The organism is Streptomyces sp. CBMA291, assembly GCF_014596525.1.
In the GTDB taxonomy this organism is placed as follows: Bacteria; Actinomycetota; Actinomycetes; order Streptomycetales; family Streptomycetaceae; genus Streptomyces.
Window position 1 is genome coordinate 1 of sequence record NZ_MSJP01000101.1, and the last position, 56971, is coordinate 56971.

General features: G+C 72.9%; 50 protein-coding genes, 1 pseudogene and 1 riboswitch (1 of these 52 cut by a window edge). Of the genes and pseudogenes, 35 read left to right on the forward strand and 16 right to left on the reverse strand.

The features are described 5' to 3' along the window. Positions 1-12: 12 nt before the first annotated feature. Positions 13-534: a hypothetical protein gene (locus BU197_RS24275; RefSeq protein ID WP_188270440.1), complete on the reverse strand. Its 522-nt coding sequence runs from the start codon at positions 532-534 to the stop codon at positions 13-15. A gap of 288 nt (positions 535-822) precedes the next feature. Here BU197_RS24275 and fmt point away from each other — a divergent pair, with 288 nt between their 5' ends. From fmt to BU197_RS24310, 7 genes are all read left to right on the forward strand, one after another. Next, a complete protein-coding gene (gene fmt, locus BU197_RS24280) occupies positions 823-1755 on the forward strand; it encodes a methionyl-tRNA formyltransferase (RefSeq protein WP_188270441.1) in 933 nt (310 codons plus the stop codon). A gap of 250 nt (positions 1756-2005) precedes the next feature. Further along, the gene (locus tag BU197_RS24285) at positions 2006-3418 is read left to right on the forward strand and encodes an RsmB/NOP family class I SAM-dependent RNA methyltransferase (protein ID WP_188270442.1); all 1413 of its coding nucleotides are present in this window, start codon (positions 2006-2008) and stop codon (positions 3416-3418) included. 203 nt (positions 3419-3621) lie between these two features. Further along, the gene (rpe, locus tag BU197_RS24290; protein ID WP_188270443.1) at positions 3622-4305 is read left to right on the forward strand and encodes a ribulose-phosphate 3-epimerase; all 684 of its coding nucleotides are present in this window, start codon (positions 3622-3624) and stop codon (positions 4303-4305) included. 171 nt (positions 4306-4476) lie between these two features. After that, a complete protein-coding gene (locus tag BU197_RS24295; protein WP_188270487.1) occupies positions 4477-5493 on the forward strand; it encodes a sugar-binding transcriptional regulator in 1017 nt (338 codons plus the stop codon). Between the two features lie 140 nt (positions 5494-5633). Further along, positions 5634-6125, forward strand: coding sequence for a ribonuclease domain-containing protein (locus BU197_RS24300; RefSeq protein ID WP_188270444.1), 492 nt, complete (start codon positions 5634-5636; stop codon positions 6123-6125). Beyond that, complete coding sequence (locus tag BU197_RS24305) at positions 6115-6435, forward strand: barstar family protein (protein ID WP_188270445.1); 321 nt, start codon at positions 6115-6117, stop codon at positions 6433-6435. The genes BU197_RS24300 and BU197_RS24305 overlap by 11 nt, the downstream gene beginning before the upstream one ends. Before the next feature lie 116 nt (positions 6436-6551). Continuing rightward, complete coding sequence (locus tag BU197_RS24310) at positions 6552-7994, forward strand: GuaB1 family IMP dehydrogenase-related protein (RefSeq protein ID WP_188270446.1); 1443 nt, start codon at positions 6552-6554, stop codon at positions 7992-7994. Positions 7995-8172: 178 nt separating this feature from the next. Here BU197_RS24310 and BU197_RS24315 read toward each other — a convergent pair whose 3' ends face one another. Beyond that, positions 8173-9174: a GDSL-type esterase/lipase family protein gene (locus tag BU197_RS24315; RefSeq protein ID WP_188270447.1), complete on the reverse strand. Its 1002-nt coding sequence runs from the start codon at positions 9172-9174 to the stop codon at positions 8173-8175. Between the two features lie 268 nt (positions 9175-9442). On the opposite strand from BU197_RS24315, the gene BU197_RS24320 reads away from it, so the two are divergent. The 3 genes from BU197_RS24320 to BU197_RS24330 all read left to right on the forward strand — a co-directional run bounded on the left by BU197_RS24320 (position 9443) and on the right by BU197_RS24330 (position 12828). Next, a complete protein-coding gene (locus BU197_RS24320) occupies positions 9443-9898 on the forward strand; it encodes an Lrp/AsnC family transcriptional regulator (protein ID WP_188270448.1) in 456 nt (151 codons plus the stop codon). Positions 9899-10262: 364 nt separating this feature from the next. Then, positions 10263-11069 carry a carbon-nitrogen hydrolase family protein gene (locus BU197_RS24325; RefSeq protein WP_188270449.1) on the forward strand — a complete coding sequence of 269 codons (807 nt, stop codon included), beginning with the start codon at positions 10263-10265 and terminating at the stop codon, positions 11067-11069. A 61-nt stretch (positions 11070-11130) separates the two neighbouring features. Further along, complete coding sequence (locus BU197_RS24330) at positions 11131-12828, forward strand: flavin monoamine oxidase family protein (protein WP_188270450.1); 1698 nt, start codon at positions 11131-11133, stop codon at positions 12826-12828. 46 nt (positions 12829-12874) lie between these two features. Here the strand turns inward: BU197_RS24330 and BU197_RS24335 are convergent, their stop codons facing one another. The 3 genes from BU197_RS24335 to BU197_RS24345 form a co-directional block, all read right to left on the reverse strand. After that, positions 12875-13600, reverse strand: coding sequence for a DUF5995 family protein (locus BU197_RS24335; RefSeq protein WP_223183684.1), 726 nt, complete (start codon positions 13598-13600; stop codon positions 12875-12877). A 71-nt stretch (positions 13601-13671) separates the two neighbouring features. Then, on the reverse strand, positions 13672-15072 hold the full coding sequence (locus BU197_RS24340; RefSeq protein ID WP_188270489.1) for a uracil-xanthine permease family protein: 1401 nt from the start codon (positions 15070-15072) through the stop codon (positions 13672-13674). A gap of 112 nt (positions 15073-15184) precedes the next feature. After that, positions 15185-16399 (reverse strand): MFS transporter, encoded by a 1215-nt coding sequence (locus tag BU197_RS24345; protein ID WP_188270451.1) that lies wholly within the window; start codon positions 16397-16399, stop codon positions 15185-15187. 108 nt (positions 16400-16507) lie between these two features. Between BU197_RS24345 and BU197_RS24350 the strand changes: the two genes are divergently transcribed. Beyond that, positions 16508-17752, forward strand: coding sequence for an ROK family transcriptional regulator (locus BU197_RS24350; RefSeq protein ID WP_188270452.1), 1245 nt, complete (start codon positions 16508-16510; stop codon positions 17750-17752). 385 nt (positions 17753-18137) lie between these two features. On the opposite strand, the gene BU197_RS24355 is transcribed toward BU197_RS24350, so the two are convergent. Then, on the reverse strand, positions 18138-20516 hold the full coding sequence (locus tag BU197_RS24355; protein WP_188270453.1) for a chitinase C-terminal domain-containing protein: 2379 nt from the start codon (positions 20514-20516) through the stop codon (positions 18138-18140). A gap of 272 nt (positions 20517-20788) precedes the next feature. Further along, positions 20789-20919, forward strand: a riboswitch (FMN riboswitch). A 206-nt stretch (positions 20920-21125) separates the two neighbouring features. Here BU197_RS24355 and ribD point away from each other — a divergent pair. The 10 genes from ribD (at position 21126) to BU197_RS24405 (ending at position 29717) form a co-directional block, all read left to right on the forward strand. Then, a complete protein-coding gene (ribD, locus tag BU197_RS24360) occupies positions 21126-22190 on the forward strand; it encodes a bifunctional diaminohydroxyphosphoribosylaminopyrimidine deaminase/5-amino-6-(5-phosphoribosylamino)uracil reductase RibD (protein WP_223183687.1) in 1065 nt (354 codons plus the stop codon). Between the two features lie 2 nt (positions 22191-22192). Then, positions 22193-22801 carry a riboflavin synthase gene (locus BU197_RS24365; RefSeq protein ID WP_188270455.1) on the forward strand — a complete coding sequence of 203 codons (609 nt, stop codon included), beginning with the start codon at positions 22193-22195 and terminating at the stop codon, positions 22799-22801. 56 nt (positions 22802-22857) lie between these two features. After that, positions 22858-23433, forward strand: a complete 576-nt coding sequence (locus BU197_RS24370) for a nicotinamide riboside transporter PnuC (RefSeq protein WP_223183689.1) — start codon at positions 22858-22860, stop codon at positions 23431-23433. Further along, positions 23430-24749, forward strand: a complete 1320-nt coding sequence (locus BU197_RS24375; RefSeq protein WP_188270457.1) for a bifunctional 3,4-dihydroxy-2-butanone-4-phosphate synthase/GTP cyclohydrolase II — start codon at positions 23430-23432, stop codon at positions 24747-24749. The genes BU197_RS24370 and BU197_RS24375 overlap by 4 nt, the downstream gene beginning before the upstream one ends. 30 nt (positions 24750-24779) lie before the next feature. Further along, positions 24780-25265 carry a 6,7-dimethyl-8-ribityllumazine synthase gene (gene ribH / locus BU197_RS24380; protein WP_188270458.1) on the forward strand — a complete coding sequence of 162 codons (486 nt, stop codon included), beginning with the start codon at positions 24780-24782 and terminating at the stop codon, positions 25263-25265. 93 nt (positions 25266-25358) lie between these two features. Then, complete coding sequence (locus BU197_RS24385; protein ID WP_128977406.1) at positions 25359-25631, forward strand: phosphoribosyl-ATP diphosphatase; 273 nt, start codon at positions 25359-25361, stop codon at positions 25629-25631. Positions 25632-25684: 53 nt separating this feature from the next. Beyond that, positions 25685-26533: an ATP phosphoribosyltransferase gene (gene hisG, locus BU197_RS24390; protein ID WP_188270459.1), complete on the forward strand. Its 849-nt coding sequence runs from the start codon at positions 25685-25687 to the stop codon at positions 26531-26533. A 39-nt stretch (positions 26534-26572) separates the two neighbouring features. After that, positions 26573-27025 carry a PH domain-containing protein gene (locus BU197_RS24395; RefSeq protein WP_188270460.1) on the forward strand — a complete coding sequence of 151 codons (453 nt, stop codon included), beginning with the start codon at positions 26573-26575 and terminating at the stop codon, positions 27023-27025. Positions 27026-27300: 275 nt separating this feature from the next. Then, on the forward strand, positions 27301-28671 hold the full coding sequence (locus tag BU197_RS24400; RefSeq protein WP_188270461.1) for a hemolysin family protein: 1371 nt from the start codon (positions 27301-27303) through the stop codon (positions 28669-28671). After that, positions 28668-29717, forward strand: coding sequence for a hemolysin family protein (locus BU197_RS24405; RefSeq protein WP_188270462.1), 1050 nt, complete (start codon positions 28668-28670; stop codon positions 29715-29717). The genes BU197_RS24400 and BU197_RS24405 overlap by 4 nt, the downstream gene beginning before the upstream one ends. 82 nt (positions 29718-29799) lie before the next feature. Here BU197_RS24405 and BU197_RS24410 read toward each other — a convergent pair whose 3' ends face one another. Beyond that, entirely contained in the window at positions 29800-31722 is a 1923-nt protein-coding gene (locus BU197_RS24410; RefSeq protein WP_188270463.1) for an AAA family ATPase, read from the reverse strand. Between the two features lie 308 nt (positions 31723-32030). Beyond that, positions 32031-32660, reverse strand: coding sequence for a uridine kinase (locus BU197_RS24415; protein ID WP_188270464.1), 630 nt, complete (start codon positions 32658-32660; stop codon positions 32031-32033). 506 nt (positions 32661-33166) lie between these two features. On the opposite strand from BU197_RS24415, the gene BU197_RS24420 reads away from it, so the two are divergent. Beyond that, positions 33167-34546 (forward strand): peptidase C39 family protein, encoded by a 1380-nt coding sequence (locus BU197_RS24420; protein ID WP_188270465.1) that lies wholly within the window; start codon positions 33167-33169, stop codon positions 34544-34546. A 93-nt stretch (positions 34547-34639) separates the two neighbouring features. Next, positions 34640-35761, forward strand: a complete 1122-nt coding sequence (locus tag BU197_RS24425) for a TerB family tellurite resistance protein (protein ID WP_188270466.1) — start codon at positions 34640-34642, stop codon at positions 35759-35761. Between the two features lie 733 nt (positions 35762-36494). On the opposite strand, the gene BU197_RS24430 is transcribed toward BU197_RS24425, so the two are convergent. Next, positions 36495-36863, reverse strand: coding sequence for a hypothetical protein (locus BU197_RS24430; protein WP_188270467.1), 369 nt, complete (start codon positions 36861-36863; stop codon positions 36495-36497). A 225-nt stretch (positions 36864-37088) separates the two neighbouring features. Between BU197_RS24430 and BU197_RS24435 the strand changes: the two genes are divergently transcribed. The 4 genes from BU197_RS24435 (at position 37089) to fxsA (ending at position 41219) form a co-directional block, all read left to right on the forward strand. Further along, positions 37089-37529 carry an Lrp/AsnC family transcriptional regulator gene (locus tag BU197_RS24435; protein WP_188270468.1) on the forward strand — a complete coding sequence of 147 codons (441 nt, stop codon included), beginning with the start codon at positions 37089-37091 and terminating at the stop codon, positions 37527-37529. Positions 37530-37687: 158 nt separating this feature from the next. Continuing rightward, positions 37688-39322 (forward strand): amidohydrolase, encoded by a 1635-nt coding sequence (locus tag BU197_RS24440; RefSeq protein ID WP_188270469.1) that lies wholly within the window; start codon positions 37688-37690, stop codon positions 39320-39322. Between the two features lie 479 nt (positions 39323-39801). Further along, positions 39802-40578, forward strand: a complete 777-nt coding sequence (locus tag BU197_RS24445) for a polyprenol monophosphomannose synthase (RefSeq protein ID WP_188270470.1) — start codon at positions 39802-39804, stop codon at positions 40576-40578. A 47-nt stretch (positions 40579-40625) separates the two neighbouring features. Then, positions 40626-41219, forward strand: a complete 594-nt coding sequence (gene fxsA / locus BU197_RS24450) for an FxsA family membrane protein (protein WP_188270471.1) — start codon at positions 40626-40628, stop codon at positions 41217-41219. Positions 41220-41340: 121 nt separating this feature from the next. On the opposite strand, the gene BU197_RS24455 is transcribed toward fxsA, so the two are convergent. The 4 genes from BU197_RS24455 to BU197_RS24470 all read right to left on the reverse strand — a co-directional run bounded on the left by BU197_RS24455 (position 41341) and on the right by BU197_RS24470 (position 44820). Then, on the reverse strand, positions 41341-41715 hold the full coding sequence (locus BU197_RS24455; protein ID WP_015032218.1) for an RNA polymerase-binding protein RbpA: 375 nt from the start codon (positions 41713-41715) through the stop codon (positions 41341-41343). 255 nt (positions 41716-41970) lie between these two features. Continuing rightward, positions 41971-43344, reverse strand: a complete 1374-nt coding sequence (locus tag BU197_RS24460; protein WP_188270472.1) for an MFS transporter — start codon at positions 43342-43344, stop codon at positions 41971-41973. Between the two features lie 43 nt (positions 43345-43387). Then, on the reverse strand, positions 43388-44155 hold the full coding sequence (locus BU197_RS24465; protein ID WP_188270473.1) for a glycerophosphodiester phosphodiesterase: 768 nt from the start codon (positions 44153-44155) through the stop codon (positions 43388-43390). After that, on the reverse strand, positions 44152-44820 hold the full coding sequence (locus tag BU197_RS24470) for a YczE/YyaS/YitT family protein (RefSeq protein WP_188270474.1): 669 nt from the start codon (positions 44818-44820) through the stop codon (positions 44152-44154). The genes BU197_RS24465 and BU197_RS24470 overlap by 4 nt, the downstream gene beginning before the upstream one ends. Positions 44821-44955: 135 nt before the next feature. On the opposite strand from BU197_RS24470, the gene BU197_RS24475 reads away from it, so the two are divergent. Next, on the forward strand, positions 44956-46464 hold the full coding sequence (locus tag BU197_RS24475) for a PLP-dependent aminotransferase family protein (protein ID WP_188270475.1): 1509 nt from the start codon (positions 44956-44958) through the stop codon (positions 46462-46464). A gap of 473 nt (positions 46465-46937) precedes the next feature. Here the strand turns inward: BU197_RS24475 and BU197_RS24480 are convergent, their stop codons facing one another. Both BU197_RS24480 and BU197_RS24485 read right to left on the reverse strand, forming a co-directional pair. Continuing rightward, positions 46938-48521: a hypothetical protein gene (locus BU197_RS24480; protein ID WP_188270476.1), complete on the reverse strand. Its 1584-nt coding sequence runs from the start codon at positions 48519-48521 to the stop codon at positions 46938-46940. A 37-nt stretch (positions 48522-48558) separates the two neighbouring features. Beyond that, on the reverse strand, positions 48559-48753 hold the full coding sequence (locus BU197_RS24485; RefSeq protein ID WP_188270477.1) for a hypothetical protein: 195 nt from the start codon (positions 48751-48753) through the stop codon (positions 48559-48561). A gap of 305 nt (positions 48754-49058) precedes the next feature. Between BU197_RS24485 and BU197_RS24490 the strand changes: the two genes are divergently transcribed. The 4 genes from BU197_RS24490 to BU197_RS24505 all read left to right on the forward strand — a co-directional run bounded on the left by BU197_RS24490 (position 49059) and on the right by BU197_RS24505 (position 53175). Continuing rightward, a complete protein-coding gene (locus tag BU197_RS24490) occupies positions 49059-49451 on the forward strand; it encodes an ankyrin repeat domain-containing protein (RefSeq protein WP_188270478.1) in 393 nt (130 codons plus the stop codon). A 255-nt stretch (positions 49452-49706) separates the two neighbouring features. Beyond that, positions 49707-51122, forward strand: coding sequence for a HEAT repeat domain-containing protein (locus BU197_RS24495; protein ID WP_188270479.1), 1416 nt, complete (start codon positions 49707-49709; stop codon positions 51120-51122). Positions 51123-51448: 326 nt separating this feature from the next. Next, on the forward strand, positions 51449-51754 hold the full coding sequence (locus tag BU197_RS24500) for an ABC transporter ATPase (protein WP_188270480.1): 306 nt from the start codon (positions 51449-51451) through the stop codon (positions 51752-51754). Between the two features lie 302 nt (positions 51755-52056). Continuing rightward, positions 52057-53175: a glycosyltransferase family 4 protein gene (locus BU197_RS24505; RefSeq protein WP_188270481.1), complete on the forward strand. Its 1119-nt coding sequence runs from the start codon at positions 52057-52059 to the stop codon at positions 53173-53175. A gap of 5 nt (positions 53176-53180) precedes the next feature. On the opposite strand, the gene BU197_RS24510 is transcribed toward BU197_RS24505, so the two are convergent. After that, complete coding sequence (locus BU197_RS24510) at positions 53181-53405, reverse strand: hypothetical protein (RefSeq protein ID WP_188270493.1); 225 nt, start codon at positions 53403-53405, stop codon at positions 53181-53183. On the opposite strand from BU197_RS24510, the pseudogene BU197_RS24515 reads away from it, so the two are divergent. The 3 genes and pseudogenes from BU197_RS24515 to BU197_RS24525 all read left to right on the forward strand — a co-directional run. Beyond that, positions 53304-54582 (forward strand): annotated as a pseudogene (locus BU197_RS24515) (glycosyltransferase). The gene BU197_RS24510 and the pseudogene BU197_RS24515 sit on opposite strands and share 102 nt — an antisense overlap. Beyond that, entirely contained in the window at positions 54579-55817 is a 1239-nt protein-coding gene (locus BU197_RS31370; RefSeq protein ID WP_317453408.1) for an SGNH/GDSL hydrolase family protein, read from the forward strand. Before BU197_RS24515 ends, BU197_RS31370 begins: the two are co-directional and overlap by 4 nt. Continuing rightward, on the forward strand, positions 55814-56971 hold the 5' portion of the coding sequence (locus BU197_RS24525; RefSeq protein ID WP_223184122.1) for a hydantoinase B/oxoprolinase family protein. 2592 nt of this gene lie beyond the right edge of the window; 1158 of the gene's 3750 nt are visible here — the first part of the coding sequence; it begins with the start codon at positions 55814-55816; its stop codon lies off the right edge, out of view. Before BU197_RS31370 ends, BU197_RS24525 begins: the two co-directional genes overlap by 4 nt.

Consider the following 56971-nt stretch of genomic DNA (forward strand, 5'->3'; position numbering starts at 1 on the left):
CCGGGCGGCGGGTCAGCCGCCGCGCGGGCCGGGGAAGGCCGTCGGGCGGGGCTCCTCGCGCAGGGCGGAGCTTCCCGAGGTGGGCTGCGGGGGCATCGAACGGGCGGCGGGCACCGACGGCACCGGGCGGGGTGCTCCCGGCTCCACGGCGGGCTGCTCCTGCTCGACGGGCACGCCCGGCTGGGGCGCGCGCCGGGAGCCGTAGCGGCGGTGGACGGCCTGCTTGGTGACGCCGAGCGCGGAGCCCACGGCGTCCCAGGAGAATCCGAGCGAACGGTCGAAGTCGACCGCTGCGGTCACCAGGGTCTCGACACTGTCCCGCAGCTCCTGGGCGAGACGTACGGTCGGGGCGGGCGCGCGCCCGTAGACGACGAAGCCCGTCGAGGGGCCGGAGCGGCGAGGACGGTAGACATTGCCCAGCTGGGCCGTGAGCGTGCGCAGTGCGTCCACCTGTCGCCGGACCCGCTCGATGTCCCGCACCAACAGGTGCAGGCTCGCCCGAGCCTGGGCGTCGTGGGTTGCGTGGTCGGCCATGTGAAAGCCTCTCGAACCGGCGTATGGAATGGGGAAGGGTCGCAGGGGGGTTCGGCGACCCGATTCGGTCAATCTCTCTTGACCAACGCGCCACCGGGAGTTGGGTCACGGTGCGGGGGCGTATCCGCATATGCGCGGGGCGCTCGTCCACCCGTACGCCCCCTCCCTCGGCGCTGTCCGGGCAGAGGCTCCGGGGGCCCCGCTCCCTGGCCGGGCCCGATCGCCGGAACGGATCTAGACTGGTGCGCTTCCCGCACAGCTCTTCGGACAGACAGGCAGTCGCCACCCATGAAGCTCGTCTTCGCAGGCACCCCCGAGGTCGCCGTACCCGCCCTGGACGCCCTGCTCGCCTCCGGCCGGCACGAGGTCGCCGCCGTGGTCACCCGGCCGGACGCCCCCGCGGGGCGCGGCCGGCGGCTCGTCGCCAGTCCGGTGGCGCAGCGGGCGGAGGAGGCGGGGATCGAGATCCTGCGCCCCGCGAAGCCCCGGGACGAGGACTTCCTCGCCCGGCTGCGGGAGATCGCGCCGGACTGCTGCCCGGTCGTCGCCTACGGCGCGCTGCTGCCGAAGGTCGCCCTCGACATCCCGGTCCACGGCTGGGTCAATCTGCACTTCTCGCTGCTGCCCGCCTGGCGCGGGGCCGCGCCGGTGCAGCACTCCCTGATGGCGGGCGACGAGGTGACGGGCGCCTCCACCTTCCTGATCGAGGAGGGCCTCGACTCGGGTCCGGTCTTCGGCGTGGTCACCGAGGACGTCCGGCCGACGGACACCAGCGGCGATCTCCTCACCCGGCTCGCCTTCGCGGGCGCGGGGCTGCTCTCGGCGACCATGGACGGCATCGAGGACGGTTCCCTGAAGGCCGTGCCGCAGCCCGCCGAGGGCATCACCCTCGCCCCGAAGATCCAGGTGGAGGACGCCAGGGTCGACTTCGCCGCCCCCGCCCTCCGGGTGGACCGGGTCGTCCGCGGCTGCACCCCGGCCCCCGGCGCCTGGACGCTCTTCCGCGGCGAGCGCCTGAAGCTGGTCCAGGTCGCCCCGCTGCCCGACCGCACCGACCTGGCCCCGGGCGAGCTGTCGGTGGCCAAGAACAACGTGTACGCGGGCACCGGCTCGTACGCCGTCGAACTCCTCTGGGTCCAGCCCCAGGGCAAGAAGCCGATGAAGGCCGCGGACTGGGCCCGGGGCGTCCGGATCGCGGCGGGGGAGCGGCTGGGGGAGTAGTTCCGTCGGGAGGTGCGGTGAGGTGCGGTGCGGTGTGGTGTGGTGCCGGGGCGGATCGGGAGAGGTGCCGGGGCGGACCGGGAACGGTGACGGGGCGGCCACCCCCAGCCCCTCGGCCCCAGCCGCCGAGGCCCCCGCCCCACTCGCGCCCCGCCCGCCCCCACTCCTCCCCGGCCCCCCACCCCGCCCGCCTCCGCGCGGACGTAGGCTTGGGGCGTTCGGCCTCTTCATTTCTTCACCCGGAGCACCTTTGAGCGAGCAGGCACGTCGCCGTCCCCCCAAGCCCTACCGGCGGCCCAAGAAGGACCCCGTCCGGATGCTCGCCTTCGAGGCGCTGAGGGCGGTGGACGAGCGGGACGCCTACGCGAACCTGGTGCTGCCGCCGCTGCTGCGGAAGGCCCGTGAAGGCGGGGAGTTCGACGGCCGGGACGCGGCCCTCGCGACCGAGCTGGTCTACGGGACGCTGCGCCGCCAGGGCACGTACGACGCGATCATCGCCGCCTGCATCGACCGGCCGCTGCGCGAGGTCGACCCGCCCGTGCTCGACGTGCTCGCGCTCGGCGCGCACCAGCTCCTCGGCACCCGCATCCCCACCCACGCCGCCGTCTCCGCCAGCGTGGAGCTGGCCCGGGTGGTGCTCGGCGACGGGCGGGCCAAGTTCGTGAACGCCGTCCTGCGGAAGATCTCGCAGCAGGACCTCGACGCCTGGGTGGCGCAGGTCGCCCCGCCGTACGACGCGGACCCCGAGGACCACCTGGCCGTCGTCCACTCGCACCCCCGCTGGGTCGTCTCGGCGCTCTGGGACTCCCTCGGCGGTGGCCGCGCGGGCATCGAGGACCTCCTGGAGGCGGACAACGAGCGCCCCGAGGTCACCCTCGTCGCCCGGCCGGGCCGCTCCACCACCGAGGAGCTGGCCGAGGCCACCGAGACCCTGCCGGGCCGCTGGTCGCCGTACGCCGTCCGGATGGCGGAGGGCGGCGAGCCCGGCGCCATCGAGGCGGTCAAGGAAGGCCGCGCGGGCGTCCAGGACGAGGGCAGTCAGCTCGTCGCCCTCGCCCTGGCCAACGCGCCGCTCGACGGCGCCGACGGCCGCTGGCTCGACGGCTGCGCGGGCCCCGGCGGCAAGGCGGCGCTGCTCGCCGCCCTCGCCGCCGAGCGGGGCGCGGCCCTCCTCGCCTCGGAGAAGCAGCCGCACCGGGCCCGTCTGGTGGAGCGCGCGCTGGCCGGGAACCCGGGCCCGTACCAGGTCATCACCGCCGACGGCACCCGTCCGCCGTGGCGCCCCGGCTCCTTCGACCGGGTCCTGATGGACGTGCCGTGCTCCGGGCTCGGCGCCCTGCGCCGCCGTCCCGAGGCCCGCTGGCGCCGCCGCCCCGAGGACCTGGACGGTTTCGCCCCGCTCCAGCGCGCCCTGCTGACGGAGGCGCTGAGCGCGGTGCGGGTCGGCGGTGTCGTCGGATACGCGACCTGCTCGCCGCATCTGGCGGAGACCCGGGTCGTGGTGGACGACGTGCTGAAGAGGACCGGTGGCGCCGAGCTGATCGACGCCCGCCCGCTGCTGCCCGGCGTCCCGGCGCTCGGCGACGGTCCCGACGTCCAGCTCTGGCCGCATCTGCACGGCACGGACGCGATGTATCTGGCGCTGATCCGCCGGACCGCGTGACGAGGGAGTGAGGTGCGGCGGGGCGGTGGATCACGTCTCGCCGCCCCACCGGGGCTCCGAGCCGACCGCCCGTCGCCTCCCGGTCTGTTATCTCCCGGTCTGTGCGGGTCGCGGTCTCGTCGGTTCGTACTGAAATTGGTCTGGACCGGTTTCGAAACCGGTCAGCGGCAAAGAAGTACCCAAGAACGTGGGAGGCTTGGCACATGGCGCAGATCAACCCCAGCATCCTGTCCGCGGACTTCGCTCGGCTCGCCGAAGAGGCGAAGGCCGTCGACGGTGCCGACTGGCTGCACGTCGACGTGATGGACAACCACTTCGTGCCCAATCTGACGCTGGGCGTGCCGATCGTGGAGTCCCTCGCCCGCGCGACCGACACCCCTCTCGACTGCCATCTGATGATCGAGGACCCCGACCGCTGGGCGCCCCGGTACGTCGAGGCGGGCGCCGGTTCGGTGACCTTCCACGTCGAGGCGGCGGCCGCGCCCATCCGGCTGGCCCGGGAGATCAGGGCCAAGGGGGCGAGGGCCTCGATGGCCCTCAAGCCGGCCACGCCCATCGAGCCCTTCGAGGACCTGCTCCCCGAACTCGACATGCTGCTGATCATGACCGTCGAGCCCGGCTTCGGCGGCCAGGCCTTCCTCGACGTCATGCTGCCCAAGATCCGTCGCACCCGTGAGCTGATCTCCAAGCACGGTCTGGAACTCTGGCTCCAGGTCGACGGCGGGGTCTCCGAGTCCACGATCGAGCGATGCGCCGAGGCGGGCGCCGACGTCTTCGTCGCGGGCTCCGCCGTCTACGGCGCGGCCGACCCGGCCGCCGCCGTCGCCTCGCTGCGGGACCGCGCCCGGACCGCGACCGCCTCGGCCGCGTGGGCGTGTGGCCACTGAGCCTCCAGGGGATGAACGCGGTCCGTCGGGCCGCCGACAGGACTGATCAAGGCCCGCCGGATCTGACAGGATGGACGGCGAGTCCAGAGTGTGAATCACATCGGTACGTGAGCATCGCTATGTGAACAGCGGTACGTGAACAGCAGCAGTGAGGAGATCGCGGTGGCGGGTATGTCGGCGGGACGGTCAGCCCTGCGGATGGGCCCCGCGGAGCTGGTGCAGGCGGCGGCCATGGCCCGCCGTTTCTACCTGGAGGGCAAGTCCAAGATCCAGATCGCCGAGGAGTTCGGCGTGAGCCGCTTCAAGGTGGCCCGGGTCCTGGAGACGGCCCTGGAGCGCGATCTCGTACGCATCGAGATCCGGGTGCCGGCCGAGTTGGACGCCGAGCGTTCCGACGCGCTCCGTGCCCGCTACGGGCTCCGGCACGCGGTGGTCGTCGAATCCCCGGCCGAAGGCGAGGACGAGTCGCCCGACCCGGAGAACCTGGGCGAGGTGGCGGCCGACCTGCTCGGCGAGCTGGTCACCGAGGGCGACGTCCTGGGCCTGGCCTGGGGCCGCTCCACCATCCACATGGCGGCGGCCCTCGACCGGCTGCCCCCGTGCACGGTGGTCCAGCTCACCGGGGTGTACGACGCGGGCACCGCCGAGCGCGGCTCGGTCGAGGCGGTGCGCCGCGCCGCCCAGGTCTCCGGCGGCGAGGCCCACCCCATCTACGCGCCCATGCTGCTCCCGGACCCGGCGACGGCGGCGGCGCTGCGCAGCCAGACCGGCATCGCGCGCGCCTTCGACCACTTCGACAAGGTGACCGTCGCCTGCGTCTCCATCGGCTCCTGGGAGCCGGGCATCTCCACCGTCCACGACATGCTCACGGACGAGGAGCGCGCCCACTACGCCTCGCTGGGCGTCGCCGCCGAGATGTCCGCGCACCTCTTCGACTCCGAGGGACGCCGGGTCGGCCGTGACCTGGGCGAGCGCTGCATCACCGTCGAGGCGGAACGGCTGCGCCGCATCCCCGAGGTCGTCGCCATCGCGGGCGGCCAGCGCAAGGCGGCGGCGATCGGGGCGGTCCTGCGCTCCGGGCTCGTCACCAGCCTGGTGACCGACCGCGCCGCTGCGGACTACCTCCTCACCGAGTCGAGGCCGGGGGTCCACCCCGCGCTCGACCGGTCGGACCCGGACTGCGACTGACCCCCCGTCACCGTCCCGCCCCGCGCGAGGCGGTGGCGGCGGAGTGCGGGGACCCCGGCCGGGTCCCGCCCCGCCGAGGTGTGACGGTGACATGACGGCCCCGGAGGGCCGGAGCAGTTCTGTGACGATATGTTCGGAACATGTTGCTCCGGCCCTTCCGCGTGATCCTCGCGCTCGTCCTCTGTGTCTTCCTGGCGGCCTGCTCCGCCGCCACGGGCGGCGCGGACACCCCGTCCCGCACCCCTTCGAAGGCGGCGGCCACCACCGCGCCGCACGGCTCCCCGGCGCCCGCCACCGCCCCCACCCGCACCTCCGCACCCGCCGCGGCGCCCACCGGCACCACCGGTCTCGACGCGGTCCGCCTCGCCGACCTGCCGCCCGAGGCGCGCAAGACCCTCGCCCTCATCGCGACCGACGGGCCCTACCCGTACGCCAAGGACGGCACGGTCTTCTCGAACTTCGAGAAGGTCCTGCCGCGCAAGCCGCGCGGCTATTACCACGAGTACACGGTGAAGACCCCCGGCTCGCGCGACCGGGGCGCACGCCGGATCGTCACCGGGCAGAGCGGCGAGATCTTCTGGACCGACGACCACTACAAGACCTTCCGGGAGGTGGTCGGCAATGGCCGCTGACCGCGACCTCGTCCTCGATCTGACCGGCGTCGCCGACAAGGACGCCTTCATGGACCGCTGCGTCGCGGTCCTCGCCCTGCCCTCCTGGTTCGGGCGCAACTGGGACGCCCTCGCCGAGAGCCTGGGCGATCTGCCGAAGCCGGTCCTGCTGATCGTGACCGGCTGGCACGCGTACGCCAGGAGCCGTCCGGGCGAGTGGGAGACCGCCCAGGAGGTCTTCGCCACGGCGGTCGACGAGAACCCCACCCGTCTCGCCGTCCTCCTCTCCCTGGGGGAGTCTTCGGAGGATCCTCTGAAGCGCCTGTCGTGAGGCTCGGATGATTGCCCCTGGGCTGGTATTCGTACATACGTGGGACAATGAACTACGTGCTTTTTCCCCTGGCTGAAATGCCTAGGGGCCGATCCGAACGACTGGGATGTCAGCACGTGCGTTTCCTGAATGACGTCAAGCCGCCCTACGACCTGACGTACGACGATGTGTTCATGGTGCCGAGCCGCTCGGCCGTCGGTTCCCGCCAGGCGGTGGACCTCTCCTCGCCGGACGGCAGCGGGACCACCATCCCGCTGGTCGTGGCCAACATGACCGCCATCGCCGGCCGCCGGATGGCCGAGACCGTCGCCCGGCGCGGCGGACTGGTCGTCATCCCGCAGGACATTCCGATCGAGGTCGTCACCGACGTCGTCTCCTGGGTCAAGAGCCGCCACCACGTGCTCGACACCCCGATCGTCCTGGAGCCCCACCAGACCGTCGCCGACGCCCTCTCCCTGCTGCCCAAGCGGGCCCACGGAGCCGGGGTCGTCGTCGACGGGGACCGGCGCCCGGTCGGCGTCGTCACCGACGCCGACCTCTCCGGCGTGGACCGCTTCACCCAGCTGTCCGAGGTCATGTCCAAGGACCTGCTGATCCTGGACGCGGACATCGACCCGCGCGAGGCGTTCAACATCCTCGACGCCGCCAACCGCCGCTACGCGCCCGCCGTCGACACCGACGGCGGACTCGTCGGCGTCCTCACCCGCAAGGGCGCCCTGCGCGCGACCCTCTACAGCCCCGCCGTCGACGCGGAGGGCGGGCTGCGGATCGCCGCCGCCGTCGGCATCAACGGCGACGTGGCGGGCAAGGCCAAGCAGCTGCTCGACGCGGGCGTGGACACCCTCGTCATCGACACCGCGCACGGCCACCAGGAGTCGATGATCAGCGCGATACGGACCGTCCGGGGGCTCGACCCCCATGTCCCGATCGTCGCGGGCAACATCGTCGCCGCCGAAGGCGTCAGGGACCTCATCGAGGCGGGCGCCGACATCATCAAGGTCGGCGTGGGCCCCGGCGCCATGTGCACCACCCGGATGATGACCGGCGTCGGCCGCCCGCAGTTCTCGGCCGTCCTGGAGTGCGCCACCGAGGCGCGCAAGTACGGCAAGCACGTCTGGGCCGACGGCGGCGTCCGCCACCCGCGCGACGTGGCCATGGCCCTCGCCGCCGGTGCCTCCAATGTGATGATCGGCTCCTGGTTCGCCGGTACGTACGAGTCCCCGGGCGACCTCCAGCACGACGCCCAGGGCCGTGCCTACAAGGAGTCCTTCGGCATGGCCTCGGCCCGCGCCGTCCGCAACCGCACCTCCGAGGAGTCCTCCTACGACCGCGCCCGCAAGGCGCTGTTCGAGGAGGGTATCTCCACCTCGCGCATGTTCCTCGACCCGGCCCGTCCGGGCGTCGAGGACCTGATCGACTCGATCATCGCGGGCGTCCGCTCCTCCTGCACCTACGCCGGTGCGGGCTCGCTCGCCGAGTTCGAGGAGCGGGCCGTGGTCGGCATCCAGTCCGCCGCCGGATACGCGGAGGGCAAGCCGCTGCACGCCAGCTGGAGCTAGGCCGTCTCTTTCGAGATCTTGCCTGGCCTGCGGCCTGACCGGCACGATCCGAAAGAGACGACCCAGGCCGAGTACGGCGCGGGCCCCCGGGAGCGAATCCCCCGGGGGCCCGCGTCCGTTCCCGGGGAGTGCGTACGGCCCCGGGGCGCAGTGCGTACGGCCCCCGGGGCGCCGTCGGTCAGCGCCCGCCCGGTGACGGCACGTGCGGACGCAGCGCCTCCGTCACCGCCGCCGCGATCCTCGCGTGCCCCCGGTCGTCCGGATGCAGCCCGTCCGCCAGGTGCTCCGGGGCGAGCAGCGGCCCGCCGGGCAGGACCAGGAGGTGCCCGTCCCCCTCGGCGGCCAGGTCCCGGCCCGCCCGCTCCATCGCCCCGCGCAGCTCCGCCAGGGTCGCGCCCAGGGCGTTGCGGCGCCGCTCGGCCGCCGGGCGCAGGACCGGCGAGACGACCAGGAGCGGGGTGTCCGGATGCCCCCGGCGGACCAGACCGACGAAGGCGCGGACGGTGGCGTACAGCCAGTCGGCCGTCGCGGGCACCCGGGACCAGCAGTTGGTGCCGAACGCCAGGGTGATCAGCTCGCCGGGGAGCCGGGCCAGCTGCTCGGCGAGTGCCAGTTCACCCCGCGCCCCGCCCGCGAAGCCGAGGTTGACCGTGTCCAGGCCGAGGTTCCGGCCGACCGTGGCGGGCCAGGAGAGGGCCGGGCGGGTCGACCACCAGCCCTCCGTGATCGAATCGCCGTGGACCAGCCAGCGCGGCCGGTCCGGGGCGGCGGACAGCTCCCCGCCGAGGGCCCGCAGGGCGAGCGGGACGGGCGCCTGCCCCTCCGGAAGGTGCACGGTGAAGACACCGCCGCCCGGCGGCAGCGGCAGCGTGACGGTGCTCTCGGCCACGGGCGCGGCACAGGTCTCGCCGACGAACCGGGTGCCGTGCCAGAGGGCGAAGCAGTGCCGTAGCCCCGCCAGCGGATCGGTCCGCTCGGGGACGGCGGCCCGGTAGCGCAGCTGCACCGCGCGCGTGCCGGGCCCGGCGGCGAACTCGATCCGCACCCCGATGGGCAGGGCGGCCCGCTCGGCGATGTCCCACGGCAGCCGCGCCAGATCCGCGGGGTCGGCCCGCACCGGCCGGTCGCCGTCGAGCCACGCCGTGCCGCGCAGGAAACGCACCGGGTCGAGCCAGTCCACGGGCCCTCCGATCACAGGAGGTCGGGGCCCGAAGCGTCGACCACGGGCCATACGGAGTCCCCACGCGCGCGTGCGCCGGTTCACACCCCGATGAGTCCATGGGGTCGGCGGGGCGCGAAGCATCCCCTTCCCCGGGGCCCGCCACGTCATGCCCGCGCACCGCCGTGGCCACCGTCGGGCTCGTGTTCTACTTCCTGTACGGCATGCGCCGCTCCCCGAACGGCCGCCCCGGCGCCGACAGCACCAGCAGAGATGTGATCCACCCGCAGTGCGACTCAACGACCTCGACGAACGCATCGTCCACGCCCTCGCGGAGGACGCCCGCCGCAGCTACGCCGACATCGGCTCGCTCGTCGGGCTCTCCGCACCCGCCGTGAAACGGCGCGTCGACCGGCTCAGGGCCGAGGGCGCCATCACCGGCTTCACCGTACGGGTGGATCCGGCGGCGCTCGGCTGGGAGACCGAGGGCTTCGTCGAGATCTACTGCCGTCACAACACCTCGCCCGAGGTCATCCGGCGCGGCCTGGAACGCTATCCCGAGGTGGCCGCCGCGTCGACCGTCACCGGGGACGCGGACGCCGTCGTCCAGGTCTTCGCCTCCGACATGCGCCACTTCGAGCGGGTCCTGGAACGGATCGCGGGCGAGCCCTTCGTGGAGCGCACCAAGTCGGTCCTGGTGCTCTCGCCCCTGCTCCGCCGCTTCTCCTCGGGCTCGCCCGCGTAGGACGCGAGGGGGAGTCCGAGGGGAGTCCGAGGGGAGCCGAGGGGAAACGCGCAAGTCCCGGGCCGGGAGCCGAGGGGAAACCCCGTAGGCCCGGAAAGTGCCGATCCGCAGGGGAGACGCACCGGCCCCGGACAGGGCCGCCCCGGAGGGGGGAACCCGCACGCCCCGGACAGTGCCGTACGGCCCCCGAGACGACACCGATCGGCCCCTCCGCGGAGCCGTACGCAACGAATCGCCGCCCTGACCGCCGATCGCGCAACGGTTCGACGGTCGGTCCGCAACGCTGCCGCCTTGTCCCGGCCTCGCCCGGAACCGTAGCGTTTCCGACGTCTCCCCTCCGCCTCCCGAGCCCCGAGGACGCCTCATGTCCGCGTTGCGCACCGCCCTGCTCCAGAGCTCCGGCGAGCCCGGTGACGTGGCCGCCAATCTCAAGCTCCTCGACGAGGCCGCCGCCCGCGCGTCGGCCGCCGGAGCGGACGTCCTGCTCGCCCCCGAACTCTTCCTCACCGGCTACGCCATCGGCGCCGACCTGGCCCGCCTCGCCGAGCCCGCCGACGGCCCCGCCGCCCGCGCCGTCGCCGCCGTCGCCGTCCGCCACGGTCTCGCCGTGGCCTACGGCTACCCGGAGCGGTCCACCGACCACCACGGCGTCCTCCACAACTCCGCGCAGCTCGTCGACGCCGACGGCGAGACGCTCGCCCGCTACCGCAAGACCCATCTCTACGGCGACTTCGAGCACCGGTGGTTCACGCCCGGCGAGGAGAGCGTCGTCCAGACCCGGCTCGGCGGGCTCACCGTCGGTCTGATGATCTGTTACGACGTCGAGTTCCCGGAGAACGTCCGGGCCCACGCCCTGGCCGGGACCGATCTCCTCCTGGTGCCGACCGCGCTCATGCACCCCGCCGAGATCGTCGCCGAGTCCGTCGTCCCCGTCCGCGCCTTCGAGAGCCAGCTCTACATCGCGTACGCCAACAGGACCGGCCCCGAAGGCGACTTCGAGTTCGTCGGCCTCTCCACCCTCGCCGCCCCCGACGGCACCGCCCGCGCCCGCGCCGGACGCGGCGAGGACCTGGTCGTCGGCGACGTCGACGCGGGATTCCTGGCGGCCTCCCGCGCGGCCAATCCCTACCTCGCCGACCGGCGCCCCGGGCTCTACGGCTCCCTGACCTGAGCCCCCCCGCGCCCTCCCCGACACGTTTCCCGTTCTTCTCCGCGCAAGGAGTCCGTACCCCATGACGTCCACGGTGCCCACGACCGCCGTCCCGCACGACGACGGCCAGCCGCCGATCACCATGTTCGGTCCGGACTTCCCGTACGCCTACGACGACTTCCTGGCCCACCCGGCGGGACTCGGCCAGATACCGGCCACCGAGCACGGCACCGAGGTCGCGGTCGTCGGCGGCGGGCTCTCCGGCGTCATCGCCGCCTACGAACTGATGAAGATGGGCCTCAAGCCCGTCGTCTACGAGGCCGACCGCATCGGCGGCCGGCTGCGGACCGTCGGCTTCGAGGGCACCGCCACCGAGGGGCTCACCGCAGAGATGGGCGCGATGCGCTTCCCGCCCTCCTCCACCGCCCTCCAGCACTACATCGACCTGGTCGGGCTGGAGACCACGCCGTTCCCGAACCCGCTCGCCGAGGCGACCCCGTCGACCGTCGTCGACCTCAAGGGCGAGTCCCACTACGCCACCACCGTCGACGACCTGCCGCAGGTCTACCGCGATGTGATGAACGCCTGGAACGCCTGCCTGGAGGAGGGCGCCGACTTCTCCGCCATGAACCGGGCCCTGCGCGAGCGCGACGTCCCGCGCATCCGCGAGATCTGGGCGCGGCTCGTCGAACAGCTCGACAACCAGACCTTCTACGGATTCCTCTGCGCGTCCGAGGCCTTCGCGTCCTTCCGGCACCGCGAGATCTTCGGACAGGTCGGCTTCGGCACCGGCGGCTGGGACACCGACTTCCCCAACTCCATCCTGGAGATCCTCCGCGTCGTCTACACCGAGGCCGACGACCACCACCGGGGCATCGTCGGCGGCTCCCAGCAGCTGCCGCTGCGCCTGTGGGAGCGGGAGCCGGAGAAGCTCGTCCACTGGCCGCGGGGCACCTCGCTCGCCTCCCTCCACGAGGGCGGCCCGAGGCCCGCCGTGACCCGCCTGAACCGCACCGCCGGGAACAGGATCACCGTCACCGACGCCTCCGGCGACATCCGCACCTACCCGGCGGCCGTCTTCACCGCCCAGTCCTGGATGCTGCTCTCCAAGATCGCCTGCGATGACTCGCTCTTCCCGATCGACCACTGGACGGCGATCGAGCGCACCCACTACATGGAGTCCTCGAAGCTCTTCGTCCCCGTCGACCGGCCGTTCTGGCGGGACAAGGACGAGCGCACCGGCCGGGACGTCATGTCGATGACCCTGACCGACCGGATGACCCGGGGCACCTATCTCCTGGACGACGGACCGGACAAGCCGGCCGTGATCTGCCTCTCGTACACCTGGTGCGACGACAGCCTGAAGTGGCTGCCGCTCTCGGCGGGGGAGCGGATGGAGGTCATGCTGAACTCGCTCGGCGAGATCTACCCGGACGTCGACATCCGCAAGCACGTCATCGGCAACCCGGTCACCGTCTCCTGGGAGAACGAGCCCTACTTCATGGGCGCGTTCAAGGCGAACCTGCCGGGGCACTACCGCTACCAGCGCCGCCTGTTCACCCACTTCATGCAGGACCGGCTGCCCGAGGACAAGCGGGGCATCTTCCTCGCGGGCGACGACATCTCCTGGACGGCGGGATGGGCCGAGGGCGCGGTGCAGACGGCGCTCAACGCGGTCTGGGGCGTGATGAGCCACTTCGGCGGCGCCACCGACCCGACCAACCCGGGACCGGGCGACGTCTACGACGAGATCGCCCCGGTCGAACTGCCGGAGGACTGAGCCCGGCCGGCCGGGGGCGGGTCCTCGGAGGGCCCCGGCCCTCGTCTCAGGGCCCGGCGAGCGGCGTGAGCAGCATGCGTCCCACCAGCCCCACCGACCGGTCGAGGCGCTCCGCGAACTCCTCCGCGAGGGCGGGGAGCCCGCGCAGCTGCCACAGCGAGCGGGCCGCGAGCCAGGCGCCGTCCCTGGCCCGGTCCAGGCTCCAGCAGCCCAGCAGATGGGTGAGCGGGTCCGCGATCTCCAGGAGGTCGGGGCCCGGCATCAGCTCCTCCCGGATGCGCTCCTCCAGAAGGACGAGGAGGTCGCCGACGCGGTCGTACTCGTCCTCCAGATCGGCGGGCTCGCACTCCAGGTCGTGACAGGCGCAGACCACCGCGAGGGCCAGATCGTGCCCGATGTGCGCGTTGATCCCGGCCAGGGCGAACTGGAGGGGGCGTACGCCCGGATGGCGCCGGAAATGGAAGAGCGGCCGCCAGCAGGCGGGCGCGGGGCCGCCGAGCGCGACGGCGTCGACCGCCATGAGATAACGCTCGGCGAACCGCACGTCGAGGGTGGCGGCGGCCCGCCGGTCGGCGAAGTCGCCCGACTCGATGGCCCGCCCTATCTCCTCGGTGACGGTCAGATAGACCCGGTTGAAGACGGCGACGCCGTCGGACGGGTGCCAGGCGGAGCGCAACGCCCGCATCCGCTCCACGATCGAGGCGACCGCCGGGACCGGACCGGGCGGCCGCCAGGCTCGTTCCTCGGGTCCGCTCTGCTGGGTCTGGGACATGGGGGCAGGCTCCCAGCAGCCGGGCCGGGAGGGAACTCCCCGGCACCGGCTTACCCAGAACGGGCGAATCCTCAGCCCTTCGCCGGGGTCCCTTCGCCGGAGGAGTCCTCGTAGGAGCTGGTGCCGGAGTCGAGGAGCGGCTCCTGCTGCTTGAGGTGGGCCGGGGCGAAGGCCCGCAGCACGTGGTAGCCGGTGATGACGACGATCGTGCCGAGGGCGATGCCGCCCAGCTCGAAGGTGTCGGTGAAGGTCAGCTTCACTCCGCCGACGCCGATGATGATGCCCGCGGCGGTGGGGACCAGGTTGAGCGGGTTGCGCAGGTCGACCTTGGCGTTGATCCAGATCTGGGCGCCGAGCAGGCCGATCATGCCGTAGAGGATCACGGTGATGCCGCCGAGGACACCGCCCGGGATGGCGGCGACGACCGCGCCGAACTTCGGGCAGAGGCCGAACAGCAGGGCGAAGCCGGCGGCGGCCCAGTAGGCGGCGGTCGAGTAGACGCGGGTGGCCGCCATGACGCCGATGTTCTCGGAGTACGTGGTGTTCGGCGGACCACCCACCGCCGTCGACAGCATCGAGGCGGCGCCGTCGGCGGCGATGGCGGTGCCGAGCTGGTCGTCCAGCGGCTTGCCGGTCATCTCGCCGACCGCCTTGACGTGTCCGGCGTTCTCGGCGATCAGGGCGATGACGACGGGCAGCGCGACCAGGATCGCGGACCACTCGAAGCTCGGCCCGTGGAACGAGGGCAGGCCGATCCAGTCGGCCTGGGAGACCCCGGAGAGGTCGAGCCGCCAGTGGTCGGTGACCTGACCGGAGGGGGAGATCGAGTGGATCTTGCCGAAGACCAGGTCGGAGACCCAGGAGAGGCCATAGCCGAAGATCAGGCCGAGGAAGATCGCGATCCGCGACCAGAAGCCGCGCAGACACACCACGGCGAGACCGGTGAACAGCATCACCAGGATCGCCGTCCACTGGTCCTGCGGCCAGTACGTGGAGGCGGTGACCGGGGCCAGGTTGAAGCCGATCAGCATGACGACGGCGCCGGTCACCACCGGGGGCATCGCCGCGTGGATGATCCGCGCGCCGAACTTGCGGACCGCGAGACCTGCCAGGAACAGCACCGCGCCGACGACGAGGACCGCGCCGGTCACGGTGGCGCTGGTGCCGCCCGAGGCCCGGATCGCGGCGGCGACGCCGACGAAGGAGAGCGAGCAGCCCAGGTAGGACGGGACGGTGCCGCGCGTGGCGAGCAGGAAGATCGCGGTCGCGACACCCGACATCATGATCGCCAGGTTCGGGTCGAGGCCCATGAGGACCGGCGCCACGAACGACGCTCCGAACATGGCCACCACGTGCTGGGCGCCGAGGCCGATCGTCCGGGGCCAGGAGAGCCGCTCGTCCGGGCGGACGACGGCGCCCGGAGCGGGTGTTCGCCCGTCGCCGTGCAGGGTCCAGCGCACGCCGAGGTTCATGAGGTCGCTCCCGTTCTCCGGTTCCGGCGGCCGTGTCATGACCGCAAAAGATCAGCCATATGGTATGCGCCACCGGAGCCTGCGGAAGCGCAGGCGCTCCCCGGAGGGTCCGCTACCCGACCGGACCCGGCTTCCCGTCGGTCCCCGACGCGGGGGAAGCCTTCCTCCGCCCGCCGGGACCGAGTATCCCGGCACCCAGCACAAGTCCCAGCGTAAGCAGGGTGACCAGGCAGAAGGAGAGGACCAGGGAGGTCGCGTCGGCGATCCCGCCGATCGCCGAGGGGGCGATCAGACCCGAGGTGTACGTGATGGTGGCGACACCCGCGATGGCCTGGCTGGGGTTCGGTCCGCTGCGCCCCGCGGCGGCGAAGGCGAGCGGGACGACGACCGCGACCCCGAGCCCGATCAGACCGAATCCGGCCATCGCGACGGCGGTGTGCGGTGCGGTGACGACCAGGATCCCGCCGAAGGTGGCGGCGGCGCCCCCGACCCGTACGGTACGGACCGCGCCGAAGCGGTCCACGACCCGGTCCCCGGCCAGCCGGGCGATGGCCATCGTCAGCGCGAAGGCGGTCGTGGAGGCGGCGGCGAGCCCGGCGGAGCCGCCCAGCTCGTCCCGGAGGTAGACCGCCGACCAGTCCAGGCTGGCGCCCTCCGCGAACACCGCGCAGAAGCCGACGGCGCCGATGACGAGCGCGGACCTCGGCGGCAGCGAGAAGCGCGGCGGCGCCTCCGCCTCCGGGGCGCTGCGCACGTCGAGCACGCCCTGGCAGAAGACCAGACCGAGGGCGGTGAGCGCGAGGGCGACGATCAGATGGTGGATCCGGGCGTCGGCGCCGAGATGGGCGGCGACCGTACCGGCGGCGGAGCCGAGCAGGGCGCCCACGCTCCACATGCCGTGCAGGCTCGACATGATGGACCTGCCGAGCAGGGTCTCGGTCTCCACGCCGAGCGCGTTCATCGACACGTCGGACATGCCCGCGGTGGCGCCGTACACGAAGAGCGCGCCGCACAGCCCCCAGATGTTCGGGGCGAGCGAGGGCAGGGTCAGGGCGAGCGTCCACAGCGCGAGCAGCCCGCGCAGCGCGGTGCGGGCGCCGAAGCGGTGCGAGACGGCCCCGGCGAGCGGCATGGCGACGGAGGCGCCGAGGGCGGGGAAGGCGAGCGCGAGTCCGAGCTGCCCCGCGCCGACCCCCGCGTGCTCCTGGATCCAGGGGATACGGGTGGCGAAGCTGCCGGTGACCGCGCCGTGGACGCAGAAGACGGCGGCGATGGCGAAACGCGCCCGCCGTACGTGATCGGTGCTGGTGACGGTCTGCGCCGCCATGGGCCCTCCTTCGGGTCGAGGTGAGGCGCGTAAACTATCAGGGACCCTGCCTGATAAATAGACGCGGGGTGGAGACCGGTGCCCCGGCACTTCTGAGAGGATCGCCGCATGGCCGCATCCCCGAGCACCGCACGGGCCATCAACGACCGGTTCGCCCTGCGATTGCTCCAGGACGAAGGCCCGTTGACGGCCAGTCAGCTCAAGATCCTCACCGGGCTCTCCCGCCCCACCGTCGCCGATCTCGTCGAACGGCTCCAGTGCTCCGGGCTCGTCCATGTCGTCGGCGAGTCCGGCGCCGAGCGGCGCGGCCCCAACGCCCGGCTGTACGGGCTCGTCGCCGACCGGGCCCATCTCGCGGCCCTCGACGTCCGCACCCGCTCGGTCTCCGTCACCGTCGCCGACCTGCTCGGCACCACCCTCGCCGAGGCGTCCGTCCCCGTCGGCGACGACCACGGCACAGGAGCCGCCGTGGAGAAGGCGGTCGCCCTCCTGGAACGGACCGTCGAGGAGGCGGGCGCCGACCGGCTGCACAGCGTGGCCGTCGGCGCTCCCGGCCTCATCGACCCGGCCACCGGCGAACTCCGCGACTCCTCCGGCCTCCCGGCCTGGCACCGACGGCTCGTACGCGTCCTCCAGGAACGGCTGACGGCCCGGGGGGCGCACGGGAACGGGCACGTGCCGGCTGCCGACGGCCACGGGCGGACCCCGGGGGCCGACGGACAAGGGCGTACGCCGACGGGCGGGCCCGACCGCGATCGCGCGCTGTCCGCCCGGGTCCTCGTCGAGAACGAGACCAACCTCGCGGCCGTCGCCGAGCTGCGCGAGGGCGCGGCGAGGGGCCGGGAGGACTTCGTCCTGCTCTGGCTCGGCCAGGGGGTCGGCGCCGCCGTCGTCCTCGGCGGGCGCCTGCGCCGGGGGGCCTCGGGCGGCGCGGGAGAGATCGGATTCCTGCCGGTGCCCGGCACCTCGGGACTGCCCTCGGCGACCGGCTGCGACGGCGGTTTCCACGAACTGGCCTGCGCGGCGGCGGTCGACACCCTGGCCGTCGCCCACGGCCTCGACCCGGCCGAGGCACTGGCCTCGGGCCACGGACCCTTCCTCGACGCCCTGGCCCACCGCCTGGCGGTCGGCGCGGCGGCGGTGGTCTCCGTCGTCGACCCGGGCTGTCTGGTCCTCGCCGGGGAGACCGGCCACGCGGGCGGCACGGAACTGGCCGCCCGCGTGGAGGCGGAACTCGCCGCCCTCTCGCCCCTCCGCACGGAGGTCCGCCCCACGACCCTGGGCGACGCCGCCGTCCTGCGGGGCGCGGTCCTGAGGGCCAGGGACGCGGCACAGGAGGAGCTGTTCCCGTAGGCGCTCAGCCACCGCACGCACCGGGCCGCGCCCGGGGTGCCGGGGACGATGTCCGGGCGGCGGGCCTTTTGGGACTGGAGGGCCCATCGCGGCGGGAGTGCCTGCCGGTGCGGGAGGGCTTGCCGGTGCGGGAGGGCTTGCCGGTGCGGGAGGGCTTGCTGTGCCGAGAGAGCCTGCCGGGGTGAGAGTGCCTGGCGGGGCGCGTGGGATGGTCACGGCGGCCGGGCCTCGGTGGCGGGCCCGCCAGGTGTCCTCCGGCTTCGCCGCGCCGTGCCGGGGGGGAAACGCCACCGCGCCGCGCCCCGGACAGGGAAGCGCGGCGCGGCAGGGGCCCGGCGACGGCAAGGGCCGTGAGATTCCGCCGCCGGGGGTTCAGCAGGGGGCGTCAGCAGGCGCCGAGGTCCTTCCAGACACCCCAGTCACCGGTCGTGCCCGGCTCCTCGTTCTGGGTCCACCACTGGGCCTTGTACTTGTGGCCCTTGTGGGAGACCTCGGTGCCCGCGTTGTAGACCGTGCCCGCCGTGTACGCCGGGGTCGAGGCGCAGCCCGTGGGCGGCGTCGTCGGCGGCGTGGTCGGGGGAGTGGTCGGCGGGGTCGTGGGCGGAGTGGTCGGGGGAGTGGTCGGCGGGGTCGTCGGCGTCGTGGGGCCGGGCTCCACCACCGTCGTGCCGCGCGCCAGGTCACCGGCGAGGGCGTACGTCGTGCCGTTGATGTTCACCGTCCAGTTGGAGGGGGTGGACACCGGCAGGTAGTAGTTGAACGCCAGGTCGATCGTGGCACCCGGGGCCAGCGACTGCCAGGCCGGGAGCTTCAGGGAGACGCGGTGGAAGTCGCCCTTCAGACCGCCCACGTTGCCGCCCGTGTGGTCGCTGCTGATCACCTTGGTGCCGAAGCCCGACTGGTCGGAGGCGTTGGCCGGAGCCGACGTGCCGTAGTCGAACTGGAACTCGGTGCCGCCGGGGAGCGCGGTCGCCGTGTTGTTGGTGATCTTGATCTTCGGCGTGATCGGGTAGTTCGAGTCGCCCAGCTTGAACTCGGTGAACTGGGTGTCGATCTTCACGGCCTTGGTCGGCAGCGCGGCGTTCGACTTCTTGGCGCCGTACGGGGTGGCCGCCTTGAACTTGTCGTACATCAGCGAGGTGAGCGTGGAGCCCATCTCGTACTGGCCCTTGGCCGCGTTCCAGCCGTAGTCGCCGGCCATCTCCCAGACCATCGTGCCGCCGATGCCCTTGTTGACCACGTAGTCGGCCTTGGCGCCCACCGACTGCTCGTCCTCGGTGGAGAGGAAGACCTTCTTCTGCGCGTTCCACAGCCACGGCGCGACCAGGGTCGAGTCGTACTTGCGGGCGTAGGTGCCGGTCAGGGTGGTGTTGGCCGGGAAGCCGTACTGCGTGACGTAGTCGCCGACGATCCCCTTCTCAAGGTTCTTGGCGTGCCACATCGGGTTGGAGCCGGCGGGCGACTCCTTGCCCGCGGTGTCCTTGTCGTGCCAGAGGTTGTCGATGCCCTCGGCGCCGTCACCGCACTTGGTCAGACCCGCGCCGGCCGGGCAGGTGGCCGCGGTGGCCTTGCCCCAGAGGCCGTCGGTGCCGCCCTGCACGTTCTTGTGACCGCGGGTGTAGTAGGGCAGGCCGATGTTGATGCGGCCGGCCGGCATGGAGCCGCGGAAGTAGTGGTACGCCCAGTCGGTGTTGAGGTACCCGATGTTGCCGTACTGCGCCGAGCCGTAGACGTTGGCGGAGGCCAGCTCGGCGTCCTTGCCGTCGTCGAAGAGCGAGGCGTTGGGGCCGACGTACTCGTTCCAGGCGCCGTGCAGGTCGTAGGACATGATGTTGACGTAGTCCAGGTACTTCTGCACCTGGAACGTCTCCATGCCCCGCAGCAGGTAGCCGGAGGAGGGGGCGGCGACGGTCAGCATGTAGTGCTTGCCGTCGGCGGCGCCCGCCGTGTCCAGCTTCTCGCGCAGCGACTTCATGAGGGCCGCGTAGCCCTGCACGAGACCGGCGCGGCGCGCGTTGGCGAGCTGCCAGTCGAGCGGGTTTCCGGCGTCCTTCATGGTCGTCGGGTACTCGTAGTCGATGTCGACGCCGTTGAACCCGTACTTCCGGATGAAGTCGACGGCCGAGGTGGCGAAGGTGTCGATCCCGGCCTGGTTGACCGAACCGTCGGCCTTGGTGGCCATCGAGTAGAAGCCGCCCGAGTCGACCCGGTCACCGTTGTCCGCGAAGTAGCCGCCGGTCTCGGCCCAGCCGCCGACCGAGATCAGCGTCTTCACGTTGGGGTGCTGCTTCTTGAACTTGTTGAGCAGGTTGAAGTGCCCCTTGTAGGGGAGCGCCGGGTCCATCTCGGCACCCGCCACACCGGGCCAGGTCATCCCGGTGGCGGCGTTGTCCGCGCTGTCGGAGCCGACCGAGAGCTTGTTGTCACCGCCGACGTGGGCGAAGGCGTAGTTGATGTGGGTGATCTTCTCCCACGGGATGTCCTTGGCCAGGTAGGCGGGCTGGCCGTTCTTGCCGGTACGCCAGCCGGTGAAGTAGCCGATGACGCGGCGCTGGTGGTCGGCGCCCATCTTCTCGCGGCCCTCGGTGTCGTAGACCGAGCAGTAAGGGACGTCGACGCCGGGGGTCTTGTAGAGCCCGTCGGGGCGACAGGACTCGTTGTCGGCCGCGTACGAGACGCCGCCGGAGAGGGAGCTGAGCAGCAGGCCGGCGACGGCCGCGCCGGACGCGAGCAGCGAGGCTCTTTTCGCAGTGGGGGACAACACGATCGGGTCCTCCTGGGGTGGGGGTCTCCCCGCCGCCTGCGGGGCATGGGGGGAGTCGGGCAACGAGCAAGGGGGTGTGTCGTGTTGGGTCCGTGGAGTGCGCACGCCGTCGGACCGTTACCTCGGAGGTGACACGGACATTAAGAGGACTAGACCAGTGCGTCAATAGGTCTGGACCAAAGAAGAGTTCCATGAGATCGTGTGAGGCAGCCCACAGGGAACGGGCCTCATCGCCCCTTGTGGGGCGTGGCACACTGGCCCTGTATCAGCAGCAGCGCACTCCGGGGTCGGTGTAATTCCGAACCGGCGGTTATAGTCCGCGACCCGTCCGCAGCCAGCGGCCGGTTGACCAGGTGAGATTCCTGGACCGACGGTGAAAGTCCGGATGGGAGGCAGTGCGCGGCGGGTGACCCCTCTTCACGGGGGCGCATCGGCCGTACGTCCGCTGGTCGCCGTGTCGTCCACGATCCGGCGTGCCCGCGGGACGCGGCCTTCGCGCACCCCCGTACCCAGGAGTCGTTCCCGCTCTCTGTCGTCATCGACAGGCCCCGGAGTCCGCGCCCGAAGAGGCAGGAGGACCCGGTGGCCCAGCAAGCCGAAACCACCGCCATGCGACGCGCCGTCGAACTCGCCGCACGCGGTCTCGGCGCCACCAGCCCCAACCCGGTCGTCGGCTGCGTCGTCACCGACGCCTCAGGCCACCCGGTCGGCGAGGGATACCACCGCCGCGCCGGCGGCCCCCACGCCGAGGTCCACGCCCTGCGCGAGGCCGGAGTCCTCGCCCGGGGCGGCACCGCCTACGTCACCCTCGAACCCTGCAACCACACCGGCCGCACCGGCCCCTGCGCCCAGGCCCTGATCGAGGCCGGGATCAGCCGGGTCGTCTACGCGGTCGGCGACCCGAACCCGCAGGCCACCGGGGGCGCCGACACGCTGCGTGCGGCCGGCCTCACCGTGGAGCGCGGCCTCCTGGAGACCGAGGCCGAAGCGGTCAACATCGCCTGGCTCACCTCCGTCCGCCGGGGCCGCCCCTTCGTCCGCTGGAAGTACGCCGCCACCCTCGACGGCCGGACAGCCGCCGCCGACGGCACCTCCCGCTGGATCAGCTCCCCCGAGTCCCGCGCCGACGTGCACCGGCTGCGCGCCGAGTCCGACGCCGTCGTCGTCGGCTCCGGCACCGCCCGCGCCGACGACCCGCACCTGGCCGTCCGGGGCATCGAGGGAGCCGTACAGCCGCTCCGCGTCGTCGTCGACACCGAGGGCCGCGCCGTACGCCCCGGCTCCCGCGTCCTCGACGACACCGCCCCCACCCTGATCGCGGTCGCCGAGGACGCCGAGACCGGCCTCCCCGACGTCGTCCGCCTCCCCAGGGCCGGACGCGGCCTCTCCGTCCCCGCCCTCCTGGACGCCCTCCACACCCGGGGCGTCCGCTCCGTCCTCCTCGAAGGCGGCCCCACCCTCGCGGGCGCCTTCCTCGCCGCGGGCGCCGTCGACCAGGTCGTCGGCTACCTCGCCCCGGTCCTCCTCGGCGCGGGGCCCGCCGCCCTCGCCGAAGCGGGAATCGGGACCATCGCCGAAGCGTTGCGGCTCGACATCACCGAGACCGTCCACATAGGGCCCGACCTCCGCGTCACCGCCACCCCGCGGCCCGCCACCACCCCCAAGGGAGCCTGACCGTGTTCACCGGAATCGTCGAAGAGCTGGGCGAGGTCGTCGCCGTCGAGCAGCTGACGGACGCCTCCCGCTTCCGGCTGCGTGGCCCCCTCGTCACCGAGGGCGCCCGGCACGGGGACTCCATCGCCGTCAACGGCGTCTGCCTCACCGTCGTCGAACACGGCGAGGGACAGTTCACCGCCGACGTCATGGCCGAGACCCTCAACAGGTCCAGCCTCGGCGCCCTGGAGACCGGCTCCCGCGTCAACCTGGAGCGCCCCATGGCCGTCGGCGACCGGCTCGGCGGCCACATCGTCCAGGGCCACGTGGACGGCACCGGCACGATCCTGGAGCGCACCCCCTCCGAGCACTGGGAACTCGTCAAGGTCGGTCTCCCCGCCCACCTCTCCCGGTACGTCGTCGAGAAGGGCTCGATCACGGTCGACGGCGTCAGCCTCACCGTCGTCGGGGTCGGCGACGACTGGTTCACCATCAGCCTCATCCCCACCACGCTCGACCTGACCACGCTCGGCATCAAGCAGCCCGGCGCCCCGGTCAACCTCGAAGTCGACGTCATCGCCAAGTACGTCGAGCGGCTGCTCGGCCCGAACGCCCGGGAGGACGTCAAGTGAACTGGCTCAACTCCGAGGCGTTCACCGTCTTCGACCAGCACATCCTGTGGTCCGACATGATCGGCAACACCATCGGTCTGATCGCCCTCGCGCTCGGCTGGCGCCGCTCCATCCTCACCTGGCCCGCCCAGCTGCTCTCCGGACTGATCCTCGTCGGCGCCTATGCCTCCGCCCACCTCTCCGGCGGCGTCGGCAAGCAGCTCCTCGTCATCGGCGTCGCCGCCTGGGGCTGGTGGCAGTGGAACCGGGGCAGGCAGCAGGCCCAGGACGGCTCCATCGCCGTCCGCTTCGCCACCTGGAAGGAACGCGGCCTGCTCGTCGGCGGCGCGGCCCTCGGCACCCTCGCCGTCGGCGGCCTCTTCAGCCTCTACCCGTCGCTCTCCTGGAGCCCCTGGGCGGACGCGTACATCTTCGTCGGCACCCTCGTCGCGATGATCGCCCAGGCCCGCGGCCTCATCGAGTTCTGGTTCGCCTGGCTCCTCGTCGACCTCGTCGGCGTCCCGCTCGCCTTCAACAGCGGCCTCGCCTTCTCCGGACTCGTCTACGTCGTCTACTTCGCCCTGGTCGTCTGGGGCATGCGCGACTGGTGGCTCAGGACGCGCACCCCGGCCCTGAAGGGAGCCCACGCATGAGCCGCCAGCCGTCCCCCGGCCTCACCGACGCCCCCGAGACCCCCGCGGCCCCCCGCTGGGACGCCGCCGACCTCGCCCTCGACCCGGTCGAACAGGCCATCCGCGACATCGCGGCGGGCCGCCCCGTCATCGTCGTCGACGACGAGGACCGCGAGAACGAGGGCGACCTCGTCATCGCCGCCGAGAAGGCCACCCCCGAGATCGTCGCCTTCATGATGAGCGAGTGCCGCGGCCTGATCTGCGCCCCCATGGAAGCGGAGGAACTGGACCGCCTCCGGCTCCCGCAGATGGTCGAGCACAACACCGAGTCGATGCGCACGGCCTTCACCGTCTCCGTCGACGCGGCCCCCGCCCACGGCGTCACCACCGGCATCTCCGCCGCCGACCGCGCCACCACCCTGCGGATGCTGGCGAGCGGCGGCCACGAACCCGCCGACTTCGTCCGCCCCGGCCATGTCTTCCCGCTCCGCGCCAGGCCCGGCGGCGTCCTCACCCGCGACGGGCACACCGAGGCCGCCGTCGACCTCGCCCGCCTCGCGGGCCTCCGACCGGCCGGTGCGATCGTCGAGATCGCCGGCGAGGACGGCGTCATGCTGCGCCTGCCCGAACTGGTCCCCTTCGCCCGCAAGCACGGCCTCACGATCATCTCCATCGAGGACCTGATCGCCTACCGCCGCTCCGCCGAGCCCACCGTCCGCCGCGAGGCCGAGGTCAGCCTGCCCACCGCGCACGGCGACTTCACCGCCTACGGCTACCGCTCCACCGTGGACGGCGTCGAGCACGTCGCCCTCGTCCACGGCGAGATCGGCGACGGCGAGGACGTCCTCGTCCGCCTCCACTCCGAGTGCCTGACCGGCGACATCTTCCACTCGCTGCGCTGCGACTGCGGCCCCCAGCTCCAGACCTCCCTCGACCGCGTCACCGAGGCCGGCCGAGGCGTCGTCGTCTACCTCAGGGGCCACGAGGGCCGGGGCATCGGCCTCCTCTCCAAACTCCGCGCCTACGAACTCCAGGAGCGCGGCCGCGACACCCTCGACGCCAACCTGGAACTCGGGCTGCCCGCCGACGCCCGCGACTACGCGGCCGGCGCGCGGATCCTCGCCGACCTCGGCGTCCGCAGCCTGCGCCTGATGACCAACAACCCCGACAAGACCGACGCGCTCACCCGGCACGGCCTCACCGTCCGCAGCCGCGTCCCCATGCCGGTCACCGCCGGCGAGCACAACGTCCGGTACCTCACCACCAAGCGGGACCGGATGGGACACGACCTGCCCTGGCTGACCGGCACCCCGGCCGCTACCTGCGGCAACCAGTAACCACCCCCGTACCAACCGGCTAGGAGAGACATGAGCGGCAAGGGCGCACCCGTCCTCAGCGTGAAGAACTGCGGCGACCTCCGGGTCGCGGTCATCGCGGCACAGTGGCACGAGAAGATCATGGACGGACTGCTCGACGGCGCCCTGCGCGCCCTGAGCGAACTCGGCATCGACGAGCCCACCCTGCTCCGCGTCCCCGGCAGCTTCGAACTCCCGGTCGTGGCGAAGACCCTCGCCGGGCGCGGCTACGATGCCATCGTGGCGCTCGGCGTGGTCGTCCGAGGCGGAACCCCGCACTTCGAGTACGTGTGCCAGGGCGTCACCCAGGGCCTCACCCAGGTCTCCGTCGACACCGGCGTACCCGTCGGATTCGGCGTCCTCACCGTCGACACCGAGGAACAGGCCCTCGACCGGGCCGGTCTCGAAGGCTCCGCCGAGGACAAGGGACACGAAGCCGTCACCGCGGCCGTCGCCACCGCGACCGTCCTGCGCACGATCAGCGAACCCTGGCGCTGAGTCCCGCCCCGGACCGGGGCCCCACCCGGCCGCCCCGGCTCGGCCGAGGCACTGCGCGCACGCATCCTCGCACCCCGTACTCTTAGGACCATCATGGCGAACAAAACCTTCGAAGAGCTTTTCACCGAGCTGAAGCTCAAGGCGGAGACCGGCGACCCGGCCACCTCGCGCACCGCGGAACTGGTGGGCAAGGGCGTCCATGCCATCGGCAAGAAGGTCGTCGAAGAGGCCGCCGAAGTCTGGATGGCCGCCGAGTACGAGGGCAAGGAAGCCGCCGCCGAGGAGATCTCGCAGCTGCTGTACCACGTCCAGGTGATGATGGTCGCCCGCGGGATCTCGCTCGACGACGTCTACGCCCACCTCTGAGCACACGTTTTTCCGACTCCCCTCTCCCGTTCCAGGCAAAGGAAGCTCACCCCATGCTGCGCATCGCCGTTCCCAACAAGGGTTCCCTCTCCGGACCTGCGTCGGCAATGCTCCATGAGGCCGGCTACCGCCAGCGCAAGGAGTCCAAGGAGCTGGTGGTCATCGACCCCGACAACGAGGTCGAGTTCTTCTACCTGCGCCCCAAGGACATCGCGATCTACGTGGCCTCCGGGAAGCTGGACATCGGCATCACCGGCCGTGACCTGCTCCTGGACTCCGGCGCCAGCGCGGAGGAGATCCTCGCGCTGAACTTCGGCCGCTCCACCTTCCGGTACGCCACCCGCCCCGGCACCGCCAACGGCCCCGCCGACTTCGGCGGCATGGCGATCGCCACCTCCTACGAGGGCATCGTCGCCAAGCACCTCGCCGACCAGGGCATCGACGCCTCCGTCGTCCACCTGGACGGCGCCGTCGAGACCGCCATCCAGCTCGGTGTGGCCCAGGTCATCGCGGACGTCGTCGAGACCGGCACCAGCCTGCGCAACGCGGGCCTCGAAGTCATCGGCGAGCCGATCCTCACCTCCGAGGCGGTCGTCGTCCGCCGCCAGGGCGCCGACACGGAACACCCGCAGGTCCAGCAGTTCCTCCGCCGCCTCCAGGGCGTCCTCGTCGCCCGCTCGTACGTGATGATGGACTACGACTGCCGCGCCGAGCACCTGGAGCAGGCCGTCGCCCTCACCCCGGGCCTGGAGTCGCCGACCGTCTCCCCGCTGCACAACGAGGGCTGGGTCGCAGTCCGCGCGATGGTCCCCGCCAAGGAGGCGCAGCGGATCATGGACGACCTGTACGAGATCGGCGCCCGCGCCATCCTCACCACCGCCATCCACGCCTGCCGCCTCTGACGGCACGGAAAGCACCCCCGAGGCACCGAGGAAACCCTGATGTCCCAGCCGTCCGCGCCCGCCCTGCCGGTCACCTTCCGTCCCGGGCGCACCCGGGCGATCCTGCTGACCATGGGGGCGGCGATGTTCGTCGTGATCACCGCCGTGGCGCTGATGCTGGAGCGGCTCGGCCCGGGGGAGCGCGCCAGCTTCGTCTTCACCGCCGCACTGCTCGCCGGAGTCCTGGTCCTGCTGAGCCGGCCCAAGGTCGTCGCCGACGACCAGGGCGTCACGGTCGTCAACATCACCCGGACCCGGCGGCTCGCCTGGGCGGAGATCCTCAAGGTCAACCTGCGCCCCGGCGACCCCTGGGTCTTCCTCGACCTGAGCGACGGCACCAGCCTCCCCGCCCTCGGCATCCAGCCGGGCATCGCGAAGGAGTCGGCCATCCGCGACGCCCGCGCCCTGCGGGCCCTGGCGGAGAGCCGGGGGACGGGCACCGAGAGCGCCTGAACGGTCCGGACCAAGGGCTCTCCCCTCCGGGGGACGAGCCCCGGGACCGTACGGGAGACCCCTGATCCGTCCCCCATCCGGGGCGGACCCCCTGCCCGCGGGGGCCTTCGCTTGACTACTCTGGAGGCGGTGGTGCCCAGCGCACCACCGCCTCGCGTGCGCAGGGCCGCTGCCGCGGCCCGCGAGGCCATCCTTCGACCCGAGGAGTGACTCCCTCCGGCAATGGACGGATCGTCCGGTAGTACCCGCGCCGCCCCCTCCCAGGAGGCGGCGGCATGATCATCTCCCTTCTGCTGCTCCTCGCGGCCTTCCTCCTCATCCTCGCCAACGGCTTCTTCGTGGCCGCCGAATTCGGTCTCGTGACCGTCGAGCGCGCCGAAGCCGAACGGGCCGCGGCCGCCGGTGACCGGCGCGCCCGCACCGTCGTCACCGCCCTGCGCGAGCTGTCCTTCCAGCTCTCCGGCACCCAGCTCGGCATCACGATCACCTCCCTCGTCGTCGGCATGCTCGCCGAGCCCGCGCTCGCCGGACTGCTGCGCGGCCCCCTCCAGGCCACCGGACTGCCCGACAAGGGCGTCTCCGGGATCGCCGTGGTCATCGGCATGCTGCTCGCCTCCGCCGTCCAGATGGTCGTCGGCGAACTCGTCCCGAAGAACTGGGCGGTCTCCCGGCCGCTCCAGGTCGCCCGCTTCGTCGCCACCCCGCAGCGCCGCTTCTCTGCCGCCTTCCGACCGGTGATCTCGCTGCTCAACCAGGTCGCGAACCGGCTGGTCCGACTCCTCGGCGTCGAACCCACCGAGGAACTGGACTCGGTCCGCACCCCCGGCGAGCTGGTCTCCCTGGCCCGCCACTCGGCCGAGGCAGGCGCCCTCGAACAGGACACCGCCGATCTCTTCGTACGGACCCTGTCCCTCGGCGGTCTCACCGCCGAGCAGGTCATGACCCCGCGCGTGAAGGTCAGCGCCCTCCAGTGGCACGCCACCGCCGCCGACGTCCTCAACCTCACCCGCGCCACCGGCCTCTCGCGCTTCCCCGTCTACCGGGAGCGCATCGACGAGATCGTCGGCATGGTCCACCTCAAGGACGCGCTCGCCGTCGCCCCGCACGCCCGGCTGCGCACCGCCGTCGGCCGGATCGCCGTCCCCCCGCTGCTCGTCCCCGAGTCGCTGCCCGCCCAGGCCCTCCTGGAACGGCTGCGCAGGGAACAGCCCATCGCGGTGGTCGTCGACGAGTACGGCGGCACGGCCGGAGTCGTCACCCTGGAGGACATCGTCGAGGAACTCGTCGGCGAGGTCCGCGACGAGCACGACACCCCCGCCGACGGCCGCCCCGAGCTGGCCGCCGCACCCGCCGAGGACGGCCGCCCCGCCTGGGACGCCGACGGCTCCTGCCGGGTCCACATCCTGCGCCGGATAGGCCTCGACGTGCCCGACGGGCCCTACGAGACCGTCGCCGGGCTCGTCGCCGACCTCCTCGGGCGCATCCCCGCCCCCGGGGACCGGGCCGAACTCCCCGGCTGGCGCCTCTCGGTGCGCCAGGTCGACCGCTACCGCGCCGAGCGGGTACGGATCGTCAGGACGGGCCCGGAGCAGGAGCCCCACGGGGCCGCGCCCTCGGTCCCGGTGGCGGCGGAGGCGGCTCGATGAGCACCCTTCCGCTTCTGTTCGCCGTCCTCCTCGTCCTGGCCAACGGCTTCTTCGTCGGCGCCGAGTTCGCGCTCGTCTCCGTCCGCCGCAGCCAGATCGAACCGCTCGGCGGGACCCGCGCCCAGCAGGTCCTGTACGGCCTCGAACACCTGCCGCAGATGATGGCGGCGGCGCAGTTCGGCATCACCGTCTGCTCGCTGACCCTCGGCGCGGTCGCCGAGCCGACCGTGGCCCGGCTCCTCGAACCGGTCTTCCACGGGGTCGGGGTCCCGGACGCGCTGATCCATCCGCTGGGCTACGTCATCGCCCTCGCCGCCGTCGTCTTCCTCCATCTCGTCATCGGCGAGATGGTCCCGAAGAACCTGGCGATGGCGGCGCCGGAGCGGACCGCGCTCTGGCTCGCCCCCGGTCTGGTCGGCTTCGCCCGGCTCTGCCGGCCGGTGACGGCCGCCCTCGGGGCCTGCGCCCGGCTGGTCCTGCGCCTGTTCAAGGTCGAGCCGAAGGACGAGGTGGAGGCGGTCTTCACCAGCGTCCAGCTCGGCCGGCTCGTCGAGGACGCGGGCCAGGCGGGCCTGCTCGACCCGGCCGAGCAGGAGCGCCTTGAGGACGCCCTCGTCCTGGGGACGCGCCCGGTGACGGAGGTGCTCATCGCCCCCGCCTCCCTGGTGACGGTGGCGCCGACGGTCACCCCGCGCGAGATCGAGGAGCTGACCGTGCGCACCGGGTACTCCCGGTTCCCGGTGTGCGCCGAGGCCCGGGGCACCTTCATGGGCTTCGTGCACGTGAAGGACGTCCTGGATCTGGAGGAGCGGGAGCGGGCGGTGCCCCAGCGGCTGTGGCGCCCGATGGCGACGGTCCGCGCCGAACTGCCCCTCGACGACGCCCTCACCGTGATGCGCCGGGCCGCCACCCATCTGGCCCAGGTGGTGGACGCCTCGGGCCGGGTCCTCGGTCTGGTGGCCCTTGAGGATGTCCTGGAGATGCTGGTGGGCGAGGTCAGGGACCCGGCCCACCGCCTCGCCCCGGACCGGGTGACGGCTGGGTGAGCCGGTGGAACGGGGCCGGGCCGGGACGTCGCGACGACCCGGCCCGGCCCCCTGTTCCGTCGCCGTCCGGGCCGCCCGCGTCTCAGTACCCCGGCGGGGGTTCCTGCTGGGGCCCCCGGTCCGCCGGTCCGCGTCCCGAGAGCACCTCGCCGTACGCCTGCATGAGATCGGCGAGCCGGAGGGTGGCCAGGTCGTCCCGGGTGGGGGTGCTCGGGTATCCGGAGAGCCGAAGATCGCGGTAGGCGCAGGACTTCTCGTACAGGGTGCGCAGGAAGCGTCCGTTGCCCAGCTCGTCGATCCAGCCCTGTTCGACGACGTGTCCGCTGATGGAGCGCAGCTCCTCGCGGGCCTCGTCGTCCCAGCCGTCCCCGTTGGCCGCCGCGAGGACCTCGCCGATGGCGGTCAGCTCCAGTGGCCGGTACGAGGGGAAGTCGACCCGGGTGGTGAACCGGGAGGAGAGCCCGGGGTTGGTGGTGAGCAGCCGGTCCATGCCCTCGGGGTACCCGGCGAGGATCACCACGAGGTGGTCGCGGTTGTCCTCGGCCCGCTTCAGCAGGACCTGGAGGGCCTCGTCGCCGTAGGCGTCGCCCTTGCTGTAGCCGGAGTTGGAGAGCGCGTAGGCCTCGTCGACGAAGAGGACCCCGCCGACCGCCGAGTCGATCAGCTCGTTCGCCTTGACGGCCGTCTGGCCGAGGAACTCGCCCACCAGATCCGCCCGCTGGGCCTCGACGAGATGGTCGCCGCCGAGCAGCCCCAGGGCGTAGAACACCCGTCCGAGGATGCGGGCGACCGTGGTCTTCCCGGTGCCCGAGGGGCCGGAGAAGACGAAGTGACGTTTGGGAGGCTGGACGGGAAGCCCTTGCCCGGCCCGTAGCCGGGCCATCTCCAGCTGCGCCGACAGGGCCTTGACCTGCCGCTTCACCGGTTCGAGACCGACCATGCCCTCCAGTTCGGCGAGGGCTTCGGCGAGCAGGGCCGGATCGGTGGGTCCCGCGGGGAAGCGCGGGGGTGGCGGCTGGGACGGCAGCGGGGCCTTCTGCCGTACGGTCTCCGGCGGGGTGACGACCGGCACCGGAGGGGGCTCGGGGGCGAGCCGCAGCCCGTCGCCGAGGGGGCCGCCGGGCTCGGGCTCGGTGCCCGGCGCGGTCTCCACCGCGTCCTGGCCGAACCCGCCGCCGACGGTGCCGAGGGCGACCGTCGCGAGCCCGGTCGGATCGTCCACGCCGTCGTACCCTTCGAAGCCGTCGTACTCGGCGATGGCGGCGAGCCGGGCGGCGGTGTCCATGAACGCCGGGTCGATCCGGTGCACGGCCCGGTAGAGGGGGAGCGCGGCGGCGCTTCGCCCGGTGCCCTCGTGGGCGCGGGCGAGCCAGTAGCGCAGCTCCTTGCGCTGGGGCTGTTCGCTGCGGCACCGCATCAGGGAGGCCGCGAGCAGCGGCTCGGCCTGCCCGTACATCTCCAGACGGACCCGGGCCATGCCGCCGAAGAGCCCCGCCTCGATGCCGAGGAGCGGGTCGTCGACCAGGGTCTCGGTGTGCCGGACGAGCTGGTCCCAGTCCTTGACGAGATAGGCGCGGCAGGCGTGCAGAAACCGCACCTGGGGGTCGGTGTCGACCGGGGGGAGCCCGGCGAGGGCCCGGTCCAGCTCGGGTACGTGGCGCCCGTCGAGCCAGTGGGAGGCGTGCGCGAGCAGCAGATCGCGCGGGCTCTCCAGGACGGGCTGCACCCACCAGCCGAGCCAGTACCAGGAGTTCAGCGGGCGCCGGTACCGGGACCGCTGCTCGCCGAAGCGCTCGCGATTGCGGTACATGCGCAGCAGCGCGGTCGTGGTATCGACCCTCAGGGCGTGCAGCCCGAGCCAGGCGTCCGCCATTCCGGGGTCGGTCCGTACCGCCGCACGGAACTCCTCCTCCGCCTGCGGATAGGCACCCATCGTGTAGGCGTCCACTCCGCGCAACCAGGCTAGCTCGGCGGGGGCCTGCGCACCCTGCGTGCCGATGTCCATCGGGTCCCCCACAACCGTCTTCACATGGACGGGATTTGACCTCACCTCGGGGCATCGTACCTGCGCAGGGGGCGCGTGATTAAGGAGAAGCGCATGATCCGGAAGCGGTGACCCTGGGTGATCGTCAGGGCTCGCGAAAGGCCCCGGGGAGCGGTCCCGGGGCAGAACGAAGCCCCCGATCACGGGGGAACAACCGGGGGCTTCGTGTCTGCGGCGGCTTCGAAAAGCCGCACATTCAGAACGTAAGACCTGTCTGCCCCCCGGGTCAAGCGGAGTTGAGGCACTCGCGGAAGCGGATGAGGGTTGCCTCAGTTCGCGAAGAGACGGCCATCACGGTGGGTGATGATCTGGTCCGTGGCTGCTGCCACGGAGGGCCCGGGGAGCCATTCGTAACCCTTCCGGCACTCGTGCACCAGGGTGTCGGCGAAGGGCCGGGAGGGGTCGTCGGCGAAATGGCGAGTCTCGGCCACGGTCCAGCCGTCCCAGAATTCGGCCTGTTCCGGACCGTCCCGATGGCGCCCGCGCACCCAGGAGTCCTCCGCCGCGCGCTCCATCCACAGCAGCCAGGCCAGGAACGGGCGCACCTCGCGCCGCCCCGCGCCCACGCCCTCGACGAGCACCACCGGGGCGGGCGGGAGCGCCCTGGGCTCCCCGAAACGCCGCAGCCGCCAGTCGTACGGACGGTAGGACGCGCTCTCGCCCCGCGAGAGCGGATCGAGCACCTGCTCCCGCAGCCTGCCGGTCCAGCCGAACAACTCCTCGTGCGTGGCGAGGTCGTCGGTACGGAGCACGGGCGCGCCGCCGAGCGCGGCGGAGAGCCGGGACGCGAGGGTGGACTTGCCGGAGCCCGCGTGCCCGTCGACCGCGACCAGCCGGACCGGTCCGCAGGAGGGCGGCAGCCGCAGAAGCGCGTGCGCCGCGCGGTCGAGGTCGTTCATGGGCCCAGGGTATTGCGGCGCCGGGGGCCGTCCCGTGCCCGGGGGTGCGGGTCGCCGGGTCGTCCCGCACCCCGGGGGTGCCCGTGTTCGGGGCGGGGCGCGGGGGACCGGTGTGGGCCGGCGAGGTGCCACCACCAGTGGTGGAGACCCATGTCGGGACGGCGACGCGGGACGAAGTGCTGGCGGAGGCGCGGCGGGAGCCGGGATAGTGGGCCGGGGTTACGCGGTCACGCCTGCCCGCGCGTTGCTAGTGCCTGTCTGTCTGTCTGCCGGTTGCCTGTGCCCGTCCGCCCGTCCGCCCGTCCGCCCGTCCGCCCGCCCGTCCGCCCGCCCGTCCGTCCGCCCGCCCGTCCGTCCGCCCGTCCGCCCGCCCGTCCGTCCGCACGCCGCCCGTTCCCGTCCTGCCCACCAGCCTGTCGTGCAGTCCACTGCCAGGCATCCGCCGCCAGCCATCCGCCGTCCGCCACCATCCGCCGTTCGCCGTCTTCGACTGGGGGTCACCGATCATGACCAGTTCCACCCCGCGCAGAACCGTCCTCACCGCCGCTCTCGCCGCGGCGGCGGGAACGGCGGCCGCCGCCGCACCCGCCTCGGCAGCCACGGCGCCCGCACCGGCCCCAGGCGCCGGGGGGCACGGTCACGCCCCCGCCGCCGGGCTCGTGGACAACCGCTTCTGGTCCTCGTACACGGACTGGCGGTGCGGCAGCGTGGCCGGTGCGAAGGCGGTCGCCGGACACCGCCCCGGCCTGGTGATCGGCACCCCCGCCGGGCGCACCGACTACACCGACCCGCACACCGGCCGTACCTCCGTCTGGGAGTACGCGAGCTGGACCTCCCCCCGGTACACCCCGACCGTGCCCGCCACCGAGGTCATCGCCTCGTGGAACGCCCACACGCCCCCCGGGACCTGGCTCCAGGTCGAACTGTCCGGCGAGTACGGCGACGGCACCGCCATCCCCTGGTACGTCATGGGCCGCTGGGCCTCCGGTGACGGCGACATCCGGCGCACCTCGGTCGACGACCAGACCGACGGTCGCAGCACCATCTGGACCGACACCTTCGCGATCGACGACCCGGCGAGCGGCCTGCGGCTGACCTCGTACCGGCTGCGGCTCACCCTCCACCGCGCCCCGGGCAGCGGTCTGACGCCCACGGTGTGGCGGCTCGGCGCGATGGCCTCGGACATTCCGGACCGCTTCACGGTCCCGGCCTCGGAGCCGGGCGCGTCCAGGGAACTGCTGGTGCCCCGGTACTCGCAGAACACCCATGTGGGGCAGTACCCGGAGTACGACAACGGCGGCGAGGCCTGGTGCAGCCCGACCTCCTCCGAGATGATCGTCGAGTACTGGGGCCGTCGTCCCTCGCCCGAGGAACTGGCCTGGGTGAACCCGGACTTCGCCGACCCCCAGGTCTGCCACGCGGCCCGCTTCACCTACGACTACCAGTACGCGGGCTGCGGCAACTGGCCCTTCAACGCGGCCTACGCCGCCGCCTACCCCGACATGAACGCGGTGGTCACCCGCCTGCGCTCGCTCACCGAACTGGAAGCCCTGATCCGGGTGGGCATCCCGGCGATCACCTCCCAATCCTTCGTCAAGGGGGAGCTGACGGGCGCGGGCTACGGCACCTCGGGTCACCTGATGACGGTCATCGGCTTCACACCGGACGGCGACGTCATCGCCAACGACCCGGCGTCCCCGGACAACCAGGCGGTCCGAAGGGTGTACCTGCGAAGGGAGTGGGAGAACATCTGGCTGCGGACGAAGCGTTATGACGCGAACGGCAAGGTCAGAGGGGGTACGGGCGGGGTCTGTTACCTCTACTGGCCCGACCGGCCGACGGCCGCCCAGCGGCGGGTGCTGGGGGAGTCGGGAGTGAGGGCGTAGCCCGTACCTGCTCCCCACTTCCCCCTGGTGCCAGCGGAGTCGGCGGAAACCTGGCAGCCTTGCGGATCATTGAGCTGCCCGGGAGGACCTGCCATGACCGACACCCTGACGGACTCCGTCGGCGCCGAGGACGACGACGATGCCGCCCGGGAAGCGGTCGAGCGGGAGCGGGACGAGATACGGGCCTTCGTCAAAGGGCTGAGCGCGGACGACATCAAGTCCGGCAATTGGTTCACCAAGCTCTGCTCCCATGCCTTGAAGTCCTATACGGACAAGGTCGACTGGCAGTACTTCCAGGAGCGTTACGCGGGTGTCCCCGCCGACGGCATCGTCGACCGGCGGATCAGGCTGGCGGCCCGGTACGCCGCGCTCGAAGGCGGGCTCTCCGCCGGGGCCTACTCGGCGGCCGTCGTCGCCACCCTCGGCAGCCTCGGCGGGGCCTCCCCGGCGACCGTGCCGGCCGCCGTCGCGACCCTGATGATCGACGTCGCGTTCATCACCAGGCTCCAGCTCCATCTGGCCTATGACATCGCCGTCCTCTACCGGGTTCCGCTCGACCTGACGGATCCCGAGGACCTGTGGAAGCTGATCAAGGTCGCCTTCACGATCAAGAGCGGGGAAGTGGTCAGGGGAGGCGTGACCAAGTCGATTCCGATGGTCGTACGGCCCCTGGTCAAGCGCTTCTACTCGCGCGGGGTGCTGAGCGCGGCGAAGGGACTTCCCTTCGTCGGCAAGTTCCTCCTCCAGCGCAATGTCATCAAGATGGGCATCCCCGTCGTCGGGGTCCCCCTCGCGGTGGTGCTCAACCGCTACACGACCCTGCTCGCCGGGCGGCACGCGCAAGCCGTCTTCCGGAACGAGGCTCGGGTGATCGAGAAGGCCGAGGGCCTCTGCGAGCGGAGCAGGCACCCGCGGTCGATGCTGTGGGTCGCGTGGCTCGTCATCATGGCGGACGGGAAGATGACCGATGACGAGACGCTGCTGATGCGGCACTTGGCGCGGCTGGCCCGGGAACGGCACCAGGTCGTCGACGAGCGGCTCACCCAGGTGGTCGACCTCGACCCCGAAGAGGTGTGGCGGCGTCTGGACGCCGAGCCGGGGAACCTGGACGACCTGATCGACGTGGCGGAGCAGGTGGCCGGAGTGGACGGCGAGGTCAACGCGAAGGAGCAGGCCGTGATTTCAGAGCTTCGGCATCGCTGCCGCCGAGCCTGACACCGCTCTGGGGCCCGTCGGACGCTTCGGTTCGCTTGGTTCGCTTGGATCGCTTGGTTCGTTCGGTTTGCTCACGCCCGTCCGGTCGCTCGGTTCGCTTGTTCTGCTCGTGCCGGTCCGTCCGTTCGGTCTCCGCCTCCGCCTGGCCGTGGCGGCCCGGCAGAGTGCGCCCTTGGCTCGCCCAGAGCGCGAGGACGGCCTGGTAGATGGGCGGATCTACCGATGGCGGGGACAGAGGTGGCGGGGACAGAGGTGGTGGGGAAGAGGCCGGCGGATGCCCTGGGCCGGGAGGCTCGGGGCGGGCCCGTGGGCGTACGAGCGAGGGCACGGAACGAAAGGGTCTCGGCGCGGGAGCGCCGGGAGCGGGGTCCAGCGTGGTCATGTTCGGACCAACGCGCTCCGCTGAGCCCGGTCACCGCCGTACGGATTCGAGCGCCAGTTCACCCAGGAGTGGAGGCGCGCGCCGACGTGCCTGGGGCCGGACGCGCGCGTCCGGCGCGTGGCGCGCGTCCTTCAAGGCCGGGGGACGCCCGGCCACACCGACGTACCGGTGCACGATCCCGAGCCCGGGATCGCACACCGGTGACCACATCGGAAAACGACGGCGACCGCTACGGCCGCGTCAGGAAGGCGGGTGCCGTCGCGATCGAGGCGCCCCGGAAGCCCTGCGGACAGGTCGGCGACCTCATTCCCCCCGCCGCACCGCCCCCGCGGTGCCGATGAGCCGTACGGCTCAGGCCGCGCGCCGCATCTGCGGGACCCGGATCGGGCGCGAGCCCGGACCGCCCACGTGCGAGAAGGGCTGCGTACGCCAGTCGAGACCCTGAGGGAGCGTCAGGAGGAGCGCGGTGTCCTGCTCCTGGACCTCCAGAGTGTCGTCGGCGGGCCCCGCCTCGCTCGCCGAGACGCCCGTGCCCTGGCAGACCGTCAGGACGAAGGGGTTCCACGGCGTGGGGCAGAGCGCGTGCTCCGGCAGCACGTCCTCGTCCGCGAGCAGCGCGATGGGCTGCTCGCACTCCGGGCAGACCACCCGGAACATCTCAAAGGTGTCGTACGCGTCGAGCTCGTCGGGCGTGTCGACCGAATCAACAGGCTCCTGCATGGAGAATCTCCCCCTCGGCTGGGTCGGCCGGATCTGTGCGGCCTCGACCACAGCAAGCACTTCCCATGCGGTCGTCCGCATAACCGTGAGCAGGTCTCCCGGGGCAGGCGCAAACCTGTGGCGTTCGTCACACGGGCTGCGCAGGTGCCCCGTGGCGGGCCATAACCGGCGATAGCGGCCGACCCCGGCGCTGCCGTCCGGCTCCGGGCGCACTAGGGTCACCGCATGGAGGAGCTGGATCGTCAGATCGTCGAGTTGCTCGTCAAGGACGGGCGCATGAGCTACACCGACCTGGGCAAGGCCACGGGCCTGTCCACGTCGGCGGTGCATCAGCGCGTCCGACGCCTGGAGCAGCGCGGAGTCATCCGCGGCTATGCCGCGGTCGTGGACCCGGAGGCGGTGGGCTTGCCGTTGACCGCGTTCATCTCGGTCAAACCCTTCGACCCCAGCGCCCCCGACGACACTCCCGACCGGCTCGCCGACATCCCCGAGATCGAGGCCTGCCACAGCGTCGCGGGTGACGAGAACTACATCCTCAAGGTCCGGGTCGCCACTCCACTGGAGCTGGAGCACCTGCTCACCCGCATCCGCTCGCAGGCGGGGGTCTCCAGCCGCACCACCGTGGTGCTCTCCACGCCGTACGAGGCGAGACCGCCCCGCGTGTGAACCGGGTGCGCCCGCCACGGGGGGCCTGTGCCCCCTTCCCGGGGGGACCTGTGCCCCCCTTCAGGGGATGCCTGTGTCCCCCTTCGCGAGACACCTGAGTGCCCGTCGCAGGGGACCTGCCGGACAAACCGGGTCCTGGCAGGTCCTAGCCTGGTCGCATGAGTGAGACCACGTCTGCCGCCGAACACCGCACCGTGCTGCTGCGCGGAGGGGAAGTCCACAGTCCCGCCGATCCCTTCGCCACCGCCATGGTGGTGGAGCGCGGGCACGTCGCCTGGGTGGGCTCGGAAGGGGCGGCCGACGCCTTCGCCTCGGGCGTGGACGAGGTGGTCGACCTGGAGGGCGCGCTCGTCACCCCGGCGTTCGTCGACGCGCATGTGCACACCACCGCCACCGGGTTCGCCCTCACCGGACTCGACCTGTCCCGGGCCGCCTCGCTCGCCGAGGCGGCCGAGCTGATCCGCGCCCACGCCGCCGCCCGCCCCGAGGACCGCATCCTCCTCGGGCACGGCTGGGACGCCTCCCGCTGGCCCGAGCGCCGTCCGCCGACCCGTACCGAACTCGACGGGCTCACCGGCGGCCGGCCGCTCTACCTCACCCGGATCGACGTCCACTCGGCCGTCGTCACCACCGCCCTGCTCGACCTCGTCCCCGGCGTCCGCGACCTGGACGGCTTCCACGACGGGCGGGAGCCTCTCACCGGGGACGCCCATCACGCCGTGCGCGCCGCCGCCTTCGCCTCGGTCTCGCCCGCCCAGCGCACCGAGGCCCAGCGCGCCACCCGCGCGCGTGCCGCCTCCCTCGGCATCGGCACCCTGCACGAGTGCGGAGGGCCGCAGATTTCGTCCGAGGAGGACTTCACCGGTCTCCTGGACCTGGCCCGAGAGGAGGCCGGACCCCGGGTCGTCGGCTACTGGGCCGACCTCGACGTCGAGCGGGCGCGGGCGCTCGGCGCGCTCGGCGCGGCCGGGGACCTGTTCGCGGACGGCTCCCTCGGCTCGCACACCGCCTGCCTCCACGAGCCGTACGCGGACCACGCCGACGCCGGTCACGCCGGAGCCGCCCATCTGGACGCGAGCACCGTGGCCCTCCATGTCGTGGCCTGCACCGAGGCGGGTCTCCAGGCGGGCTTCCACGCCATCGGGGACGCGGCCGTGACCGCCGTCGTCGAGGGCTTCAGGGCCGCCGCCGAGAAGCTGGGCCTGGCCCGGATCAGGGCCGCCCGGCACCGGGTGGAGCACGCCGAGATGCTCACCCCCGAGACGATCGCCGCCTTCGCCGAACTGGGCCTCACCGCCTCCGTGCAACCCGCCTTCGACGCGCTCTGGGGCGGCGACGAAGGCATGTACGCCGACCGCCTCGGCGCCGAGCGGGCCCGCACCCTCAACCCGTACGCGGCGCTGCTGCGTGCCGGAGTGCCGCTGGCCTTCGGCTCCGACAGCCCGGTGACCCCGCTCGACCCCTGGGGCACCGTCCGGGCGGCCGCCTTCCACCGCACCCCGGAGCACCGGATCTCGGTCCGGGCCGCCTTCACCGCCCACACCCGGGGCGGCTGGCGGGCGGTCGGCCGGGACGACGCGGGGACGCTGGTCCCCGGCGCCCCCGCCGACTACGCGGTCTGGCGCGCCGAGGAACTGGTCGTCCAGGCGCCCGACGACCGGGTGGCCCGCTGGTCCACCGACCCGCGCTCCGGTACGCCGGGACTGCCCGATCTGACCCCCGGCGCCGACCTGCCGATCTGCCTCCGCACGGTCGTGCACGGACAGACGGTCTACGTGCGACCGAACGAGTGATGTAGGGATTTGTCCGCTTCGGGAGGGGTGTTCGGTACGCTCCCGCCCGACCTGCGGGTCTTCCGCTCCCCTCCGGGAGGCCTCCGGGGGAGCGCCGGGGCCCCGCAGGTCAAGGGGGTATTGACAGTCGACCGGCGGGGGCGGGTAGGTTCACCGCGTCCACCACGGACGTCCGCCGGGACCTCCGTCCCCCGCCTGTCGCCGAACGCCGCCCGCGCCTCGGCCGCGAGGGAAGGTTTCTCCGGCGGAAGGTGCGACCCGGGTGGGGCCCGGACGTTCAGTAGACAACGGCTCTCGGTCGACCCGCAGCCAGCGGATCCCAGGTCGGACCGAAGGACGACGGGCCCCGCACCGCACCTCGGGCGTCCCGCTGGTCCCTTCCGTCCCTTCTGTCACCCGGGCCGGCCGACCCGCCGCGCCGGAGCACGCCGATGACCTCGCTATGGTGGGGTCCTGCGTTTGTATCCGAAGGGGCAGTAGTGAACGACGGTGGCCAGAGGCGTTACGGCCCGCTCGGCAAGGCCTTGGTGATCATTCCGACCTACAACGAGGCGGAGAACATCAAGCCGATCGTCGCGCGGGTACGGGAATCCGTACCCGAGGCGCACGTTCTCGTCGCCGACGACAACAGCCCCGACGGCACGGGCAAGCTCGCGGACGAGATCGCGTCCGAGGACGAGCACGTGCACGTACTGCACCGCAAGGGCAAGGAGGGGCTCGGCGCCGCCTACCTCGCCGGCTTCCGGTGGGGCATCGAGCACGGCTACGAGGTCCTGGTCGAGATGGACGCCGACGGCTCCCACCAGCCCGAGGAGCTGCCGAGGCTGCTCACCGCGCTCAAGGGCGCGGACCTGGTCCTCGGCTCCCGCTGGGTGCCCGGCGGCAGGATCGTGAACTGGCCGAAGTCCCGCGAGTTCATCTCGCGCGGCGGCAGCCTCTACTCGCGCGTGATGCTCGACGTGCCCATCCGCGACGTCACCGGCGGCTACCGCGCCTTCCGCAAGGAGACCCTGGAGGGCCTGGGCCTGGAGGAGGTGGCCTCGGCGGGCTACTGCTTCCAGGTCGACCTGGCCCGCCGCGCGGTCGCCGCGGGCTTCCATGTCGTCGAGGTCCCGATCACCTTCGTCGAGCGCGAGGTCGGCGACTCCAAGATGAGCCGGAACATCGTCGTCGAGGCGCTGTGGCGGGTCACGGGCTGGGGACTGACGGCCCGCGCGGAGAAGGTCGGCAAGATGCTCGGCCGCAAACCTTCCTGATCTTGCCTTTACGACGTTCCGGCGGCGCGCCAGGCACACTGGGGACCATGACGACCGGCGCACCGCCTCCCCTCGCCCCCCAGCGCTCCCGCGCGCGCAAATTCCTCCCGCTCGCCGTCGCCGCCTGGCTGGTCCTTGAGATCTGGCTGCTCATGGTGGTGGCGGACGTGGCGGGCGGGCTGACCGTCCTGCTTCTGCTGGTCGGCGGCGTCGTCCTCGGCGGCGCCGTCGTGAAGCGGGCGGGGCGCCGCGCCTTCCGCAACCTCACCTCGACGTTCCAGCAGGCCCAGGAGGCGGCGCGGGCGGGCGCCACGCCCTCGGCGCCGGAGCGGACCGGCGCGGAGGACCGCAACGGCTTCCTGATGCTCGGCGGCCTGCTCCTGATGATTCCCGGCCCGGTCTCGGACGTGGCCGGTCTGCTCCTGCTGATCCCGCCGGTCCGCTCGCTGCTCGGGCGGTACGCGGAGCGGGCCGTGGAGCGCCGGATGACCTCCGCCCCTCCCGGCAGCCTCCAGGACGCCTTCCAGCAGGCCCGCATGCACCGCCCGGACGGGAAGGTCGTCCCGGGCGAGGTCATCCGCCAGGACGGCTCCCAGGGCCCCCGGGAGCCCGACGGGAACCGTCCGCCGCTGATGCCCTGACGCCTCCCGGTCCCGCCGCCCTCCGAAGGGGCGGTGGGGAAGCCGGACACGACAACGCCGCGGGGCCCGTACACGGATCGTGTACGGGCCCCGCGGCGTTGTTCTTTTCCTGCCGGGTCCGCTAGGCGGACTTGCGGCTGTCGCGCGGATGCACGGCGATGTTCATGGCACCGGAACGCAGGACGGCCAGCCTTTCGGCGAGGACCTCCTCCAGCTCCTCGCGGGTACGCCGCTCCATGAGCATGTCCCAGTGCGTACGCGCCGGCTTGCCCTTCTTCTCCTCGGGTCCGTCCCCGTCCACCAGGAGAGCCTGGATTCCGCAGACCTTGCATTCCCACTCCGGCGGAATTTCCGCCTCGACCGAGAAGGGCATCTCAAAACGATGTCCCTTCTCGCATGCGTACTCCACCGCCTGGCGCGGGGCCAGATCGATGCCGCGGTCGGTCTCGTAGCTCGTCACCACGAGGCGCGTGCCGCGAAGAGCTCGCTCACTCATGAATCGTGCCTCCCGGGCTTGTCGCCCACAGGACAGGTGTCGCTGTCGTCGTTATCCGGTCAACGTCCGGTCGGCGGTAAAGATTCCCGTGCCGGGTCATGCGTCGCCCGTCGTGCCGCCCCTTGTTGTACCCACCAGTGCCCGTTTTGTCACATCTGGCGGCAGATGAGACCCGGTGTCTTCACCAAAGCAGCACGCAGTAACGGTCCGCCTGGCAGGCCAAACGCGTACACTACCGCCCTTTCGGTGCCACGTCTAAACGCGGTCGGGAATCGGGTTCCCCGCGTCCAGTACCGCCTGCCGCACCGAGACCCTCGCGAGCAGCACGGAACCGACCACGAAGAAGATCACCAGGGAGATGATGGCATCCCGATAGCTTCCGGTCAGCTGGTACGCGAGACCGAATACCAGCGGTCCCAGCCAGCTCAGCCCCCGGTCGCTCATCTCGTACGCCGAGAAGTACTCCGCCTCCTTCCCGCGCGGCACCAGATGCGAGAACAGCGAGCGCGACAGTGCCTGACTGCCGCCCAGCACCAGACCGATCGCCGCCGCCAGACCGTAGAAGAACACCGGCGCCCCGGCCGGCAGCAGGTATCCGGCCACCAGGATCAGCGTCCACACCACGAGGGAGCCCAGGATCGTCCGCTTGGCGCCGTAGGAACGGGCGAGCCGCCCCATCCCCAGCGCACCCGCCACCGCGAGGATCTGCACCAGCAGGACCGCCGTGATGAGCGTCGTCTGCTCCAGGCCCAGCTCCTCCGAGCCGAACACCGACGCCTGCGAGATCACCGTCTGCACACCGTCGTTGTAGACCAGGTAGGCCAGGAGGAACGCCAGCGTCTTCGGATGCCGCCGCATGTCCTTGAGCGTCCCGGCGAGCTGACGCCAACCGCCGCCGACCCCGCCCCCGCCGGCCCGCGCCGCACCCGTCCGCCGGTCCCGCAGCCGTCGCAGCGGCACCAGCGTGAACGCGCCCCACCACACACCGGCCGAGGCCAGACAGATCCGGACCGCCTCGCCCTCCGTCAGACCGAACGAGTCGTGGCCCGAGTAGAGGATCAGATTCAGTACGAGGACGAACGCCCCCGACGTGTAGCCGAAGGCCCAGCCCCGCGACGAGACCGTGTCCCGCTCGTCCGGCTCCGAGATCTGCGGCAGATACGCGTTGTAGAGCACCATCGACACCGAGAGCGAGGCGTTCGCCACGATCAGCAGGAAGGCACCGAGCAGATACCGCTCGCCGTCCAGGAAGAACATCCCGGCCGTCGCCGCCGCCCCCAGATACGCCGACGCCGCGAGCAGCGGCTTCTTCCGGCCCGTACGGTCCGCCGCCGCGCCCACCAGCGGCATCGCCAGCACCGCCACCACGATCGACGCCGACACCGCGTACGCGAAGAGGGAACCCGCCCGCACCGGCACGCTCAGCGGGTGCACGAAGCCGTCGGCGTCGGCCGCCGCCCGCGCCACCGAGGTCAGATACGGCCCCAGGAACACGGTCAGCACGCTCGTCGAGTACACCGAGCAGGCGAAGTCGTAGAAGTACCAGCCCCGCTGCTCCCGTCCGCGTTCGCCGGGATCGGAGGCGTACTCCTCGTCCGGCCGCTCCGGTTCGGTGGTCTCTGCGGTCAAGGCCGCGCCCCCTCGTCCGCCCCCGTGGTCCCCGGACGCGCGTTCAGCTCCATACGCCCCGCTCGGTCAGCACCGCGCGCAGCGTCTCCAGTCGATCGGTCATGATGCCATCCACCCCCAGGTCGAGGAGAGCGTTCATCCGCGCCGGATCGTTCACCGTCCACACATGGACCTGGAGCCCGCGCGCGTGCGCCTCCCGGACGAACCGGCGGTCCACCACCGGGATGCCGCCCTGCCGTTCGGGGACCTGCGCCGCCACCGCCCCGGCCCGCAGCGCCGCCGGAATGCCCAGCGACCGCAGCCGGAGCCCGAGCACCCCGCGCACCCCGTACGAGGTGGCGAGACGGGGCCCCGCGAGACGCTGCGCCCGCGCCACCCTGGCCTCGGTGAAGGAGCCCACGCAGACCCGGTCCCAGGCGTCGGCCTCGCGGATCAGGTCGACGAGCGGCAGCAGCGCCGACTCGGTCTTGAGGTCCACGTTCCACCGCGCGTCGGGGAACTCCTCCAGGAGGTCCGCGAAGAGCGGCAGCGGCTCCGTGCCAGCCACCCGCGCCTCCCGCACCGCCGCCCACGGGAGGTCGCGGATCCGGCCGGAGACATCCGTCACACGGTCGAGGGTCGCGTCGTGGAAGGCCACGAGCGCCCCGTCCGCCGTCGTGTGCACATCGGTCTCGAAGTAGCGGTAGCCCGCCGCGGCGGCCCGGCGGAAGGCGGCCGCGGTGTTCTCCAGGCCGTTCGCCGTGCCGCCGCGATGGGCGAAGGGCAGCAGCGGGGAGGGGTGGTCGAGATAGGGGTGGCGTACGCGAGTCACGGGCGCAGTATGGCCTGTCCGGGTGTCCCGGGGGCGACGGCGGCGCTGCCGGAGTCCTGCTCGGGCACGGCGAACCGGGGCAGGAAGAACTGCGCGAGCGGACCGATCGACACGGCGTACAGCACCGTGCCGATGCCGACCGAACCGCCCAGCAGGAAGCCGGTGGCCACCACCGCCACCTCGATCGACGTCCGCACCACCCGGATGGACCGGCCGGTGAGCCGGTGCAGACCGGTCATCAGGCCGTCGCGCGGACCGGGGCCGAAGCGCGCGGCTATGTAGAGACCGGTCGCCACCCCGTTGAGGACGATCCCGGCGACGAGCAGCGCGATCCGCCACGCCAGATGCCGTGCGTCCGGCACGAGGGCCAGGGTGCCGTCGATGGCGAGACCGATCACGAACACGTTGGAGACCGTGCCCAGGCCCGGCCGCTGCCGGATCGGGATCCACAGCAGCAGCACCAGGGCCCCGACGATGATCGAGACCGTTCCGATGGTCAGACCGGTCTTCCCGGCCAGGCCCTGATGCAGCACGTTCCAGGGCTCCAGGCCCAGACCACTGCGCACGAGCAGGGCCGAACTGACCCCGTAGAGCGCCAGACCCCCGTAGAGCTGGACGAGACGGCGGCCGACGTGCCGACCGCGGAGGCCGGAGGCGATGGACAAGGGAAGTTCCCCCCGTTGTGGTGTCGCTGGAGGGAAATTCCCCCCAGTGTGGTGGCAGTGGACTGGCTCGTGACACTCTGTGGCGGGAGAACGGGTGCCAACCATGGCCAATTTCAGGAAGGTGGACTGATTTCCATGGCCCAGTGGACTTCGGCGGTGGGTCCGGCGCAGCTTGCCAGACAACTCCAGGCGCAGCGGCCCCGGAGCGCTGTCCCGGGCACCCGCAAGCCCCCCGCCTACCGCGCCCTCGCCGACGGTATCCGGCTGCTCGTCCTGGAAGGGCGCGTCCCGGTCGCCGCCAGGCTGCCCGCCGAACGGGAACTCGCCCTCGCCCTCAGCGTCAGCCGGACGACGGTCGCCGCCGCCTACGAGGCGCTGCGCGCCGAGGGCTTCCTGGAGTCACGGCGAGGCGCCGGCAGCTGGACCGCCGTCCCCGCCGGGAACCCGCTGCCCGCGCGCGGCCTCGAACCGCTGCCGCCGGAAGCCCTCGGCTCCATGATCGACCTCGGCTGCGCGGCGCTGCCCGCGCCCGAACCCTGGCTCACCCGGGGCGTCCAGGGAGCCCTGGAGGAACTGCCCCCGTACGCCCACACCCACGGCGACTACCCGGCGGGCCTGCCCACGCTGCGGCAGATGCTCGCCGACCGCTACACCGCACGCGGCATCCCCACCATGCCCGAGCAGATCATGGTCACGACCGGCGCCATGGGGGCCATGGACGCCATCTGCCACCTCTTCGCGGGGCGCGGCGAACGGATCGCCGTCGAATCCCCCTCGTACGCCAACATCCTCCAGCTGATGCGGGAGGCGGGCGCCCGGCTCGTCCCCGTCGCCATGTCCGAGGGCCTCGGCAGCTGGGACATGGGCCGCTGGCGGCAGGTCCTCAGGGACGCGGCACCCCGTCTCGCGTACGTGGTGGCCGACTTCCACAATCCGACCGGCGCGCTGGCCGACGAGGACCAGCGGCGGCAGCTGGTGGAGGCGGCCCGCTCGGCCGGGACGGTCCTCGTCGTCGACGAGACCATGGCGGAGCTGCACCTCGACGACCTCGACGGTCTGGAGATGCCCCGGCCGGTCTGTGCCTTCGACCCGGCGGGCTCCACCGTCCTGACGGTCGGCTCGGCCAGCAAGGCCTTCTGGGCGGGGATGCGGATCGGCTGGGTCCGGGCCGCGCCCGACGTGATCCGCTCCCTGGTCGCCGCCCGCGCCTACGCGGACCTCGGCACCCCGGTCCTCGAACAGCTCGGGGTGAACTGGCTCATGCGGACGGGCGGCTGGGAGGAGGCCGTGGCCCTCCGCCGCGAGCAGGCGCGGGAGAACCGCGATGCGCTCGTCGCCGCCGTGCGCAGGGAGCTGCCGGAGTGGGAGTTCTGGGTGCCGCGCGGCGGTCTGACCCTCTGGGCCCGGACCGGCGGACTGTCCGGCTCCCGGCTGGCCGAGGCGGGCGAACGGGTCGGCGTCCGCGTCCCCTCCGGCCCGCGCTTCGGCGTCGACGGTGCCTTCGAGGGCTTCGTCCGGCTGCCGTTCACCGTAGGAGGCGCGGTCGCCGACGAGGCCGCCGCCCGCCTCGCCGCAGCGGCCCGCCTGGTGGAGTCGGGCGCGGCGGGGGGCGGGGCGGAACCGCCTCGGTCGTTCGTGGCGTAGGCCGGTGTGACGTGACGTGACGTGACGTGACGTGACGTGACGTGACGTGACGTGACGTGACGTGACGTGACGTGACGTGACGTGACGTGACGTGGGCAGGGGGAGGTCTTTCTCGCGTGGCGGGGGCCAGATCCCTTTATGCCCCCCCCGCGCGCGTGGGGGCGGTTTTCGAGCCTGCGCGGGCCCTTGCCGGAGTTCGGCGCGTTCCCACGCGCGCGCGTGGAGCGGTTCGGCAGATACGCCAGCGCCGCCGACGCGGTAACGCGTTCCCCCCCCCCCCCCCCCGCGCGTGGAGCGGTTTTGCGGGGTGGCCCACGCGCGCGTGGAGCGGTCGGACCGGTTATTCCTCGCGTGCAGGGAGCGGCTTGGGACGGGACTGTCTTCCGCGCGCGGAACAGCGGAACAGGCGGAACAGGGTGCCGTCCGGGAAGGCCGGGTCCCCGCCCTCCCGTGCGGCTCCCCGTGCCGTCCGCTCAGCTCTCGGCCGGGACCGGATCGGGCAGGGGGGCAGGGGCCGGATCGGGGGCGGTTTTCGTCATGACGACGGTGGCCGCCCGGCGTTCGGGGAGCAGGGCGAGCACGGCCTGCCGGTGCGCCTCGCTGGTCGCCTCGTCGTACGGGTCGGGCGTGGCCGGCACCTGGAGGCGCAGGACCGGACCGGTGCCCAGGCGCGCGTACCCCCGGCCCGCCGGGACCTCGGGCGTCGGCGTGGTGTGCGGCCCGGTGCCCAGGACGGCCGCGATCTGCTCCGGAGAGGCCGGGCCGAGCGCGATACGGGCCCTGGTGTGGGTCCGTACCGCCTCGCTCAGGGTGTCCGTGCCGTCGAACTGCTCGGCGACCACCACCGTGACCTGAGCGGCCCGCCCGTGCCGCAGGGGCACCTGGAGCAGGTCCTGGGGGTCGGGGCGCCCGTCGGCGGCGGCCAGATGGCCGAGGACGCCCGGCCGGTCGAGGAGGATCCAGAGCGGGCGCCGGGTGTCCTCGGGGGCCGGGCGGCCGTCCTGCCGGGCATGGTTGGCGGCGATCAGGCGCCGCTCCGTCTCGTGCGCCGCCCACTCCAGGCTCGACAGGGCGCCGGAGAGGCCGCACTCGACGGCCAGGACGCCGTCCCGGCCGGCGAGGCACGCGTACTCGCCGGTGCCGCCGCCCTCGACCACGAGGACGTCGCCGTGGGGGAGGGCCTGGAGAGCGATCGAGCGCAGCAGGGACGTGGTGCCGCTGCCCGGCTGGCCGACGGCGAGCAGATGCGGCTCGGCGGAGCGGGGGCCGGTGCGCCAGACGACGGCGGGCGCGTCCTCCGTGCCGTCGTCCGCGACCACGGGCACCGTGCGCCGTACGGCGTCCGCGTCGGTGAAGCCGAGGACCGTCTCGCCGGGCATCGTCACGAAGCGCTGGGCGGCGATCGTGGTGGGCAGTGCGGGCAGCACGCTCATGACGAGCCGGTTGCCCTCCTCGTCCCAGTCGAACCGGTACTCGCGGCCCCGCCCCGACTTGGCGTGCAGCAACTGCTCGATACGCGCGCGTGCGGCGGGCTCGCCGTCGGTGAAGTACGGCGGATAGGCGATCCTCAGCCGGGTGAGCCGTCCGTCCTCGTCGAAGGCGTACTCCCCGAAGGGCGCGCTCCAGTCACCGCCGTGGGCGAAGAGCGGGGACGGGTCCTCGGCCACGGAGAAGTACGGCACGAGAGCCTCGTAGAGCCCCTTGAGCCGGGCCGACTCCGCCTCGCCCGGACCGGTCCTGACGACCCTGCGCTCCCGCCCGAGCCAGGCGGCCGCGCCCATGAGCGCGACGAGCGCGAGCAGGGGGCCGTACGGCATGAGGACGACGGCCGCTCCGCAGGCCGCGACCAGGAAGAGCGTGGGACCACGCCGGTCCTTGGGGGTCGCGACCCAGCGGGCGCGCGCAGCCGAGGCCAGCTTCCGCAGGCCCCGGGTGACCGTGATCAGCGGATGGAGCACGTCGGTGGCGCCGTCGGCGGCGGTGCGCGCGATCTCTCGGCCGCGCGCGATCCGCGCGCCGCCGCTGCTCAGAATGCGGGGGAGTGGTCGCCGGGCCACGGGGTGCTCCTGAAGGGGTGGTGGGGGAGGGAGGCGGTCAGAACTTGATCCCGCCCAGGAGTCCGGCGAGGCTCTGGCCGCCCGCCGTGATGCTGGGGGCGATGGCGGTGCCCGCGAGGTAGAAGCCGAACAGTGCGCTGACGCAGGCGTGGGAGGCCTTCATCCCGTCCTTCTTGAAGAACAGGAAGCAGATGATGCCGAGCAGGACCACGCCGGACATGGACAGGATCATCGGGTCTTCTCCTGGGTGAGGGGACAGTCACCATGAGTCCTTCCAGATTCGCGGCAGCATCTATGTGACTAAAGGTGCATACGGGTGAAAAGCGCTTGGTTTCACCGCATCGGAGTACGGCGAATGGACCGCCGGGTGGCGAAATGACCGGCGTGCGCTAGGGGAGCGCACGGGAACCGGATCGCGTGATCTTTGCCTCGATCGCGCGAGGTCATGTCCACGAGCGGGCAGTACCCTGTCGATTCACTCGTACGGCCGCGCTTGCCGTGCGCAGGCCCCGACAGCAGGAGAGAGGCGGTTCCCCGATGAGCGATACCCCGGACCCCGAGGTCATCGAGCTGGCGTCCAAGGTCTTCGACCTCGCCCGTACGGGGGACGCGGAGACGCTCGCCGCCTACGTCGACGCAGGCGTCCCCGCCAACCTCACCAACGACAGGGGCGACTCCCTCGTCATGCTCGCCGCCTACCACGGCCACGCCGAGGCCGTTTCCGCCCTCCTCGCGCGCGGTGCCGAGGCCGACCGCGCCAACGACCGCGGACAGACCCCGCTCGCCGGTGCCGTCTTCAAGGGCGAGGACGCCGTGATCCACGCCCTCCTCGCCGGCGGAGCCGATCCGGAAGCCGGGACTCCGTCCGCCGCCGACACCGCCCGGATGTTCGGCAAGACGGAACTGATCGCCCTCTTCGAAGCCCGGTGAACAGCGACTGAACCCCAGGTGAGAGCGGCATCGTAAATGTGGTCGCGGTGGCGAAATGGGTGGGTCATCATGACGTCGGGCCCGGCAAAACGGGCCACCGACGAGAGGCTGAGGAAGATGGTCACCGAGAAGCGCAGCACGACAAGCCGCCCGACATGTCGCCGCACGGCCTAGGAGCACGGGCCGCTCAGCGCCCTGCCCCGGTCATCCCGACATCCCCCGGTCGTGTCGACAGCTTGATGTGAGGCGTCTTCCATGTTCGATCCAGTCATAGCGCCGAGCGGCACCCTGCTCGGTCTGTTGCAAAGGGGCCGCGGCGACGGCACCCTGCACGCGCTCGCCGCGCCCCGCGCCGAGGCCCTCGCGGCCCTCGACCACTGCGTTCTCGACGACCCCCGCCACGACTGGCAGGTCGAGAACCGGTCTCTCTACTACGCCCGTCTCTACCTGGACCTCCACGGAGGTCTCGACAGGATCGAGGCACACCTCTTCGACGCGGAGGACCACCTCGACACCGAGGAGTCGAGGACCGGGCTCGCGCTCGCCGTCCTCGGCCACCTGGCGTCGTACGGACGCCAGGACGCCCTGCTCCTGCTCCGCCGCTACGCCGCGACCGGCAGCAACTGGGCCTGGGCCCTCGACGAGCTGGCGCTCCGCGACGACGACGCCGGACTCCGCGCGCTCGCCCTGCCCGTCCTCGCCCGTTTCCCGGCCGACGCGGAGGGTTCCGCCGAGCTGGCCGCCGTCGTGCGCGACGCCTTCGAGCCCCGCCCCTGGCGCCTGTGGGCCGACGACCCGCGCGAGGCCGTCGGCGCCCGTGTCAGGGCCGCCCGCGAACAGGGCTCCTTCGACCGCTGGCAGCGCCAGATGCGCCCCGCCGGGCCCCGTCCCGGCTGGAGCGTGCGCGCCGTCCTCGACTGGGCGCAGGAGGGATACGAGCGCGGAGCCGTGCTGTACGGGCCCGCCGCCCGCTGCCTCACCGCCGTCGCGGGCCCCGAGGACCGGCCCGAACTCCTCGCCGCCGCCCGGCACGGCGCCACCGGGGCCCGGGGCGCGGCCCTGCACCATCTCGCGGAGTCCCGCGACCCCGCCGTCCTCGACCTCGTCGAGGCCGCCGCCGACGGCGACTCCCGCGAGGCCGCCGAAGCCGCCGTCGGCGCGTACCGGCGCATGTGCGGAGAGGACGCCGTCGCCCGCGCCCGCGCGTGGGTCCGCAGGACCGACGCCCTCGGCGAGGCCGCCGCCGACGTGCTCGCCTGCCGGGGCACCGCCCAGGACTCCCCCTCCGTCCTCGGCGCGCTCCGTGACACCATCCGCTCCGCCGGGCCCGACGCGCCCGCCCTCGCCGGTCTCGTCGACGGCGCCGGCCGCCTCGGCATCGCCGTCGCGGCCCCCGTACTGCGCCACGTCTACCGCGAGACGACCTCGTCCCAGCTCCGTGGTCGGGTGGCCCGCGCTCTCGCCGCCACCGACCCCACCTTCGCGACGGGCTTCGCCGTCGAATGCCTCTGGGACTGCGAGGAGACCACGCGGGAGGTCGCGGCCGAGCACGCCGAGACCGGGGACGTGCGCGTCGCCGAGCGATTGCGCCGCCTCGCCGCCGACCCGGCCGAGGAGGCCGAGGTCCAGACCGCCGTGCGCAACCGGATAGGACCGGACCTCCAGGTCTGACCGACCCGCCCCGCTCCCTCCGGGGCGGCGTGGCCCGCGGTGGAGATCACACCGCCGAGGCCCCGCCCCGGAGCGCGGGACGAGGTCCGGGCGCCGGGACCGGCGCCGGTGGCCCCCGTACACGGTCCCGAAAGGCCGATGTCCCGCCCCGGTGGCCTGGCCGGGCGGCCGGGGCCGATGCGGTGGCCTGGTCCGGTGGCCCTCACGCGCGTATCCCGCTCTGACGGGCGGAGTTCGGGGTAACTCCCCTCAGGACCACGCCGGGTGCCGGACGGACGGATGCCCTGCGGTACGACGGACCTCGGGACCTGGAAGGCAGGGCGGACATGGACTTTTCCCTGGAAGCGACGGAGGCGGCTCGCCGCGCCTCCGAGTGGGCGCTGAAGGTGGACGGGCTGACCACGGCCTCGGGCCGCGACGTCGCGCGAGCGCGGGCCCGTCTGTGGGCGCGCGTGGCGCGGGCCTGCGCGGCCGTCGCCGCGAACCCCTCCCCTTCCGCCGTGGAGGCGGCGGGGCGGGCGCTCGACGCGGCACGACGGCAGGAACGGGCCGGGTCCGTCGCGGATCTCCAGGAACAGGCCTGGACATGGGCCGAGGTGGCACTCGCGTGTGCCGCCGTCAAGGCCGAGTAAGCGGAGCGGGGAACCGTCCGGCCGGACAGAGCAAGGCCGGGTCAGGGAGGGCCGGGACGGGACGGGGCAGGACTGGGCGGGACTGGGCAGGACGGACCGGGACGGGGCGGGCGAGGAAGGGCGCCGGGCGCGGCGAGGCCCGGGGCGGTGCGGCGGGCCTGTCGGGGGCTCCTTACCGCGCCCAGTCGTTCCGTTTCGGCCGCTCCGTCCCCGGCCGCCGTGCCCGAAACGCTCATGGGACGTTCCCTCCCCGTCCAGATCGACGTTGTCGGGGACACGCCGAACGCGACGACAACACCCGTATGCGTGTCGTCATCGTCACCGAGTCCTTCCCGCCCGACGTCAACGGTGTGGCGCACTGTGCCCTTCAGACCGCGCGCCACCTCGTCCGGCGGGGCCACGCCCCGCTCGTCATCGCCCCCGCCGTAGCCGACCCGGCGGCCGACTCCGACGCCCCCTGCCCCGTCGTCCGGGTGCCCTCCCTCCCGCTGCCCGGCTACCCGCAGGTCCGCGTCGCCCTGCCCAGCCGCCGGGTCGCCGCCGCCATCGCCGCCCACCGCGCCGACCTCGTCCACCTCGCGGGCCCCTTCGTCCTCGGCGTACGCGGAATGACGGCCGCCGCCCGGCTCGGCATCCCCGCCGTCGCCGTCTACCAGACCGACCTCGCCGGCTATGCCCGCACCTACGTGGGAACCGGCGAGAACGCGGCCTGGCGCCGCCTCCGCGCCGTCCACGGTGCCGCCGACCGCACCCTCGCCCCTTCCTCCGCCGCAGCCCGCGACCTGGCGCGGCACGGCATCGGCCGCGTCCGGCTGTGGGGGCGTGGAGTCGACACGGTCCGCTTCCACCCCGGGCTGCGCGACGACCTCCTGCGCCGTGAACTCGCCCCCGACGGCGAACTCCTCGTCGGATACGTGGGACGGCTCGCGCCGGAAAAGCGGGTCGACCTGCTCGCGGCGGCGGAACTCCCCGGCGTCCGCCTCGTAGTCGTCGGCGACGGGCCCAGCGAGCCCGCCCTGCGCACCGCGCTCCCGGACGCCAGGTTCCTGGGCCGCCGCACCGGCGGCGATCTCGCCCGGATCTTCGCCTCGCTCGACGTCTTCGCCCACACGGGCCCGTTCGAGACCTTCTGCCAGACCGTCCAGGAAGCCATGGCGAGCGGTGTCCCGGTGATCGCCCCGGCTGCCGGGGGACCCCTGGACCTGGTCGACCACGGGCGCACCGGCCTCCTCGTGCCCCCGGAGGACCCGGACGGGCTGCGGAGGGCCGTCGCCGCGCTCGCGGCAGCGCCCGCCCTGCGCAGGGCCTACGGCACGGCGGGACGCGCCGCCGTGGAGGGCCGCACCTGGGAAGCGCTCGGCGACGAACTGATCGGCCACTACCGGGAGGTCCTGCGCCAACGGACGGCGGTGGCGGCGTGACCGGTTCACACGGGGGCGACGGGCTGGGGCCGACGCGTACGCGCGGGGGTGACGGTTCGCGAACGGGCGGTACGCGTGGGGTCGACGGACGCGGACCGGTCGGCACTCGCGGGGGCGGCCCCGGGCGCGTGGGTGCCCTCGGTGGTGGCGGTACGGCCGAGGACGGCACCGACGCCGGTGACGGCGGTACGGAGGGCGGCGCGGGACAGGCCGGTGGCCGTGCGGGTCACGGTTCCGCCTCCCGTCCCGGCGGGCTCCGGATCGTACGGCTCGCCAACTTCGTGACGCCCACCTCCGGCGGTCTGCGCACCGCCCTCGACCAGCTCGGCCGGGGCTATCTGGCGGCCGGTCACGAACCCGTCCTCGTCGTCCCCGGCGACGTCGCCAGTGACGTCCGCACCGAACAGGGCCGGGTCGTCACCCTGCCGGGACCGGTGCTCCCCGGCACCGGCGGCTACCGGGTCCTCGCCGACCGGCGCCGGGTGCGCCGCCTCCTCGACGACCTCGCGCCCGACCGGATCGAGGTCTCGGACCGTACGACCCTGCGGTGGACGGGGGAGTGGGCCCGACGCGCGCGCGTGCCCTCGGTGATGGTCTCCCACGAGACGGCCGACGGAGTGCTCCGGACCTGGGGCGTCCCACCGGCCCTCGCGGCCCACGCCGCCGACCGGCTCAACCGCCGCACGGCCTGGGCGTTCGCCCGGATCGTCTGCACCACGGAATGGGCGGAGCGCGAGTTCACACGGATCGGCGCGCGCAATGTCGTACGCGCTCCGCTCGGCGTCGACCTGATCCGCTGCCGTCCCGGCCGCCGCAGCACCGTCCTGCGGGCCCGGCACGCGGACGGGGAACGGGTCCTGCTCCTGCTCTGCTCGCGGCTCTCCGTCGAGAAGCGCCCCGGCATCGCCCTGGACGCCCTCGCCGAGCTGCGGGAGACGGGTGTCGCGGCGGCGCTGGTGGTCGCGGGCGACGGACCGCTGCGGGGCGCCCTGGAACGGCGGGCCGGGGAACAGCGCCTCCCCGTGCGCTTCCTGGGGCATGTCGCGGACAGGGAGGCCCTGGCGGACCTCCAGGCGGCGGCGGACGTGTGTCTGGCCCCGGGACCCGTCGAGACGTTCGGCCTGTCGGCCCTCGAAGCCCTCGCCTGCGGGACGCCGGTCGTCGTCAGCGCCTCCTCGGCGCTGCCCGAGGTCATCGGCACGGCGGGCGCCGCCGCGCAGGACACGCCCGCCGCCTTCGCCGCCGCCGTACGGGGGATGCTCACGACCCGGGAGAGCACCCGAAGGGCCGCCGCACGCGCGCGTGCGGAGGTCTTCACCTGGGGACAGGGCCGTCACCGCCTTCCTCCGCGCCCACGACGCCCTCCCCGCACCGGAGCCCCACCGTTCCGGGGGAGCACGCCGATGACCCGCGACCCGGCACCTCCGGCGGTCACGCCCGCTTCCTCCGCTTCCTCCTCGTCCTGCCCGCGCCCCCGGCCCTCGGGTCCCGTCCGGTTCGTCGTGCTCGGGGACTCGTTCAGCGAGGGCGTGGGGGACCGGGTCGACGGGGCGTGGCGGGGGTGGGCTCCGCTGCTCGCGGAAGGCCTGTCCTGTGATCTGTCCGGCGCCCGTTCCGAGGGCTTGTCCTGTGGTCTGTCCGGCGTCCGCTCCGACGGCCTGTCCGGTGGCCCATCCGGCGGGGTCTCCGCAGGGCCTGCCGACCGGGGGTCTCTAGGGGCCTCCGGCGGGCCTTGCAAGGGGCTCGGCGGCCCGTCTCCCACAGGGTCTCCCGACCGGCTCGCCGATCGGCGTCCCGCAGGGCCCTCCAAGGGGTGCTCCGGGGTGCTCGCCGCCGGGGTTCCCGACACTTCCTCCGCAGGGCCCGAAGGGCTGACCACGGGGGCTCTTGGCGCAGCCTCCGGCGAGCCCGCCATCGAAGGGCACGGGACGGCCTTTCTCAACCTCGCCGTCAGCGGGGCCCTCAGCGGCGACGTGGCCGCGCTCCAGGCTCCCCGTGCCCTCGCCTTCCGGCCGCACCTCGCGTCCGTCGTCGTCGGCGTCAACGACACCCTCCGGCAGGGCTTCGACATAGAGACCGTCGCTATCCATCTGAGCCGGGTCTGCGCCGACCTCGCCGCCGCCGGAGCCGTCCTCCTGACCGCCTGCCTGCCCGATCCCGGCCGGATGCTCGGCCTGCCGCCGCCGCTGGCCCGTCCGCTCGCCCGCCGCCAGGGCTCCGTCAACGCCGTCGTCCACGCCCTCACCGCCCGGTACGGAGCCGTCCATCTGCACCTCGCCGACGACACGTGGACCCGGGACCGGGCGCTGTGGAGCGCCGACCGGCTCCATCCGGGGGAGCGGGGCCACCGGGCCGTCGCCGAGGGCTTCCACCGGCTCCTCGCCGACCGGGGGCTGGCCCACGGCACACCCCCCGCGCGAGAACCCCTCAAGCCGCCCCCGAGCCGCGCCGAGAACCTGCTCTGGCTCGCCACCGCCGGCACCGGCTGGCTCCTGCGCCGCAGCACCGACCTCCTCCCGCAGCTGCTACTGCTCGCCGCCGCCGAACTGCGCCACCAGGCGGGCGGCACCGGATCCGGGCCGCTCGACGCGCGCGCCGAAGCCGCCCTCGCCGCCGCCCTCGCGGCCACAATGGAGGAATGAACGGGCGCTGGGAGTTCTGGATCGACCGGGGCGGCACCTTCACCGACATCGTGGGACGGCGGCCCGACGGGCGGCTCGTCACCCGCAAGCTGCTCTCCCACGATCCCGCCCGCCGCGCGGACGCCGCCGTCGCCGGAATCCGCCTCCTCCTCGGCCTCGGCCCTGACGACCCCGTCCCCGCCGACCGGATCGCGGTCGTCAAGATGGGCACCACCGTCGCCACCAACGCGCTTCTCGAACGGCGCGGCGAACCCACCCTGCTGCTCGTCACCGAGGGCTTCCGCGACGCCCTGCGCATCGCCTACCAGAACCGGCCCCGCCTCTTCGACCGGCACATCGTGCTGCCCGAGGAGGTCTACGCGCGCGTGATCGAGGCCCCCGAACGGGTCGACGCGCACGGCCGAGTCGTCCGGCCCCTCGACGAGACCGCCGTCACCGAGGCGCTCGCCGCCGCCCGCCGCGACGGGCTCCGCTCCGCCGCCGTCGTCCTCCTGCACGGCTACCGCTACCCGGAGCACGAGGCCAGGACGGCGGAACTCGCCACTGCCGCCGGATTCACCCAGGTCAGCTGTTCGCACGAGGTCAGTCCACTCATCAAACTGATCCCGCGCGGCGACACCACCGTCGTCGATGCCTACCTCTCCCCGATCCTGCGCCGGTACGTCGACGAGGTCGCCCGTGAACTCGCCGGGGTCCGGCTGATGTTCATGCAGTCCAACGGGGGGCTGCGCGAGGCCGCCCACTTCCGGGGCAAGGACGCCGTCCTGTCCGGACCCGCCGGTGGTGTCGTCGGCATGGCCCGTACCTCGGAAAAGGCGGGACACGACCGGGTCATCGGCTTCGACATGGGCGGCACCTCCACCGACGTGTCGCACTACGCGGGCACCTTTGAGCGTGAACTCGGTACACAGGTCGCGGGAGTCCGGATGAGGGCGCCGATGATGAGCATCCACACCGTCGCGGCGGGCGGCGGCTCCGTCCTGCACTTTGACGGACGCCGCTACCGCGTGGGCCCCGATTCGGCCGGTGCCGTCCCCGGACCCGCCTGCTACCGCAGGGGCGGACCGCTCACCATCACCGACGCCAACGTCATGCTCGGCCGCGTCCAGCCCGCCCACTTCCCCGCCGTGTTCGGCGAGACGGGCGACCGGCCC

Coding starts and splice junctions, on each gene's coding strand:
- BU197_RS24295 (WP_188270487.1), top strand. CDS start 4,477: ATGTCGGCGGGACGGTCAGCCCTGCGGATGGGCCCCGCGGAGCTGGTG.
- BU197_RS24300 (WP_188270444.1), top strand. CDS start 5,634: ATGTTGCTCCGGCCCTTCCGCGTGATCCTCGCGCTCGTCCTCTGTGTC.
- BU197_RS24455 (WP_015032218.1), bottom strand. CDS start 41,715: ATGAGTGAGCGAGCTCTTCGCGGCACGCGCCTCGTGGTGACGAGCTAC.
- BU197_RS24495 (WP_188270479.1), top strand. CDS start 49,707: ATGTTCGATCCAGTCATAGCGCCGAGCGGCACCCTGCTCGGTCTGTTG.
- BU197_RS24395 (WP_188270460.1), top strand. CDS start 26,573: ATGTCCCAGCCGTCCGCGCCCGCCCTGCCGGTCACCTTCCGTCCCGGG.
- BU197_RS24435 (WP_188270468.1), top strand. CDS start 37,089: ATGGAGGAGCTGGATCGTCAGATCGTCGAGTTGCTCGTCAAGGACGGG.
- BU197_RS24490 (WP_188270478.1), top strand. CDS start 49,059: ATGAGCGATACCCCGGACCCCGAGGTCATCGAGCTGGCGTCCAAGGTC.
- BU197_RS24400 (WP_188270461.1), top strand. CDS start 27,301: ATGATCATCTCCCTTCTGCTGCTCCTCGCGGCCTTCCTCCTCATCCTC.
- BU197_RS24340 (WP_188270489.1), bottom strand. CDS start 15,072: ATGAACCTCGGCGTGCGCTGGACCCTGCACGGCGACGGGCGAACACCC.
- BU197_RS24345 (WP_188270451.1), bottom strand. CDS start 16,399: ATGGCGGCGCAGACCGTCACCAGCACCGATCACGTACGGCGGGCGCGT.
- BU197_RS24500 (WP_188270480.1), top strand. CDS start 51,449: ATGGACTTTTCCCTGGAAGCGACGGAGGCGGCTCGCCGCGCCTCCGAG.
- BU197_RS24370 (WP_223183689.1), top strand. CDS start 22,858: ATGATCGGCAACACCATCGGTCTGATCGCCCTCGCGCTCGGCTGGCGC.
- BU197_RS24430 (WP_188270467.1), bottom strand. CDS start 36,863: ATGCAGGAGCCTGTTGATTCGGTCGACACGCCCGACGAGCTCGACGCG.
- BU197_RS24440 (WP_188270469.1), top strand. CDS start 37,688: ATGAGTGAGACCACGTCTGCCGCCGAACACCGCACCGTGCTGCTGCGC.
- BU197_RS24505 (WP_188270481.1), top strand. CDS start 52,057: ATGCGTGTCGTCATCGTCACCGAGTCCTTCCCGCCCGACGTCAACGGT.
- BU197_RS24325 (WP_188270449.1), top strand. CDS start 10,263: ATGTCCGCGTTGCGCACCGCCCTGCTCCAGAGCTCCGGCGAGCCCGGT.
- ribH (WP_188270458.1), top strand. CDS start 24,780: ATGAGCGGCAAGGGCGCACCCGTCCTCAGCGTGAAGAACTGCGGCGAC.
- BU197_RS24485 (WP_188270477.1), bottom strand. CDS start 48,753: ATGATCCTGTCCATGTCCGGCGTGGTCCTGCTCGGCATCATCTGCTTC.
- BU197_RS24350 (WP_188270452.1), top strand. CDS start 16,508: ATGGCCGCATCCCCGAGCACCGCACGGGCCATCAACGACCGGTTCGCC.
- BU197_RS24375 (WP_188270457.1), top strand. CDS start 23,430: ATGAGCCGCCAGCCGTCCCCCGGCCTCACCGACGCCCCCGAGACCCCC.
- fxsA (WP_188270471.1), top strand. CDS start 40,626: ATGACGACCGGCGCACCGCCTCCCCTCGCCCCCCAGCGCTCCCGCGCG.
- BU197_RS24335 (WP_223183684.1), bottom strand. CDS start 13,600: ATGTCCCAGACCCAGCAGAGCGGACCCGAGGAACGAGCCTGGCGGCCG.
- BU197_RS24330 (WP_188270450.1), top strand. CDS start 11,131: ATGACGTCCACGGTGCCCACGACCGCCGTCCCGCACGACGACGGCCAG.
- BU197_RS24420 (WP_188270465.1), top strand. CDS start 33,167: ATGACCAGTTCCACCCCGCGCAGAACCGTCCTCACCGCCGCTCTCGCC.
- rpe (WP_188270443.1), top strand. CDS start 3,622: ATGGCGCAGATCAACCCCAGCATCCTGTCCGCGGACTTCGCTCGGCTC.
- BU197_RS24410 (WP_188270463.1), bottom strand. CDS start 31,722: ATGGACATCGGCACGCAGGGTGCGCAGGCCCCCGCCGAGCTAGCCTGG.
- hisG (WP_188270459.1), top strand. CDS start 25,685: ATGCTGCGCATCGCCGTTCCCAACAAGGGTTCCCTCTCCGGACCTGCG.
- BU197_RS24415 (WP_188270464.1), bottom strand. CDS start 32,660: ATGAACGACCTCGACCGCGCGGCGCACGCGCTTCTGCGGCTGCCGCCC.
- BU197_RS24385 (WP_128977406.1), top strand. CDS start 25,359: ATGGCGAACAAAACCTTCGAAGAGCTTTTCACCGAGCTGAAGCTCAAG.
- ribD (WP_223183687.1), top strand. CDS start 21,126: ATGCGACGCGCCGTCGAACTCGCCGCACGCGGTCTCGGCGCCACCAGC.
- fmt (WP_188270441.1), top strand. CDS start 823: ATGAAGCTCGTCTTCGCAGGCACCCCCGAGGTCGCCGTACCCGCCCTG.
- BU197_RS24305 (WP_188270445.1), top strand. CDS start 6,115: ATGGCCGCTGACCGCGACCTCGTCCTCGATCTGACCGGCGTCGCCGAC.
- BU197_RS24425 (WP_188270466.1), top strand. CDS start 34,640: ATGACCGACACCCTGACGGACTCCGTCGGCGCCGAGGACGACGACGAT.
- BU197_RS24275 (WP_188270440.1), bottom strand. CDS start 534: ATGGCCGACCACGCAACCCACGACGCCCAGGCTCGGGCGAGCCTGCAC.
- BU197_RS24475 (WP_188270475.1), top strand. CDS start 44,956: ATGGCCCAGTGGACTTCGGCGGTGGGTCCGGCGCAGCTTGCCAGACAA.
- BU197_RS24405 (WP_188270462.1), top strand. CDS start 28,668: ATGAGCACCCTTCCGCTTCTGTTCGCCGTCCTCCTCGTCCTGGCCAAC.
- BU197_RS31370 (WP_317453408.1), top strand. CDS start 54,579: ATGACCCGCGACCCGGCACCTCCGGCGGTCACGCCCGCTTCCTCCGCT.